Annotated in this window: 46 protein-coding genes and 3 pseudogenes (1 of these 49 running past the window's edge); 27 read left to right on the forward strand and 22 right to left on the reverse strand. The window is 38.4% G+C overall.

Annotated features, from left to right (window positions below; genetic code table 11):
• Positions 1–263, forward strand: partial view of a hypothetical protein gene (locus PSE69_RS08175; RefSeq protein WP_014658238.1) — the 3' portion only. Its footprint begins 112 nt before the window's first position; only the last 263 of its 375 coding nucleotides appear in the window; its start codon lies off the left edge, out of view; the stop codon is at positions 261–263.
• Between the two features lie 46 nt (positions 264–309).
• Here the strand turns inward: PSE69_RS08175 and tpx are convergent, their stop codons facing one another.
• Positions 310–813 carry a thiol peroxidase gene (gene tpx, locus PSE69_RS08180; RefSeq protein WP_014658239.1) on the reverse strand — a complete coding sequence of 168 codons (504 nt, stop codon included), beginning with the start codon at positions 811–813 and terminating at the stop codon, positions 310–312.
• Positions 814–1,258: 445 nt separating this feature from the next.
• Between tpx and PSE69_RS08185 the strand changes: the two genes are divergently transcribed.
• A complete protein-coding gene (locus tag PSE69_RS08185) occupies positions 1,259–2,881 on the forward strand; it encodes a peptide ABC transporter substrate-binding protein (protein ID WP_121875032.1) in 1,623 nt (540 codons plus the stop codon).
• A 718-nt stretch (positions 2,882–3,599) separates the two neighbouring features.
• Positions 3,600–4,583 carry a zinc transporter ZntB gene (gene zntB / locus PSE69_RS08190; RefSeq protein ID WP_004919264.1) on the forward strand — a complete coding sequence of 328 codons (984 nt, stop codon included), beginning with the start codon at positions 3,600–3,602 and terminating at the stop codon, positions 4,581–4,583.
• A gap of 343 nt (positions 4,584–4,926) precedes the next feature.
• Here the strand turns inward: zntB and ttcA are convergent, their stop codons facing one another.
• The 3 genes from ttcA to PSE69_RS08205 all read right to left on the reverse strand — a co-directional run bounded on the left by ttcA (position 4,927) and on the right by PSE69_RS08205 (position 8,668).
• Positions 4,927–5,841: a tRNA 2-thiocytidine(32) synthetase TtcA gene (gene ttcA, locus PSE69_RS08195; protein ID WP_014658240.1), complete on the reverse strand. Its 915-nt coding sequence runs from the start codon at positions 5,839–5,841 to the stop codon at positions 4,927–4,929.
• A 1,439-nt stretch (positions 5,842–7,280) separates the two neighbouring features.
• Entirely contained in the window at positions 7,281–7,529 is a 249-nt protein-coding gene (locus PSE69_RS08200) for a helix-turn-helix domain-containing protein (RefSeq protein WP_004919272.1), read from the reverse strand.
• 443 nt (positions 7,530–7,972) lie between these two features.
• Positions 7,973–8,668 (reverse strand): aspartate/glutamate racemase family protein, encoded by a 696-nt coding sequence (locus PSE69_RS08205; protein WP_036940038.1) that lies wholly within the window; start codon positions 8,666–8,668, stop codon positions 7,973–7,975.
• A gap of 238 nt (positions 8,669–8,906) precedes the next feature.
• Between PSE69_RS08205 and PSE69_RS08210 the strand changes: the two genes are divergently transcribed.
• The gene (locus tag PSE69_RS08210; protein WP_004919278.1) at positions 8,907–9,239 is read left to right on the forward strand and encodes an MliC family protein; all 333 of its coding nucleotides are present in this window, start codon (positions 8,907–8,909) and stop codon (positions 9,237–9,239) included.
• A 60-nt stretch (positions 9,240–9,299) separates the two neighbouring features.
• Here the strand turns inward: PSE69_RS08210 and PSE69_RS08215 are convergent, their stop codons facing one another.
• Together PSE69_RS08215 and PSE69_RS08220 are read right to left on the reverse strand one after the other, a co-directional pair.
• Positions 9,300–9,926 carry a glutathione S-transferase family protein gene (locus PSE69_RS08215; protein ID WP_272675205.1) on the reverse strand — a complete coding sequence of 209 codons (627 nt, stop codon included), beginning with the start codon at positions 9,924–9,926 and terminating at the stop codon, positions 9,300–9,302.
• Between the two features lie 155 nt (positions 9,927–10,081).
• On the reverse strand, positions 10,082–13,339 hold the full coding sequence (locus tag PSE69_RS08220; protein ID WP_272513894.1) for a M66 family metalloprotease: 3,258 nt from the start codon (positions 13,337–13,339) through the stop codon (positions 10,082–10,084).
• Between the two features lie 559 nt (positions 13,340–13,898).
• Between PSE69_RS08220 and PSE69_RS08225 the strand changes: the two genes are divergently transcribed.
• From PSE69_RS08225 to PSE69_RS08270, 10 genes are all read left to right on the forward strand, one after another.
• Complete coding sequence (locus PSE69_RS08225; protein ID WP_014658246.1) at positions 13,899–14,822, forward strand: substrate-binding domain-containing protein; 924 nt, start codon at positions 13,899–13,901, stop codon at positions 14,820–14,822.
• Positions 14,823–14,879: 57 nt separating this feature from the next.
• Positions 14,880–16,436 (forward strand): sugar ABC transporter ATP-binding protein, encoded by a 1,557-nt coding sequence (locus PSE69_RS08230; protein WP_014658247.1) that lies wholly within the window; start codon positions 14,880–14,882, stop codon positions 16,434–16,436.
• 9 nt (positions 16,437–16,445) lie between these two features.
• The gene (locus tag PSE69_RS08235; protein ID WP_004919287.1) at positions 16,446–17,465 is read left to right on the forward strand and encodes an ABC transporter permease; all 1,020 of its coding nucleotides are present in this window, start codon (positions 16,446–16,448) and stop codon (positions 17,463–17,465) included.
• A gap of 339 nt (positions 17,466–17,804) precedes the next feature.
• On the forward strand, positions 17,805–18,029 hold the full coding sequence (gene sra, locus PSE69_RS08240) for a stationary-phase-induced ribosome-associated protein (protein ID WP_004919289.1): 225 nt from the start codon (positions 17,805–17,807) through the stop codon (positions 18,027–18,029).
• A 258-nt stretch (positions 18,030–18,287) separates the two neighbouring features.
• Positions 18,288–19,070: a YaeF family permuted papain-like enzyme gene (locus PSE69_RS08245; protein ID WP_014658248.1), complete on the forward strand. Its 783-nt coding sequence runs from the start codon at positions 18,288–18,290 to the stop codon at positions 19,068–19,070.
• A gap of 375 nt (positions 19,071–19,445) precedes the next feature.
• A complete protein-coding gene (locus PSE69_RS08250) occupies positions 19,446–20,360 on the forward strand; it encodes a Gfo/Idh/MocA family protein (RefSeq protein WP_053110867.1) in 915 nt (304 codons plus the stop codon).
• A gap of 60 nt (positions 20,361–20,420) precedes the next feature.
• Positions 20,421–20,858, forward strand: a complete 438-nt coding sequence (locus PSE69_RS08255; protein WP_060561299.1) for a glyoxalase/bleomycin resistance/dioxygenase family protein — start codon at positions 20,421–20,423, stop codon at positions 20,856–20,858.
• Between the two features lie 115 nt (positions 20,859–20,973).
• Positions 20,974–21,402 carry a universal stress protein gene (locus tag PSE69_RS08260; RefSeq protein ID WP_004919294.1) on the forward strand — a complete coding sequence of 143 codons (429 nt, stop codon included), beginning with the start codon at positions 20,974–20,976 and terminating at the stop codon, positions 21,400–21,402.
• 187 nt (positions 21,403–21,589) lie between these two features.
• A complete protein-coding gene (locus tag PSE69_RS08265; protein WP_004919295.1) occupies positions 21,590–21,928 on the forward strand; it encodes a hypothetical protein in 339 nt (112 codons plus the stop codon).
• A 187-nt stretch (positions 21,929–22,115) separates the two neighbouring features.
• Complete coding sequence (locus PSE69_RS08270) at positions 22,116–22,553, forward strand: universal stress protein (protein ID WP_004919296.1); 438 nt, start codon at positions 22,116–22,118, stop codon at positions 22,551–22,553.
• 161 nt (positions 22,554–22,714) lie between these two features.
• On the opposite strand, the gene PSE69_RS08275 is transcribed toward PSE69_RS08270, so the two are convergent.
• A complete protein-coding gene (locus PSE69_RS08275) occupies positions 22,715–23,008 on the reverse strand; it encodes a DUF5339 family protein (RefSeq protein WP_104873426.1) in 294 nt (97 codons plus the stop codon).
• A gap of 240 nt (positions 23,009–23,248) precedes the next feature.
• Between PSE69_RS08275 and PSE69_RS08280 the strand changes: the two genes are divergently transcribed.
• A complete protein-coding gene (locus PSE69_RS08280; protein WP_014658252.1) occupies positions 23,249–23,653 on the forward strand; it encodes a hypothetical protein in 405 nt (134 codons plus the stop codon).
• Positions 23,654–23,665: 12 nt separating this feature from the next.
• Here PSE69_RS08280 and PSE69_RS08285 read toward each other — a convergent pair whose 3' ends face one another.
• Positions 23,666–24,298 carry a TetR/AcrR family transcriptional regulator gene (locus PSE69_RS08285; protein ID WP_036940046.1) on the reverse strand — a complete coding sequence of 211 codons (633 nt, stop codon included), beginning with the start codon at positions 24,296–24,298 and terminating at the stop codon, positions 23,666–23,668.
• Between the two features lie 187 nt (positions 24,299–24,485).
• Between PSE69_RS08285 and PSE69_RS08290 the strand changes: the two genes are divergently transcribed.
• The 3 genes from PSE69_RS08290 to PSE69_RS08300 all read left to right on the forward strand — a co-directional run bounded on the left by PSE69_RS08290 (position 24,486) and on the right by PSE69_RS08300 (position 27,113).
• Positions 24,486–25,295: a threonine/serine ThrE exporter family protein gene (locus PSE69_RS08290; protein WP_042116536.1), complete on the forward strand. Its 810-nt coding sequence runs from the start codon at positions 24,486–24,488 to the stop codon at positions 25,293–25,295.
• Positions 25,292–25,756, forward strand: coding sequence for a threonine/serine exporter (locus PSE69_RS08295; RefSeq protein ID WP_004919301.1), 465 nt, complete (start codon positions 25,292–25,294; stop codon positions 25,754–25,756). Before PSE69_RS08290 ends, PSE69_RS08295 begins: the two co-directional genes overlap by 4 nt.
• 298 nt (positions 25,757–26,054) lie before the next feature.
• Positions 26,055–27,113, forward strand: a complete 1,059-nt coding sequence (locus PSE69_RS08300) for an endonuclease (protein ID WP_004919302.1) — start codon at positions 26,055–26,057, stop codon at positions 27,111–27,113.
• An 88-nt stretch (positions 27,114–27,201) separates the two neighbouring features.
• On the opposite strand, the gene PSE69_RS08305 is transcribed toward PSE69_RS08300, so the two are convergent.
• On the reverse strand, positions 27,202–27,747 hold the full coding sequence (locus PSE69_RS08305; protein ID WP_004919304.1) for a toxin-antitoxin system YwqK family antitoxin: 546 nt from the start codon (positions 27,745–27,747) through the stop codon (positions 27,202–27,204).
• A gap of 508 nt (positions 27,748–28,255) precedes the next feature.
• On the opposite strand from PSE69_RS08305, the gene phoH reads away from it, so the two are divergent.
• Positions 28,256–29,041, forward strand: coding sequence for a phosphate starvation-inducible protein PhoH (phoH, locus tag PSE69_RS08310; RefSeq protein WP_004919306.1), 786 nt, complete (start codon positions 28,256–28,258; stop codon positions 29,039–29,041).
• A gap of 62 nt (positions 29,042–29,103) precedes the next feature.
• Here phoH and zinT read toward each other — a convergent pair whose 3' ends face one another.
• The 6 genes from zinT to PSE69_RS08340 all read right to left on the reverse strand — a co-directional run bounded on the left by zinT (position 29,104) and on the right by PSE69_RS08340 (position 33,786).
• Positions 29,104–29,748 (reverse strand): metal-binding protein ZinT, encoded by a 645-nt coding sequence (gene zinT / locus PSE69_RS08315; RefSeq protein ID WP_004919308.1) that lies wholly within the window; start codon positions 29,746–29,748, stop codon positions 29,104–29,106.
• A gap of 172 nt (positions 29,749–29,920) precedes the next feature.
• A complete protein-coding gene (locus PSE69_RS08320; protein ID WP_004919309.1) occupies positions 29,921–30,100 on the reverse strand; it encodes a hypothetical protein in 180 nt (59 codons plus the stop codon).
• A gap of 206 nt (positions 30,101–30,306) precedes the next feature.
• On the reverse strand, positions 30,307–31,146 hold the full coding sequence (locus PSE69_RS08325; protein WP_121875080.1) for a siderophore-interacting protein: 840 nt from the start codon (positions 31,144–31,146) through the stop codon (positions 30,307–30,309).
• Between the two features lie 166 nt (positions 31,147–31,312).
• Positions 31,313–31,492, reverse strand: a complete 180-nt coding sequence (locus PSE69_RS08330; RefSeq protein WP_036940052.1) for a DUF2474 domain-containing protein — start codon at positions 31,490–31,492, stop codon at positions 31,313–31,315.
• Complete coding sequence (cydB, locus tag PSE69_RS08335; protein ID WP_004919319.1) at positions 31,449–32,459, reverse strand: cytochrome d ubiquinol oxidase subunit II; 1,011 nt, start codon at positions 32,457–32,459, stop codon at positions 31,449–31,451. The genes PSE69_RS08330 and cydB overlap by 44 nt, the downstream gene beginning before the upstream one ends.
• Positions 32,449–33,786, reverse strand: a complete 1,338-nt coding sequence (locus PSE69_RS08340) for a cytochrome ubiquinol oxidase subunit I (RefSeq protein ID WP_004919322.1) — start codon at positions 33,784–33,786, stop codon at positions 32,449–32,451. The genes cydB and PSE69_RS08340 overlap by 11 nt, the downstream gene beginning before the upstream one ends.
• Before the next feature lie 251 nt (positions 33,787–34,037).
• Between PSE69_RS08340 and PSE69_RS08345 the strand changes: the two genes are divergently transcribed.
• A complete protein-coding gene (locus tag PSE69_RS08345) occupies positions 34,038–35,462 on the forward strand; it encodes an aminotransferase-like domain-containing protein (RefSeq protein ID WP_004919324.1) in 1,425 nt (474 codons plus the stop codon).
• 90 nt (positions 35,463–35,552) lie between these two features.
• The gene (locus PSE69_RS08350; protein ID WP_004919326.1) at positions 35,553–36,119 is read left to right on the forward strand and encodes a HutD/Ves family protein; all 567 of its coding nucleotides are present in this window, start codon (positions 35,553–35,555) and stop codon (positions 36,117–36,119) included.
• Here PSE69_RS08350 and PSE69_RS08355 read toward each other — a convergent pair.
• The 4 genes from PSE69_RS08355 to PSE69_RS08370 form a co-directional block, all read right to left on the reverse strand.
• Positions 36,116–36,727 (reverse strand): LysE family translocator, encoded by a 612-nt coding sequence (locus PSE69_RS08355; RefSeq protein WP_004919327.1) that lies wholly within the window; start codon positions 36,725–36,727, stop codon positions 36,116–36,118. The two genes, PSE69_RS08350 and PSE69_RS08355, sit on opposite strands and share 4 nt — an antisense overlap.
• A gap of 384 nt (positions 36,728–37,111) precedes the next feature.
• Positions 37,112–37,675 (reverse strand): lytic polysaccharide monooxygenase, encoded by a 564-nt coding sequence (locus PSE69_RS08360; RefSeq protein WP_050979655.1) that lies wholly within the window; start codon positions 37,673–37,675, stop codon positions 37,112–37,114.
• A 511-nt stretch (positions 37,676–38,186) separates the two neighbouring features.
• The gene (locus PSE69_RS08365; RefSeq protein ID WP_004919332.1) at positions 38,187–38,603 is read right to left on the reverse strand and encodes a structural protein; all 417 of its coding nucleotides are present in this window, start codon (positions 38,601–38,603) and stop codon (positions 38,187–38,189) included.
• 269 nt (positions 38,604–38,872) lie between these two features.
• A complete protein-coding gene (locus PSE69_RS08370; protein WP_004919334.1) occupies positions 38,873–39,430 on the reverse strand; it encodes a hypothetical protein in 558 nt (185 codons plus the stop codon).
• Positions 39,431–40,677: 1,247 nt separating this feature from the next.
• Here PSE69_RS08370 and dbpA point away from each other — a divergent pair.
• Positions 40,678–42,051: an ATP-dependent RNA helicase DbpA gene (dbpA, locus tag PSE69_RS08375; RefSeq protein WP_121875082.1), complete on the forward strand. Its 1,374-nt coding sequence runs from the start codon at positions 40,678–40,680 to the stop codon at positions 42,049–42,051.
• A gap of 68 nt (positions 42,052–42,119) precedes the next feature.
• On the opposite strand, the gene PSE69_RS08380 is transcribed toward dbpA, so the two are convergent.
• The gene (locus tag PSE69_RS08380; RefSeq protein WP_121875083.1) at positions 42,120–43,769 is read right to left on the reverse strand and encodes an alpha-keto acid decarboxylase family protein; all 1,650 of its coding nucleotides are present in this window, start codon (positions 43,767–43,769) and stop codon (positions 42,120–42,122) included.
• 125 nt (positions 43,770–43,894) lie between these two features.
• On the opposite strand from PSE69_RS08380, the gene PSE69_RS08385 reads away from it, so the two are divergent.
• The 3 genes and pseudogenes from PSE69_RS08385 (at position 43,895) to PSE69_RS08395 (ending at position 46,335) form a co-directional block, all read left to right on the forward strand.
• Entirely contained in the window at positions 43,895–44,782 is an 888-nt protein-coding gene (locus PSE69_RS08385; protein ID WP_004919341.1) for a LysR family transcriptional regulator, read from the forward strand.
• Positions 44,783–44,870: 88 nt separating this feature from the next.
• Positions 44,871–45,538, forward strand: a pseudogene (locus PSE69_RS08390) (IS3 family transposase); the annotation flags it as partial.
• A gap of 317 nt (positions 45,539–45,855) precedes the next feature.
• Positions 45,856–46,335, forward strand: coding sequence for an Hcp family type VI secretion system effector (locus tag PSE69_RS08395; protein ID WP_014658261.1), 480 nt, complete (start codon positions 45,856–45,858; stop codon positions 46,333–46,335).
• Positions 46,336–46,358: 23 nt separating this feature from the next.
• On the opposite strand, the gene PSE69_RS08400 is transcribed toward PSE69_RS08395, so the two are convergent.
• Both PSE69_RS08400 and PSE69_RS08405 read right to left on the reverse strand, forming a co-directional pair.
• Positions 46,359–46,652, reverse strand: a complete 294-nt coding sequence (locus PSE69_RS08400) for a DUF1240 domain-containing protein (RefSeq protein WP_154610253.1) — start codon at positions 46,650–46,652, stop codon at positions 46,359–46,361.
• A gap of 100 nt (positions 46,653–46,752) precedes the next feature.
• Positions 46,753–47,634, reverse strand: coding sequence for a hypothetical protein (locus PSE69_RS08405; protein ID WP_014658263.1), 882 nt, complete (start codon positions 47,632–47,634; stop codon positions 46,753–46,755).
• A 122-nt stretch (positions 47,635–47,756) separates the two neighbouring features.
• On the opposite strand from PSE69_RS08405, the pseudogene PSE69_RS08410 reads away from it, so the two are divergent.
• Positions 47,757–47,903 (forward strand): annotated as a pseudogene (locus PSE69_RS08410) (DDE-type integrase/transposase/recombinase); the annotation flags it as partial.
• A pseudogene (locus tag PSE69_RS08415) lies at positions 47,845–48,173 on the forward strand (lipase family protein); the annotation flags it as partial. The pseudogenes PSE69_RS08410 and PSE69_RS08415, both read left to right, overlap by 59 nt.

A 48,173-nucleotide genomic window follows, 5' to 3' on the forward strand; every position in this document is an offset into this window, starting at 1 on the left:
ATTTGATGAATAGAGCGGCAGCCCGCTATTTAGAAAAACGCCATCGTTTCACATGGGAAGCCCTTGTTAAAAATGGCAATAAACCCCGTGATCTTATTATTGATATCCTCACATCCTCATGCCCCGCAAATAAAGAGCAGGCAATGAAAATCCTCAGTTGTTGTTCTCACTCGTTAGTCAATATGATGAGCGAAAATAAACTGTTTGCGAGTTTAGTGAATGCTAAACAGGGCAAGCCACTGAATTGGCTCTATGTGGAATAGTTGATGGGAATAAGCAGCCAGTTTTTAGGCTGGCTGCTATTGAGGATTACTTCAATGCAGCAAGTGCTTTGTCATAATCAGGTTCTTCAGTGATCTCTGGAACTAACTGGCTATAAATCACTTTATCATTCTCGTCTAATACGACAACAGAACGTGCTGTTAACCCTTTTAGTGGGCCACTCGTCATCGCAACGCCATAGTTTTTGGCAAACTCAGGGTGACGGAAAGTAGAAAGAGTGACAACGTTGTCTAAACCTTCTGCGCCACAAAAACGTGCTTGTGCAAAAGGCAAGTCAGCAGAAATACACAGGACAACAGTATTGTTGAGGTCATTGGCAAGTTGGTTAAATTTGCGTACAGATGCAGCGCAAACGCCAGTATCAACACTTGGGAAAATGTTCAGAACTTTACGTTTACCTTTGTAACTTTCCAATGTTGCTTCAGAAAGGTCTTTAGTCACTAAGGTAAATGCTTTTGCTTGATGGCCAGGCTGTAAAAATACACCATCAACGGTGACTTCATTACCTTTTAACTTGACGGACTGTGACATATTATTTTCTCCCATATATGAGCAAGTTTGTGAAACTACGAATATTATTATTGATGAGCTTGCTAGCGACCAAGCTAGCACTAGATGAATTCAATAGCAACATAACACAACCAATTTGCTTTGATTGCTAATTAAGTGCTTATCTCATTATTTTAAATCAAGTGATTTTCCATGGGGAAAGCACAATACCTAGAAAGGGTTAAAGTGGTGAGAAAAGAGTCTGTCATCGGAAACAGATTAGAGTAGAGTATATAGATTTTTAAACAATGAAAGAATATGATGCCTAAAGGGTTCTTGGTCGTTTTGTGAAGCCATCAACCTCTAGCTAAGATATTTTATTAGTCATAATATGTAGAATATCTTTTATATTTGCTTAGCTGATTTTTCGGTCTCGTAGCACGAAATTGTCAGTTAACCTTATTTGCTAATACGACAGAATCCCAAAATGCATAAACGCTCACTTTCATCTTTAGCTATTATTTTTACAGCGATGTTTACCGCTGCTCCTGCTGTTTCGGCTGTTATTCCTGCTGGTACAGTACTGGCAGAAAAGCAAGAGGTGACCCGTCATCTAAAAGATGAACCGGCATCCTTAGATCCGATAAAGTCTGTTGGGCTGACTGAAGCTCAGGTTATGCGTGATTTATTCGAAGGGTTGGTTAATCAAGATAGTCATGGGAAACCTATCCCCGGCGTTGCGCAAAGTTGGAGCACGACGGATAATAAAACGTGGATGTTTAAGCTACGTCCTGATGCACGTTGGTCAAATGGTGATCCTGTGACAGCCGACGATTTTGTATATAGCTGGCGTCGGTTAGTTATGCCTGAAAATACCTCACCGTTTGCGTGGTTTGGTGCCCTTGCTGGTATTAATAATGCACAACAAATTATTGATGGGAAATTACCTGCCGACCAACTGGGGGTAGAAGCCATTGACAAACGAACCCTTAAAATTACGCTTGATAAGCCAATTCCTTATTTCCCATCCTTAACGGCTAACTTTAGCTTATTCCCTGTTCATGCTAAGACGATCGAAAAATATGGTGCGGATTGGATTAAAGTTGGTAATTTAGTGGGTAATGGTGCATTTATATTATCGGATAGAATGGTTAATGAAAAAATTGTGTTAACACCAAATCCATTCTACTGGGATCATGCAAATACTGTGATCACAAAAGTGACTTTTGTTCCTATCAACCAAGAGTCAAATGCAACAAATCGCTATTTAGCGGGGGATTTGGATATTACAGAATCTTTCCCTAAACAACGTTATCAAAAATTACTGGCAGATATTCCTAATGAGGTTTTCACACCTGACCAATTAGGCACTTATTACTATGCATTTAATACACAAAGAGCGCCAACTAACGATGCTCGTGTGCGTAAAGCCTTATCAATGACGATTGATCGTAATTTGATTGCTAAAAAAGTATTAGGTACAGGGGAAAAGCCAGCAAATCGTTTTACGCCAGACGTGACAGCCGGATTCAAACCGCAAAAAGGGATGTATGATAATGCTTCCCAAAAAGAGTTAGATGAAAAGGCAAAAGCGCTATTGCATTCAGCAGGCTATGGGCCTAATAACCCGTTAAGATTGGTTCTTCTGTATAATAGTTCGGAAAATCACCAAAAAATTGCTATTGCTGTGGCTTCAATGTGGAAGAAAAAATTGGGGGCTGAAGTTAAGCTAGTCAACCAAGAATGGAAAACCTATATTGATAGCCGCAATACGGGGAACTTTGACGTCATTAGGGCATCTTGGATAGGTGATTTTAATGAACCCTCTACCTTCTTATCGTTATTAACCGCTCAACACAGTGGCAATATCCCCAAATTTAATAGCAAAAGATATGATGAGGTGATGGCTTCGGCGAGTATTGAGACAAACGAAGAGTTGCGTAACCGTTATTATAATCAAGCAGAAGAAATAATCGCTCAAGAAGCACCGATTGCCCCAATATATCAGTATACGAATGGGCGTTTGATTAAGCCATGGTTAAAAGGGTATCCAATAGAAAACCCTGAAGATGTGGCATACAGCCATAGTTTTTATATTATTGAACACTAACGCCATACGCAGCCTATATATTTTTATATGGGCTGTTTTTTGGGGTGTAAAAAAGAAAAAGCTCCTTCCGCTGGAGAGACAGAAGGAGGACCAAAAAAGGAATAAACACTACAAAGTGAATACTAATGTAGTCCGATGTTAATTTATTGTTCTTTTGTGGCAAAGTAATGTTGGTATTTAGCAAAAATGGCGGTTGCAAAACAAATCGTTCGCTTCTACTGACTATACTTTCATTTTAACGCATTATTCTTACGTATTATCTGATAGCTGTCTGTTAATTAAACAAAATTTTATATATTACGTCGAATAAGCGAAGAGAATATACTCGCTTTGATGTGCCTTATTAATATAGGCGTTAGGCTGGATAGTAGGGACTTGCGAATTTTGTTATGACTACCATGATGAATAGATAATAAGCAGGTATGGTGAAAATACGGAGAATAATAAATATTCTAAATGTGATTTAACAGTACCATACTGATATTTCAAGCTTTGGTAGGGCTTATTTGAGATAAGCTAATAAGCAAATAAGCAAAAATAGGCGTTATTCAACCTATATTTTATGTTACCTATATATTCAATCTAATCTAAGATATTTCTTATATTATCGATACGATAAAACCGTGAATTGGGCCAACGCTATTTTTCACCTTGATATTTCCGGCACATTCCCTCTATGCTATAACGATAACTGGCTAAAAAGGAAGGAGATAACGGCATGGCGTTGATTTATGGCTCATTATTTCAGAGTTCAAACCCTGTACATGCATTCCAATTAAATGGAGAGGGTGGGTTTATTCCCCTTGATGTTAACGCGAGTGCCACTCAACAATCTCCTTTTTGGCTACATTATGATTATAAAAATCGAGAAAGTGAGCAATGGATCCAAAACTCAGAGCTGTTTAGCGAACAAGTTAAAGCCGCGCTTTGTGGCCATGCAGGTCGTTGGCGAATTTTGAGAGTTGGCGATGGCATTTTATTAACATTGCAAACGTTGAACACTAATGCAGGCCAGCGCCCTGAACAGCTAGTCGCTTTCCGTGTCTTTATTAACAGTCGATTGATTATTTCAAGTCGCCATAGAAAAGTAAATTCGCTCGACTCAGTTATTATTGACTTACAAGAAGGGGTTGGTGCGCAAAGTACCGGAGATTGGCTGGTGGAAGTTGCGGATGCGATTACTGATGAAATCAGCGACTTTACCGATACTTTACATGAACGTTTAATTGGGATGGAAGATACCATTTTGAATGGTGAAATCCCTGAGCGCGGTGAACTCGCGTTATTACGCAAACAAATTATTGTGATACGTCGCTATATGGCACCACAGCGGGATATGTTGGCGCGTTTGGCGACAGAAAAGCTATTATGGATTGATGATACCGATAGGCGGCGGTTGCAGGAAATTTCCGATCGTTTAGGGCGTTGTATTGAGGATTTGGATGGTTTTGTTTCGCGTACAGCAATTATGTCTGATGAAATCACCAATATGATGACCGAAATGATGAACCGTCGTATTTATACGATGTCACTACTTGCGATGATTTTTTTACCAACAACTTTTTTAACAGGGTTATTTGGGGTCAATTTAGCAGGTATTCCTGGCAGTGAATTTAGGTTTGCATTCAGCGTATTTTGTCTCTTATTGGCGGTATTAATTGGTACTGTTTTTTGGTGGTTGAGAAAAAGCCGTTGGCTTTAAAAAGAAAGTTATCTGTGTTAACCCACCCTTGTTTGAGATAAATCAATAAAAGGTACGTTGATTTGGGGCACTATTAATTCCGCAGGTGAATGCAACGTTGAGCGATGAACGTTGTGCTCCATAATTGTAGTTTTTCTCATATTGAGTTCTTGTACAGAATAATTGACCACTGTAATGCCGATGTATATTGCATCGGCTTTTTTTTATTCTAAATTTACCTTCAATCCATTCACATTGTGGAGAATGCAAAACGGATATTTGTTGGGGTAGCGACATTCAGGTGCGCAACATGATACAAATAAGTATCTTGCCACCTTCATACAAAGTGATGGTGGCAATGGCGTTATTTCACCTCAATAACATTCAGGCGTTCCGCAGTAAATTCAGGTCTATCGTCATCATCAACTTGGTGTTGTGTGGGGATTTCTTCTCGATCAAATGCTAAATCGCCACCATTGATGACGGTATCGCCATGAGCGACATTTTTAAAATCAAACAACTCAGTATCACATAAGTGAGAGGGAACGACATTTTGAGTGGCTCTGAACATCGTTTCAATACGACCTGGGTAGCGTTTATCCCAATCACGTAGCAGATCTTTAATTACTTGACGCTGTAGATTAGGTTGTGAGCCACAAAGATTACACGGAATAATTGGAAATTCTTTTGCTTGGGCGTAACGCTCAATATCTTTTTCTCGGCAATAAGCTAAAGGGCGGATCACAATATGTTTACCGTCATCGCTCATTAATTTAGGTGGCATACCTTTTAGTTTTCCACCGTAAAACATATTTAGAAAAAGAGTTTGTAAGATATCGTCGCGATGGTGGCCTAGTGCGATTTTAGTTGCGCCTAATTCTGTTGCGGTACGATATAAAATGCCTCTACGTAAACGGGAGCATAGTGAGCATGTTGTTTTCCCTTCTGGGATTTTCTCTTTTACAATCCCATAGGTATTCTCTTCAACAATCTTGTACTCGACTCCGAGGTTTTCAAGGTATTCGGGGAGAATATGCTCGGGGAAACCGGGTTGTTTTTGATCTAAGTTGACAGCAACCAACGAGAAAGAGATCGGTGCACTTTTTTGCAAGCTTTGCAAAATAGAAAGTAGGGTATAACTGTCTTTACCACCAGATAGGCAGACCATAATCCGATCGCCATCTTCAATCATGTTGAAGTCGGCAATGGCTTGCCCTACATCGCGGCGCAATTTTTTTTGTAGCTTGTTAAAGTTATATTGTTCTTTCTGTGCGTTCATTTTCTACTGTTCTGTATCGTTGCTGATTATTGTTTAATTCAATGATTTTTAAGTTTTTTGTTTTTAATTGTCCTCATTGCCTATCATCTTGCTGTATCTTTTGTATAAGAAATAAGGCGCTTTATGGATGCGGGCAATAAACTCACTAACAAAAAACTTAAGGCAATCCTCGGTAAGGAAATTGCTAAGCCAGCCATAATAGCAGATGGACGAGGTCTTTCGATACAGGTAAGTCAAAATTGATCCATTTTAATAAATGAGGAGCTTTAGTAATGGAAGATAATTCAATTATTGTGGTGTTCATAACATAATGAAAAATCATAAGTTATAGTCAAAAGATCAAACTCAAATCTGTTAAATCCTAGAATCTTTAGGTATCGTAGCAACGCGCATTACAACCTCTAAAAAGCGTGGGTTCCATAGTGATAGAGGTACTTATATATCAATAAATTATATCGGTTGGCATGCGATAATGGCGGCATTAGTGACGGAGATTAGTTAGCCAAGGTATGTATGAATCTAGCCATAAAACAAATTGCATTAACACAACAGATAAAGCGATAACCCGCCATATCGATGGTTGTATCCATGTCATGCAAGATAAAAATAGAATCACAATAATGGATAAAAAAATCCTGACAAATAAAACGACTAACATAAGTGAATAGGCATGATTTACATCTAGCACTCGATATTTAAACACAAGTATCGAGGCAAACGTCATACTAGGAAGGATCAACATCCAAATCAGGAAAAATACAATGGCTAATGAATACCGACTTGTGCAGTATTTATGTAATTTACTCACCCAATACCCCAGATAAAAAATCAACTTAAGTTATATATTAAATAAATAAAGATTAAATGTCATCAAAAGTGTATTCAGTGGTGATTAGTGAATAAAAAGTAGATTTTTCATTGGCTGATGCTGCTATGGCGTTTATCAGTCAAGCATAGGGTTTTTGACATCGTGTGTCGGTAAGAAATCAAAAATATTGGCTGCCACCATAAAGTGGTTTAGCTTTGATGTTGCGATTGGATTAGAATAAATTTTAGGGCAGTGAAAAATTATTAACGCATTAAAAAACAGCTAGAAATTCACAGTATATCTCGTTGATATTTTGATAATGCATTGCTTTATCAATTAGATATTAAAAAATACGATGGCATAGTTGCTAATAAAAGTAGCAATAACACATTAATATTGAGCGATTATTACTGTTTTTTTTGTAAAGCGCATGCTTGTTAACTTATTTAACTCATATTGTTAAATTTTATTATTCATCTAAAACTATTAATTATTAAATTTACTAGCTAGTCTTTATCATAAAATGATCATTAGAATAATACTAAGAATAACAAAAAATTAAATAACATTGGAAACAGTAGGGCGTTTAGCCCTGCTGTATATTCAGGGGGGAAGGAAGGACAGTCAATATCTATATCCAAGTTGGTTTTCCTGGTTTTTCAAAAACTTCAAGCAAATGTTTAATATCCACATCCAGTATACTAGAAACAATCATTAGGTGTTCCACATAAATAGAGACGCTTCCTTCTTCATATTGAATATAGTTTCGTTCTGATATTTTTAATGCAGCAGCCATGGCTTCTGTAGAGATACCTCGGGATGTACGTAGTTTTCTAATATAGTTGCCTAAAGCGATTCCTCTAAAGTTTGGTTGCTTCATGAGTCAATTATCCATAGCGTAAAATGTAAGGCTATTATCAGAAATAATATGATTAATTCAATAGTATTATTCTGCTAAAAAAGTGTATTTCATAAAGTCAAAATAATCATATGGAAATTTTATATTTATCTAATAGTGAATTTGGCGATAAATGAATCTAAAAAATGTCAGATTTGTACAGTTATAGATATTAAAACTAATATCACTGGATAAATAATTTTTCTTAACATAAGAAAAGTTAAGTAAATCCACTTAGTGCATGGTAAGAAATGACGAAAAATGAGGTAAATACAATTAAAAGTAAAAACGATAAATCTATCCCACTTTATCTGTTTCAAAAATAGAAGGTCTATTATCAATAAAGTATTTAACCTCATAAGATCACCTTACTCTATTTTGAGCTAATAATAGTAAGGTGCTATTTTCAAGGAAATAAATATTTATTATTCGCTTAAAGCAAAATCAACAGCTTTTTGAGCATGTAAAGCCGTTGTATCAAAAATAGGTACCGATGTATCATTTTGATCTACCAATAGCGTGATCTCTGTGCAACCCAAAATGATCCCTTCCGCGCCATTTTCAACCAGTGATGCCATAATTCGTTGATATTGCTTTTTAGATCCGGTAGTGATTTTTCCTAGGCACAGCTCTTGATAAATGATGTCATGAACAATTTTTCTATCTTGGTCGTTAGGTGTGAGCACAGATAAATTGTATTTTTCATGAAGACGATCTTTATAAAAAGGTTGCTCCATCGTAAAAGCCGTACCTAATAAACCGATTTTTCTAATGCCTGAATTGATAATGCGTTCGCCAGTCGCATCAGCAATATGCAGTAAAGGAATATTAATGTTATTCTCAATTTGCTCGGCAACTTTGTGCATTGTATTAGTACAAAGTACAACAAAGTCAGCACCTGCTTGCTCTACGTTTTTTCCTGCCTGCGCAAGGTATTGACCCGCAAGCTCCCATTGCCCTGCCGATTGCATATGTTCTATTTCAGCGAAATCGACACTATATAAAGCGATTTTTGCTGAATGAAGACCGCCAAGCTGTTGCTTGATGCCTTCATTAATCTGCCGGTAGTAAAGCAAAGTTGATTCCCAACTCATTCCCCCGATTAAACCAATTGTTTTCATATCCGTTTCTCCATTATATTTTTTATAGCTAAGAATACTTCTATAACAACTATTTTTTTAGGGCAATAGATTATTTAAGCTATTAAAATAACAAGTAGAAACTCTTAGATAAATTAAAAAAATAAAATGAAATGACAAAAAAAGAATAATTACGGATGAATCTTATGTATCAAAAAATGAGATTTGTCATGATATCGCCGAGAGGTAAGAACCTCTCAAAGCGATTTAAGGAGAAAAAATGCGTAAAGTTATTTCAGTTTCGGCTATAGCACTTGTTTCTGCATTAACAGCGTCATCTGCTTTTGCGGCAAAAACGGACACTTATAAGTGTGAAGATCAAAAAATTAGGGTTTCATTCCCTGATGAAAATACCGCTGTGATGCTTTATAGCGATGAACTTATCGTGTTAAAAAGCGCTCCAGCAGCAAATGGCGCTCGTTATGTTGGCGAAAACATGCAGTTGTGGTCTCATGGGAAGAATGAGTTTAATTTAGCCACAATTTCTGAAGATGATGTTGTTAACAATCGCATTACTGATGATAAAGGCCGTACTTGTAAATTAGTCAAATAATTAATGGAGTGTGCTAATTTATTTAGCACACTCTACTTTACTAATTATCGGTTATTGAAATTAAGGGATATTGGGGTCTAAATATAATTTAGTGGCAGGACGCGTTAATACTTGCTGATAATATTGTGAAATAGCAGGGGTGTTTGGCCTAATAATCGGTGTAAGCAACCAGCGATGTATAGAGAGTGCTAGAGTAATATCAGCTACCGTAAATTGTTTTCCATTAATAAAATTACCATTTTTTTCAAGCTCTGCTTCAAGCAGCAGCATTTTACTGTTCCACTCATCAGTACTTTTAGCTATCAATTCAGGGTACTGAATAAAACTATCACTTTTCCGAACAAGTGCCATAAAAGCAGCACGCCATGCGCTGTTTAGTTCAGTTGCTTGCCAATCCATCCATTTTTCAACGTCTGCTTTTTCTTCTGGGCTTTCAGGCAGCAGATCAAAGCGTTGTGCTTTGGTGGCAATATAGCGGCAAATTGTATTACTTTCCCACAAAATACCATTTTCGTGGATTAATACGGGGACGAGCCCATTAGGATTAAGCTTAAGATAATCAGCAGATTTTAGGCTTAACTCATCTCCCCATTGTGGCTCATGAATGAAGGGAAGTTGAGCTTCTTGTGCAGCCCACAGGACTTTGCGAACATTGATTGATGTGGTACGACCTAGGATCTTTAGCATAACGGCCTCGAAAAGCATCAATAAGAAATAATGGGAATAACATAGCTCTATAGGAAGCGCAATTTAAATGTGGTGATATCAGCTAAAAGCGCCATTATTGCTAATGGCGACGATGAAACGACGCCTATACGTATTGTAGTAGGCGTACACAAGAGTTAACTTTGAATAATACCATTGATGGTGGTAGGAAGAGGTTGATCAGTTAGTTCAATATGCTGTGATGAGACTCGTTGCCCTTTAACATATAACTCTGCTTTTACTGGCTCTAAGCGACGTTCAATATTAATGTGGAACTTATTCATTAACTGGCTAATAAATCGGTGTTGATCAAGTTGATATTGTTTTACCTCACCATTACGTAGCGTCACTGCAAGATATGGTTTAGTCGTATCGATAGTATCGTTGTTGTATACCATCCCATAAGAGCCTTCTAACGCAGGGTAGATATAGCTTTTTAATTGATTTTGTGGGTCATAAAAACCGACTAAAGTGACAACCGGAACGCCTTGTTTTACGGGTTTTTGAATGAAGGTTAATTCAGAGGACGGCTCCCATGAATCTCCATTTGAAATATAATACACTTTTGTATTATGGCTGATTATCTGCTTATTACCATTAACATGTAGTTTAATACTCCATTGAGAAGTGCAATCTATCTCAATCACTTTATTTTTATTGCTGTGATCCGCTTGAGGTAGATAAATATTGGGTGGGTAGTGAGAATTATAACTCTCTATTTTTATATGGTCATTTTTATTAAGTAGCGCTGATAAAGTTGTCTCCGTAACATCTTGATTATCTACTATTGGTACATCCACAAAAGAAATATTTTTTGTATGAGGGGGTAGGTACTCTTGCATTGTTTGTGTATTGGGATCCCACTTTTGATAACCTGTTGACGATGTTTTGCTAAATATTGCAGAGTTCTCGAAAAAATGTTGAATAGCTTGAGCCGTTGTTGGGGTATGTAATGTGTACGCATTGTACGCTTTATCGTATAGCTCACCACCAGACATAGCATCTTTTAGCATTGCATGTTGCATATAGGGTTCTGCTTTTTCTGCATTAGGATCACGCGCATCTAAAACCGTGTACTTATTTGTTTTCTTTTTTTCAAAGTTAGGAATAAAAAAGTTGTTGTCGGCATCCCATCCCCATGTTGAATTAGGTTTATCGGGGGTTGCATGAACACCGCCTTTAAATCCCTTAAAGTAATGACCAATCTTATAATTATGACCCAGTTCATGACTAAATTCATTATCTACGGTGTTGTATAATGTGGCTTTTCCCGCTCCTCCTGACCAACCGTGCTCTTGTAAACCATTTTTATATATACCACGGGAATTATGTATCGTAATTTGTGCGGTAGGTAAGTAGTTATTTTCTTTTGTCGCCGATGAATGAACGCCGTAATTGGCTAAATTAATGCCATCTGAAATAAGATCTTTAGAAATTTGCTCTCGCATATCCCCATTATGCCCACCTCCATCATCATCTGAACGATGAGTTAAATGTTTTCCTGAAGGAAGAACAATCTCTTTTAAGTGGATTGGAGCGTAGTGAGAGACGATTAAACGATTAATAGGGATTTGTTGGAAATATTGGCGTTGTAATTCAGCATTTTTTTGAAATGCTAATTCTCCTCTATAGGGAGTCAACATGCCGATATCGATAGTATGGAGCAGAAGTTCTGTTGGGGCTCCGACATAAATATCAGATAGCGTACCTTGTTTTCCATGATAATCGAATTCCAACCTTATTTTGGGCTTAATGTATTCAGCAGGAATAGCAACAGACCAGCCATTTTCGATATACCTGATTTCATCACTGTCATCATTAATTAAAGGCTCACCTTCATATGTACGCCAAAAACCAAATTCATCACAAACAAATAATTGGCTATCACCTTTTTTTATCGTTATTTTTTGGTCACCATAGAAAACATGACTGTCATAGTCAGCCTCTGATGAAAAATAAATTTTTTTATTTTTAAAATTGGGATGAGTTTCTAATGTAAAATGACGGGCCCAATTAGCATTACGCGTTGCGATATGGATGTTATCATTGTTATTGATAACTTCGTTAAAATAGCAAATATCTTTTGATATTTTTTGCAATTCCTTGTTTTTATTTATCTTGATATCAAATGATTGAGGCAAGGCATAGTTAACCGTACTTTGGGTATCCGGAGAGTAAATTGACCATACACCTTCATCATCACTAATAAAAAGCTTAGTTTCACCCGTAGTAATTCTAACTTCATTATCGCCATAGGTAATATCACTATTAAAATAAGCTTGAGAAGTGAAAAGTATTTTTTTATTGGCATATTGTTTACTATTGGGAATAATAAAATCTTTCGCCCAATGGTAATCTCTGGTTGCTATTTTAATAGTGTCATTTTTTTTAATGATATCTTGGAATAATTTGGGGTTCTTAGAGATATGATTAATATCATCATTTGTCGTAAACTCCACATCAAAGGTTTCGGGGGTTTTGTATTTATCAATATTTAACGCTTGTTGATAGTGAAAAGACAATCTAGATTCATCACGAGTAAACCAACGACCTGTTTCATCGCTTATCATAACAAAAGATTGCTGTGCAGAGAGAGGTATTGAATTATTTCTATATTTAATATTTGCATCGATATTATCCGCTAAATTCAATATGAGTTTTTTATTCGGGCGTTTTTTTAAACTATCTAAGTTAATAGATAAATTTTCAGCATCAATATCGACTCTAATAATGTCATTTTCGGTCATAAGTTGATTGAGGTAGTTTGTGCTCTCAGTCAATTCTTTAATCTTTTTTGATGCATTGATAGTAAAATTAAACGATTTAGGAATAGTAAAATCGTCAGGTGTTAAGCGGGTAAACCGTTGCTCAGTGCCTGCAATTTTAGGCAGTTTTGATGGTGGAAGTAGGTAGGTTGAATATATCTTTTCATTATCCTCATTATAGACCTTAATATTTAATTGCTCATTTTCTTTGATTTTTTCATGAGGCTTAAATATCACCAATGTTTTACGGCCTGAAACGAGATGAGGTTGTATATCATCATCAATTCGATTAATGGCTGGGATAATGCTATGTTGAGCATAAAATACATTCCCCTTAAGATCCCCTTGGATATCACTTGGATAATTATTTGTATTATAGTAAAAAACTTTCCCTAGTTTTTCTTTGTATTCAGACAATAACTTATTATACACCCCTTGTTCATCGGTCATTTTTTTAATCAGCGCATGATTATTAATCTGTGTATCAAATAACCGTGAGATAACAAGGTTATCTATCAACGATTGCCAAAAATCAAACAGTGTATTTGGGTTATTATTAAGGTCATTAAGACCTAATAAATGAGATGAATGAGTATCATTTTCTTTATTTAATTGTGTTGTCGGTATCATCACTTCATGACGATTTTGGCAAATGCAAATTGTCAAAGCTAGCATATAAATCCTTTTAATTGATTAGTTTATTGCTAATATCTTCATTTTATTAGCAGTATTAGATAATAAAGAAAAAAATAAAAATGATAAGCAAATTATTTTATAGTTAATCTTAATTTATCCAAATAATCAGTCAGTTGTTCATTCTGAACACTTGAATTTCTTGATTTATTCATTAATAGCAATTCGCTTAGAGATAATCCCATCGGTTAATAAAATAGAATGAATATTTCATTTCTTTACGAAAGAAATCACCAAGATCTCAAGGGGTAAAAAAGGCGCCGAAGTCCCCTTAATCAGGGGATAGAATGAGAGAAATCTGTGATCTTTGTAACATAATTTTCTGACTTTCCACTTAATTTCGTTATCAACACAACAAAAACAAAATTTTCATATAATAAAAATTGGAATATATGTTTCATTAATGTATATCTATGTTATCGCCATGTTAAATATTGGTGACATCAAAACACAACATGTATTCATAATCAGTGGGAAGGGCAAAATGAAAAATATCATGAAATTAACCGCGCTGGTTGCTGTATTGGGTTTAACACCGAGTGTGATGGCTGAAAATGAGCAAATTGTCTTTAGTCCGCCAACATTGGCTAGCCCGTTTGAAGTGCATATGCAGAAATCGGCGGTGAAAACCGCTAAAGAGTTAGGAGTCAATATTCAAGTCTTAGATGGGCAAGGTAGCTCACCTAAGCAGGTTGCTGATATTGAAAATGCGATCACACGAGGTGCACAGGGCTTTATTGTGTCACCTAATGATGTCAATGCCATTGCCGATGCGGTGGTTGAAATTCAAAGCGCTGGCTTACCGGTGGTGACTCTTGATAGAACCATTAATGCACAACAACCAGTGCCGCATTTTGGGGCTAATAATTACAAAGGCGGTTACGCCATTGCGGAATATGTCAAAAAGCAGTTTCCAAATGGCGCCGATCTGATCTTAATTACAGGGCAACCTGGCTCCTCATCAAATATTGAACGTACGAAAGGGATCCGCGATAGCTTAAAAGAAGGGGGGAGTAAATACCGCTTAGTCGCTGACCAAAATGGTAATTGGATGCGAGCGGAAGGGATGCGCATCACCGAAAGTTTATTGCCTTCACTCGCGAAAAAACCGGATGTGATCTTATCTGCTAACGATGATATGGCCCTTGGTGCGATTGAGGCGCTGAGCGCGCAAGGTTATAAACCGGGCGACATTTTAGTGACAGGTTTTGATGCAAGTCCTGAAGCACTTAGTCGTATTAAGGAAGGTTGGATGGCTGTAACGGCTGATCAGCGCGCAGGCTACGCAGTAAAAATGGCGATGGGGCAATTGGTCGATAATATTCGTGACAAAAAAGCGATCACAGGCGCGGATTACCCTCCCACAATTATTAGCAAAGATAACCTTGATCAAGCGGAACGTATTGGTGAATTGAAATAGTCATTTACAGTGCTATTCAGGGCTCGGTGAGCCCTGTTTTCCTGAAAAGGAGTTTTTATGTCAGAGCCACTACTTAAAATTACAAATCTTGCCAAAAGCTTTTCAGGGATCTGGGCGCTAAGTCAAGCCCAAATGACAGTGATGCCAGGGGAAGTGCATGCGTTATTGGGGGAAAATGGTGCGGGTAAATCCACTTTCTTAAAGGCACTTGCAGGCGCTCAACCGCAAACCAGTGGTGATATTTGGTTTAACGGTGAATTGCTTTCCATAACAGATACCCCGATTGTTCGCCAACAAAAAGGGATTATTACTATCTATCAAGAATTTAATTTGCTACCGAATATGACGGTAGCGGAAAACATGTTTTTAGGGCGTGAAGCGCTAAAAATGCGTTGGATGATTAATGAAAAAGTCCTTAATCAGGAAGCCAAAGCGATCCTTGATTATCTTCAATTGGCAATTTTGCCAACGACCCAAGTGGCACGGTTAAGTGTTGCCCAGCAGCAAATGATTGAAATTGCACGTGCACTGACGCTCAATGCTAAATTAATTGTGATGGATGAGCCTTCAGCGGCTCTAAGCGATACTGAAGTAGAAAGTCTGCATCGTGTTGTTAGGGAATTGAAAAACCGTGGGGTGAGCGTCATTTACGTGACACATCGCTTACATGAAGTTTTTCAGATATGTGACAAGTTCACGGTATTTCAAGACGGCAGATACACCGGATCGGGGAATGTGGCTGAGACCTCAGTACAAGAGATCATACGTATGATGGTTGGGCGGAATGTGATTTTTGAACGTAGGCCGGCCAGCGAAACATATCATCGAGACAAACCGATTCGCCTATCGGTGAAACATTTATCGAAAACTAAGCCACCTTTAGATCCTCATGGTATCGCGCTTCACGATATTAGTTTTGATGTTCATGAAGGCGAAATACTGGGTATTGCGGGCCTTATGGGGGCGGGAAGGACTGAGGTGGCACGCTGTTTATTCGGCGCAGATAAATATACCACGGGTGAGTTTATCCTTGATGGTGAGCCTTATCAGCCAACGACCCCAATGAATGCACTGGATAAGGGAATTGCACTCGTTCCAGAAGATCGTAAAAAAGAAGGCGCCGCGCTGGGATTATCCATTCGTTACAACCTATCACTTTCAGCGTTATCACATCTACTTAAAATGGGGTGGATGGTGGATAGCAATAAAGAAAACGCCTTGATAGAAAGCTACAAACAAGCACTACAAATCAAAATGGCCAGCAGTGAGCAAGAAGTGCGTAAATTGTCTGGTGGTAACCAACAAAAAGTCATTCTTGCACGGTGTATGGCCATGTCGCCAAAAGTATTAATTGTTGATGAGCCAACTCGGGGTATTGATGTTGGAACCAAATCGGAAGTTCATCAGGTTATTTTTGAGATGGCGAAAAAAGGCGTTGCGGTTATTGTTATTTCTTCTGATTTACCTGAAGTCATGGCGATTTCAGACCGGATCATCACGTTGAGCGAGGGCCGTTTAACGGGGGAGATTAAAGGTGATGATGCAACAGAAGAGAAGTTAATGATGATGATGGCTATTTGCCATCAAAACTCACCAGCAGAAATGGTCGTATGAGAGGTTTACATGTTACAACAACAATCTTCTACGGCGGTCGGCCGTAAAAAAATAGATTTCATCGCTTTTTTTGAGCGCTTTGGTGTCTTGATTTTTATGGTGCTGTTGGTGCTATTTTTTCAAACCCAAAACAGTAATTTTCTGACTGAACGCAATATCACTAATATTTTAACCGAAGTGTCTATCTATGGAATTATGGCCGTGGGGATGACGTTGGTGATTTTAACCGCTGGTATTGATTTGTCTGTTGGCTCAATACTGGCGGTTTGCGCGATGACAGCGGCGTTTGTGATTAAAGGTGATAATTTAGTCGGCTTAGATCCTAATGCTTGGGGAGGGATGAGCTGGTTAGTTGGATTAGCTATCTGCTTAGCGGTAGGCACAGGGATCGGGTTTTTACATGGTCTTGGGATCACGCGGCTGAATATTCCACCATTCATCGTCACATTAGGTGGCATGACAATTTGGCGTGGGCTGACATTAGTGATTAATGATGGTGCACCAATCTCAGGTTTTGATGCTGGCTATCGTTGGTGGGGGCGTGGGGAGCTACTGGGGATCTCGGTGCCTATTTGGATCTTTGCGATTGTGGCATTGATAGGCTATTTAGCGCTGCATAAAAGCCGCTGGGGGCGTTTTGTTTACGCAGTTGGCAGTAATCAAGAAGCAGCTCGGTTAGCAGGGGTGAACGTTAAACGTGTTCTTGTCAGTGTGTATGTGGTGATTGGCTGTTTAGCTGGGCTGGCTGGGTTTGTGCTGAGTGCACGTTTAGGGAGTGCTGAAGCGGTAGCGGGGATGACATTTGAACTGCGCGTGATCGCCTCTGTTGTGATTGGTGGTACATCATTAATGGGGGGATATGGTCGTATCGGAGGAACCATTATTGGCTCAATCATTATGGGAATATTAATTAATGGTTTAGTTTTAATGAATGTTTCAGCGTATTATCAGCAAATTATTACTGGACTGATCATTATTTTAGCTGTTGCTTTTGATACTTACGCCAAAAATAGACGTGGTGCCAGTTAAATATTTTCACTATTTATAAAAGATAAACGCCTTTTTATTTTAATAAGAAGGCGTTTATCATAAGAAAATAAGGGTTTAACGCTAAGAAAATACAGGTTGATACTTTTTAAATTTTAGTGCTAATAATATTGATATCTTATAAAAATTCCACCTCAGATAGTTCCCTTGTGAAACTAATTAGTTTAATTTCATTCACTTATATTTTATCGATGCTATACTATTAGGGTTATTTTTGAATTTTGAGTAAAATTTAAAATAACCCATGCAGTCAACACTGGCTATGTTTTTGATATTCAGCTTATTGCTGAATTTAAATGTTGTAGTTAAGGAGTCGATATAATGGTAAGTAATAATGCAGCACGTCGCTTATTAGGAATGCCTTATAAGTTAAGTCGTTCTAAGAAAAATATTCGAGTTTCTGTCGTAGCAAAAGAAAATGTGACGGAACAGCTGCCCGCTGAATTACAAAATCAACCTGTAGTTGCGGCATTAAATAATAAAGCGACAGAGAAAAAAACCTACCACTCAACAACGGTATTCTATCCTGAATATGTTATTAGCTAATTAATTGAGTGAATGTTGACCCTCTGGCATTGCTAGAGGGTTAAAAACACCAAATGATATTCCTACCTCATTTCTTACTCTTTTTCTTGCAACCAGTACGACCGCTACCTCATCTTCATATTAGAATGGTCAATATGTGATTATTGTCACTATTTAAAATTACAAATAAATAAAATATTGAGACGTTTCCGATGAAAAAGTCATGGAACTTGGTTACATTGAATTGGCGTATAAATAGAAATAGGGTAGGTATTCCCGTTGGCTTATTTTAAATATTTAATTTTTTGTTTTTGTGTTATTTCAGTGGCAGGATGTTCGACAGGCTTTAGAACGGATGAAGAAAGTAACCGATTAAAATTTAGCATTCAACAAGCCAATACGATACCGATTAAAGAATCTGTAGAGGCGCTCTCTGCTGCTGATATGTTACCAGGCGATATTTTATTGTCTTCCGCAACGGGAATTAATTCATGGGGTATCCGTCTTTTTAGTATTAGTGGGGTGAGTCATGCCTCAATATATTTGGGGGCTGGTGAAGTAGCGGAATCTGTCGGCAGTGGCGTGAGGATCATTACGCTCGATCAAGCTATCTCGGACTCAAATAATATGGTGGTGTTGCGGCAAGAGGGGTTAACCTCTATTCACGCCCATAAATTACGTGAATTTTCTATGCAAAATGAAGGGGGCAAATATAACTTTAAAGGGATAGTGATGATAGCGCCTTGGATGGTGACAAAGCGCGTTTGTGAATTACCTTTTATTGGTCAAACGATCCGTAATTTTTGTTTGAGAACGTTAGCGACGGTACAGTTAGGTAGCGATGTAGACCAAGCTAACGGCTTCTTTTGTTCGCAGTTTGTCCTTGATGCCTATAAATATGCAGGACTTCCGTTATTTGAAGGGAATTCAGCATGGATAACGCCAGCGGATATCCTTCATATGCGAACAGGGGATGTGCCGACCTTTGTTCCGACCCATCGTTTAAGCTATGTAGGGCACTTGAAATCTTGGAGTTTATCGAGTGCGCTTCACCTGAGATAAATATCGTCAATAAAGTGGGGTTGTGGCGACGTGTTAATGAAAAAAAAGGCCAACTCAGAGAAGTTGGCCTGCTAAAACTGGAAGCAATGTGAGCAATGTCGTTTACGAAAGCTTGAGTAATTTACTCAAGTATTCGTTAGGTAAAAGATAACCATTCTCATTTGATAAATCAACCCTTTTTTATGTCTTATTATGCGAATTTTACCCCCTATAAATTCGTTTTTATAAAAAATAATTAAAATTCAATGCGTTATTTTTGGCTCTTTTAAGGATAATTTGAATAAATTTTTATAAAACAAGTTAGTACTCGAAATAAGTTGTTCGTTATACTTGTCAGTATCCTTCCTACACCGTCAGCACAGAGGTCAATCTTTGATGAGAACATTACGCATTGGTATCGTAGGGTTAGGCTCTATTGCGCAAAAAGCCTATTTACCGATACTGAGTAAAACAGATAATTGGCAACTGATAGGGGCATTTTCACCAAATCAAAGGAAAGCAAAAATCGTCTGTGATAACTATCGTATTCCACTGTATTCAGATATAAAACAGCTGGCCCAGCAGTGTGATGCGGTTTTTGTACACAGTAGTACCGCCAGCCATTTTTCAGTTATTTACAGTTTGTTATCATACGGCGTACATGTGTATGTTGATAAACCGCTTGCTGAGACACTTTCCCAATCAGAGCAATTAGTGGACTTTGCACATAAACAGAAACGTTCGCTTATGGTTGGGTTTAATCGGCGCTTTTCACCTTTTTATCAAGAACTCAAACAACACCTCAGTCAAGTTGCTTCATTACGTATGGAAAAACATCGTAGTGACAGTCTAGGCCCTCAAAATGTCCGTTTTACTATGCTAGATGATTATTTACACGTTGTAGATACCGCTATCTGGCTCGTGGGAAGCGAAGCAAAATTATTGGGAGGCAATATTATTGCAACTGAGGAGCAAGCGTTATGCTATGCAGAGCATCATCTGAAAGTGAATGAATGTTTAGTGACGACATCAATGCATCGCCGAGCGGGTAGTCAACGCGAGCAAGTTGCAGCAATTTGTGATGGTGGGGTCTACCAAGTGACAAACATGAATCATTGGATGAGTGAAAGTCACGAGGGGATAAAACAAAAACAACCTTCTAGTTGGGAGTCGATATTGGTTCAACGTGGATTCGATGGGGCTATTCGCCATTTTATTGATGCGGTGAGCCATGGTAGCGAGCCTGACGTCAGTGGTGAGCAGGCGATTTATGCTCAACAAATGGTAGAGAAAATGTTAAGCATTGCGTAAATACTGTTCATTGTTTCTCAGCTCATAAACCATTCCATACCAGTCTTATATAGGATTAATATGTTAAGTTCGCATCAAGCTTCAGAAATTTTATTTGTTGCAGGTTTTGGTCCGATAACACGTGAGCCTAATGTAAGTTATGCTTTCTATGTTAAAACTTTAGGTTTACCTTTAAAGGCAATGGAAGGTAATCAGGATTATTTCACCAGCGAAGAAGAACAGCTTAGTGGTGTTAAACACTTTGCGTTATGGCCATTATCTCAAGCTGCACAATCTTGTTTTGGTGTCGATCATTGGCCGGAAACGCACCTTGTTCCTCAAAGCTGGATAGAATTTGAAGTCGCTAATTTATCAAAAGCCACTCAATGTTTTATTAATGAAGGTTATTCCATTTTAGTTAATGAGCGAATGGAACCTTGGGGACAAATGGTTACACGCTTACTTAGCCCCGAAGGAATGTTGGTTGGTTTAACCGTTACACCATGGTTAAGAGAATAATAGTTAATAATTTGTAGCGAGAGATCTCATTTATCTTGTTGTTTAAGAGACATTCTTGCGTATTTGATTATAATTTTGTTGTTAACTTAAATTCTTTTTTCTATCAGGAGGGGTTATGTATAAAACGATTCTGGTTCCTATAGATTTAACTGAGGATGAACTGACAAGTAAAGCTGTTCGCCATGCAGTTAATTTAGCTAAACAGTCTGGTGCGAAAATTCATTTGATCCATGTGCTACCAATCTCTTCTGCTATTATTAATGCGTATGCACTTGGTTATATGGAAATAAAAGACCGTGCAACCGTTAAAGCAGAAGAAGACATGAAAATGTTGATGGATACGATTGATTTACCACTATCTGATGTCAATTATACCATAACGTTTGGCTCACCTCGTGATGAAGTGATTAATACTGCAAAAGACATTAACGCCGATATTATTGTTATCGGTTCACGCCGTCCGAATATTTCTACACACCTCCTAGGCTCTACCGCAGCGGGCATTGTTCGTTACGCAGAAACCTCTGTATTGGTAGTTCGTTAATTTTTTAAATAAACCTATGCTGATATTTAGCATAGGTTTTATTGAACCCATTATTTTTTATTTTACGCGATCGTCATAAAGCGATGAGTGATTAAACCTTTTTCTTCTATCTTGTTGGGTATCAGGTATTGAGTGTAACAGTTCAGCCGAATAGGCCCTATTTTTATTGGGAATGGTGAGCTTATTTATGGAAAAGTTTTCGCAAGAAGTTATCCGCATTGAACATTTCTTATTCAGGGTATTACGTTTTTATTTTTTGTCGCTATTGGTTTTTTTCCTTGGGCTGTTACCCGGTATTATTGGCTTTTATTTTATTGAAGGTCATTCTTTGATGGAGTCAATGCTTAATGCATTATCCATGCTAAGTGGGCAAGCAATAGAGCCTGCACCAATCACGCAAGGTGGGCGTTTTTTTATCGCAATATATGGGCTGTTTTTACAGAGCGTATTCATTATTAGTATTGGCTTAATTGTCACACCTTTTTTGCACCGCATCTTACATAAATGGCACTTAGAAGATAGTTAGCATATTGATAAAATTGTGAACTTGCTTTAACAAATCGTCTGGTAGCTCACGGCAGTTTGTTTTTATTAAGACTATACTTTTGGTGAACAAAAAAGATAAACATTCACAAAGTGTATCCTAGTTATCACATCGCACTAAGGGATCACAGGTGGATAATAGAATGATGACTAATTAATAGGGGTATCGCATGTACAATAAAATTTTGGTTCCCGTAGACATTTCTGAAGATATTCTGACGGATAAAGCATTAAAACACGCAATTTATTTAGCAAAAATGTCGGGGGCAAAAATACATCTTTTCCACTCAGTTCCTGATGTTTCAAGGTTCTCAATGAGCTATAGCTATCATTATGATCTTTTATCTTCATTTGCTAAAAAAGCCGTTGAACGTTCAGAAGAGCAGTTAAAAGAGATTATTGCTAAGATCGATTACCCACAAGAAGATATTTCTTACAAAGTCGCTTTTGGTTCACCGAGAGATAAAGTGTTAGCTGAGGCAGAAGAAATAGGTGCGGATCTGATTGTGATTGGTTCACGTAACCCGAGTATCACAACGCACTTACTAGGGTCAAACGCATCAGGCATTGTTTCTTATGCGAAAATATCTGTACTGGTAGTCAGATAACCCGCCAATACAATAAGGCCAGTATTATACTGGCCTTATTAACGCTCTAATCTTTAACGCAAATCTATTACCATCTTAGCCCAAAGCAAGGCTAAAATTCGCATCGAAAAAGCAGATGGTGCTTATTCATCCCTATTAAATCAATATAATAGAGATAAAAATTATTTACCTTCCACTGCCTCTTTAGCTGCTTTAATAGCTTGAATGCCTTGTTCACATGCTTGTTCTTGAGCATCTTCTGGATAATCAGCGAGTGCTTTTTTCGCTTCATCCAATTGATGTTTCATCTCAGTGATCCTTTCTTTAACATTAGGGTCATTTTTGTACTGCTCTTCAGCTTGTTTAACCAGCACATTCATTTCTTGGAAATAAGTATCGCAATTTTTTCCTGCATTCGCACCAAATGCAGCTAATAGTGCAGCAACCCCGAAAGCAACTGAAAATCTTTTTTTCATAATTTATTCGCTTTTTTGATGTAACAATAAAACGAGAATAGCATTCCATATTCAAAAAGACATCACCTCTCTTAATCAATATTTTCTACTGTAGGTAATTTTGCTGCATATTAGGAATTATCTGTAATAACAGCACCGCGTGAATAGCATAATTTGCAAAAAGATAAATGAGAATCATTCTTGACTCTGTTGCAATTGAAAGTGTACAGTTAAGTACACTTTTTTGTGGGGGAGCTAGGTATGCAAAATAAGACGATTATTGATACGGCTGAGTGGCCAGTTTGTGTAATCCATTCATTTCCAAAAACCTTAGATGAAACGCGTTTATGGTTAGAAGAAATGGATATGTTATTGGCAAGAAGGGCGCAATTTGTATTAGTTTATCCGCCGGTCAAACAGAGCAAAGAAAAACCGTCTGAGGAACATATGAATGCCATGAAATATGTTCGCCGTTGGTTAAAACATGCTAAAGAGCCGATGGTTGAACACTGCCGTGCAATGGTGGTGACGTTACAACCGGATGGGAGTGATAAAGAAGATATGGAACAAATGGCGCCGTTACTTTCTGCATTTTATGGGCCTGAAGTGTTTATTGAACATAACATCGCCGCAGCGAAAAAATATGCTACGGCATTGATTTCTTAATGACGATGACCGCTATTGGCTAATTTTACGAATATAACTGGCGATGATGTCCACTGAGAGCGCAATTTGTTGCGTGATAAATTCATCGCTAGGTTTAAAATCAGTGACACAGAAGGTTTTAATAAAAACATCTGCTTTTAACATTTCTAAAAATCGAGATGAAATACTTAATAGCGTTTGTTCGTTAACTTTCACTTCAGGTAATTCAAGGAGTTTCTCAGTTAATAGCCGATAACTACGTACTGGCCCTTGTTCAAAGAAAGCATGGCTAATTTCAGGAAAGCGGTTATATTCACCAAGGATCAAACGATATAAACCAATAGACTGTGGTTTAATCACATTCAGTAAAAACCGTGCGCCGTAAAAAGACAATACAGATTCAATGCTATGGAGAGAAGGGGGATTATGACTTTCATCATCGGCGAAAATATCGTCAATCATTGATGCAACGACCGCAGCGAATAATCCTTCTTTATCACCGAAGTTTTTATACAGCGTGGAACGAGAGCCTCCTGCACGCTCAATGATCATATCAAGTGTTGTTCCTTCAAATCCATATTGAATAAAAATTTCAGAAGCCGCACTAATTAATGCTTTATTACGACGCTGCCCCTTAGGGGTTTTAGCGAAAAATGGGCTACTCATGCAATACTCATCCTAGCATTATGATTTATCTAACTATTCTTATCATGAAAAGGCAAAGTTCGTGATGACTAATCATGCTTTAACCTGAAAGAGATCATAATTCAGGCTATTATTTCACTTTATGATGTTGCTAAAGGTTATCACGTTTAAATCGTTATCTAAATCATCGCAGTGGATTGGAGGAAAAATGAAAGGGGAGGCTATCGATGAGTTGCAAGGTATTCATGCGATTACCGAAACACAAAGGGAGATCACTCGATTATGTATACAGTGTGGCCTCTTATTATTACAACATGGTGCGGAGAGTATGCTGGTGGAGCAGCTTACCTGCCGCTTAGGGATTGCACTCGGGGCAGATCAAGTTGATAGTGCTATTTCCTCGAATTCATTAGTGCTGACAACCATAATTGAAGGTCACTGTTTAACGTCGACGCGTCGTATTATTGACCGTGGTATTAATATGCATGTGGTGACAGAGGTACAGCATGCTGTCATTTTAGTTGAGCATCACCTTTTGGATCGCAAACAACTTGAGAAGAAATTGTCCTCAATAAAACCATTACGTTATCCACGCTGGATAATGGTGCTGATGGTTGCTCTATCTTGTGCCTGCTTTAGTAAATTAAATGGGGGAGGATGGGATGGCTCCTTAGTGACATTGATTGCGAGTGGTTGTGCAATGTATATTCGTCAGGTGCTGACTTCTCGGCAAATGAATCCTTTGATTAACTTTTGTATTACTGCTTTTGTGGCAACGTCTGTTTCCGGATTATTATTAAAATTGCCATTTTTTGCTCCGACAGCAAGTATTTCGATGGCAGCAAGTGTATTGCTACTCGTGCCGGGTTTTCCATTAATTAATGCGGTGGCCGATATGTTTAAAGGCCATGTTAATACAGGGTTAGCGCGGTGGATGATGGCGAGCTTACTGACGCTGGCGACATGTATTGGTGTTGTGATTGCAATGGCAATTTGGGGACTAAGGGAGTGGGCATGAGTTTTTTACTGGCACTTTTAGAGGATATGTTACTAGCGGCTATCCCTGCTGTTGGCTTTGCGATGGTATTTAATGTACCGATCAAAGCATTGAAATATTGTGCGTTGTTAGGGGCTATTGGTCATGGCTCACGTATGACTATGATGACACTTGGCTTAAATATTGAATGGGCAAGTTTTATTGCCGCTATTCTTATTGGCGCGATTGGTATTCAATGGTCTCGAACATGGTTAGCACATCCTAAAGTTTTTACGGTTGCAGCAGTAATACCGATGTTTCCGGGGATCAGTGCTTATACCGCAATGATCTCCGTCGTCAAAATTTCTCATTTAGGTTATACCCCTGAGTTATTTGAAACCCTTGTGACCAACTTTTTACGAGCGTCATTTATTGTTGGGGCCTTATCAATTGGTCTATCCCTTCCTGGTTTGTGGTTATATCGTAAACGCCCAAGTGTATAAAAAAACAAGAAGCGCCTTCGGTAAATGTGATATTCAAGAAGGCGTTTTATTGACTTTATTTACTATGGCAACCTAGCCTTTATTCAAAATTAATCTGATATCTCTTTCAATAGCTTTTACTATAAGTTGTTAGATTGATTAATAAACAATTCCTGTTATTAATTAGAATTATTAACATAACTGAATTGCTCTAATATGGAGTAGTTGTGCAATTTTATCGTGGTAAGTCGGTTGTTTCTAATATTCATTAGCTGCAAAAAAGCTTATATTCGGTTGTGTGGTACTGGCATAAGAAAATATGCAGTATATTACAGGATGCACTAACGCATTTAAGTTAATTGTTTATTATCAAAACATCAGTGGTGTTATTTTGAATAAAATATTCGCTTCATTGTACCCAAAATGGGTACTGTCATTCTTTTTATTAATATTTACTTTCCCGCTTATCGCTGCGCCAGGACAGTTTGATGAAGCGAAATTATTAAGTAAAACTAAAGTATATCTGGATCAAAACAATCAAGGTGAGGGAACACTTTACTGTGGTTGTAAATGGGAGTGGGCCGGTAAAAGTGGTGGGGTAGTCGATTTAAACTCGTGTGGTTACCAAGTCCGTAAACAGCAAAATAGGGCAATGCGTATTGAGTGGGAACATATTGTTCCGGCATGGGTATTTGGTCATCAGAGACAATGTTGGCAGAACGGTGGACGTAAAAACTGTGTTTCAACAGATCCTATCTTTCGTAAGATGGAAGCCGATATGCATAACCTTGCACCATCAATTGGTGAAGTAAATGGTGACCGTAGTAATTTTAGCTATGCTCAACTTCCCTCTAATGCGCAATATCCTTATGGTCAATGTCGTAGCCGAGTTGATTTTAAGCAACGCGTTTTTGAACCTAGAGATGAAGTGAAGGGGCAAGTGGCTCGTGTCTATTTTTACATGCATGACCGTTATAACTTGTCGATGTCACGTCAACAGCAACAACTATTGATGGCATGGGATAGACAATATCCGCCGAGTCAGTGGGAAAAACAACGTGACGAACGCATTGCTGCAATCATGGGGCACCATAACCCCTTTGTCACGGGGGAAATGAAATGGGAGCTTGGGCATAAAAATAGTGCTCAAGGGATTAAGCAAGTTGATAAGTTATCGCCTGCACCTACAAAAGAGACACCAAAACCTCAAGCATCTGAAACCAGTACTCAAGTAAAAGGTAATCGTAACTCACATAAATACCATTTAGCACATTGCTCTGGTTTTAAAACAACATCCGATAAAAATGCAGTGATGTTCAGCGATGAGTTAGCCGCACAAGCCGCAGGCTATGAATTGGCAGGTAACTGTAAGCCTTAAAAGGTGTTTTTAAGGTAAAGTAAAAAAACACCCCAAAGTTGTACTACAACGTTTGGGGTGCTGTTCATCACTTTTGGGTTTTTTTATATTATTTTTCGCTGACAATTTTGCCATTAATAACGGCGGATTTTTGAACGAACTGCCCATTTTCATCAAATTCAGAGATAAAACCTTGTGGTTCACCATCTTTGAAAACACCGGAAGCATAAACGTTGTTGCTTGGGGTGTCGTGATAAACTTTAAATGGGCCTGTAAGTTTTCCGTCAGTAGCGGTCATTTCGATATCCTTACGACCATTTTCATGGTAAATCCGTACTAATCCATTCACTTTACAGTTTTTAACTGGCGTATACATTTTAACGTTACCATTCTCATAGAATGACTCAATGTAACGATCTAAGCACCCCTTTTTAACCCAACTTCTGGTTTCCAATTGGCCATTATCATAATGAAATTCATAAGCGCCTTCAGGTGTGCCTTCTGGCGTTTTAGTTGAAGGAAATTCAATACCTTTGAGTTCACGAAGTGCATCTAGATCAGATTTTGAAGATGTTGGTGTGAGTAGTTGACAACCAGAGATAAGTAGAGCAAAGGAGAAAAGTAAGGTTGGTTTTAATAAGTGTTTTTTTATCATGATGTCCCTATTGAGGTAAATATGAAAATTTCAGTTAGGCACTGGAAAATAATATTTTTCCTATACCTATCAATAAAATATAGTCATATTTAGTTAAATATCAGTCAGAATCTTCTTAAGCTATGATAAATACGGAATAATTGTAGGGAATAAATGTTAATTTATTGTTGCAAACAAAATATAGACGGGGGTATAGTCTGTTTATAAGGAATAAATGTAGCATGATAAAAAGTCGGGTGTGTAATATTTTTACGGTTCGTCATAATAGTGTCATATAAATTCATTAGTTTACGGGTGTGATCCAGCAGGGAGGAACTAATGGGAACTAAGTCTTTGTTAATGTTTTTACAAGGCCGGTTACTACTCCATCATGAAATTGTCATGGTGAGATTAGTAACCGGTTTTTTTATTGCATGTTCAACCAACATGAGCTTGAAGGGAGCTCCTCTCTGTTCTGAATAGTCCGTCATTTGAATTGACTTTAACGATACCTGGAAGGGTTAATACTATGAGTAGACAGAAAGCTGCAACAAAGACGCGTCGTGAAATGAAACGGTCATTACGTAAAGAGCGCGCAGGTCGTTACGAAATGGCAAGTGTGGCCTCTTTTGCTGATTTTACGGGGATTGAACCTATTGGTATGGCGAAAGAGCGGCGTGATACATCGCCGATTACTCCACGCAATGATGCGCAAAAGCTCTATATTAATTCGATTAAACACAAGCAATTAATTTTTGCGAACGGTGAGGCGGGTTGTGGCAAAACCTATATTAGTACTGCACTGGCAGCAGATGCGTTAATCAATAAAGATATCAACAAAATCATCGTGACAAGGCCTGTTTTGCAGGCAGAAGAAGATCTCGGTTTTCTTCCGGGTGATATGGCTGAAAAATTTGCGCCATATTTCCGACCCGTTTATGACGTGTTAGTGAAAAGGCTTGGTAACTCCTTTTTGCAATACTGTTTACGGCCTGAAATTGCCAAAGTTGAAATTTCACCTTTTGCTTACATGCGTGGTCGCACATTTGAAAATGCGATTGTCATTCTGGATGAAGCTCAAAACGTTACTGTTAGTCAGATGAAAATGTTTTTAACGCGGTTAGGGGAAAATGTCACTGTTATAGTGAATGGTGATGTGACGCAATGTGATTTACCTGATGGCGTTATATCTGGTTTGGCAGATGCCTTACAACGTTTTAGCAGTGATGAAATGGTCTCAATGGTTAATTTCACGGTAGATGATTGTGTGCGTTCAACGCTTTGTCATCGAGCATTATTAGCTTATAGCCATTAAGTGATGTGATAGCCCCAGTTGTTAGCCAATAAAACTGGGGCTATTTGCAAATCTAATGATGATTAATGATGCAGCATTTCATGGACAATTTGTTCATCATTAAGCGAATAGGGGTAATAAGTTGGCCAATTATCCATTTGTTGTAATAGTTTTTCGTGGGATTCATTCCCCATATAGAGGTGAAAATGCCCTGAGGCCTGCGGTTCAATAATATGGTCACTAAATTGGATATATTTCGGTGCTTTTGAGTGTTTGTCTTGGCATTCGAATAAATAACGAACCCCTTTTTTACCGGAAGTATAATGGAGGATTTTAAAACCGGAATAGTGGTATTCACAACGGCTGATTTGACCATTCTGGGTAAATTCAATAATGTTATTCTCAATACTGATATTCTCAACGTCCGTTTGATAACCTTTTTTATAATAAGCGCGATACTCATCGACGGTTTTGTCTTTATTGTTTTTTGCTTTATGCTCCAATACGGGATCGAGTTTGCCAGTTATTAATAATGGGTAAATTGACTCCCAGATGCCATCCCAATCACTGAGCTTTCTATCTTTTACATCAACATCATTAAAAATACCTTTACTTGCTTGTATCGCTTTTTCGGATTGCGGGTGAGCATGACTATGAGCTTGTGTATTAAAGCTAACAAAAAGTGCACTGAGACTTAATGCAGCGGCAATAAGGGGTTGCTTATTCATTGAAGGTTCCTATAGTCCATAATAAATTAAAGTTATGTTATAACATAACACTTGATGAATGCAAAAATATTTTTGGGGTGAATAGGGGGGGTGGGTAAGATTGAGCTATTGGAAACTAAAAACAGGCCACGTTAATGGCTGTTTTTAGGGAAAAGTACTCGAAGAGAGGGCTTTAATAGTTGGGTTTTCTAATCTGCTGCTCTTTATAAATCTCTTGGTTTTTCTTGATTGTATTTAATACGCTATCTTCATATGGATCATTTTTCGGTTGACTATCCTTGTGAGCAGAATTGGGGGAAGTGGCGCATCCAGACACGAGGACAGCAATAATAACTAATAACCCTAAACGCATATAAACCTCCTAAAATGAAAAGGACTAACATAATTCAAAATATCAATTTTTAAAAACCAGCTGGCTAATCAATATATTTAATTTATGGATAAATAGCCAGATAGCATACTTTGAAGTTTTTATTCAATGGATTGTTTATGTGGAATCTTTACACAATAATAAAGTGATGGTGAATGCCATCACTTTTCATCAGTAGAGATTAAATATTAATCATCAGGATTATCCATCACATGATGTCTTTCTTGATGATAACCTTCTTCATCGTAACCATAACGCCAATAAGGTATCGCATAAATACTTTCACGACTAACCCCTTTTTCGCGGCGAATAAAACGGCGTAAATCGCGAATAATTTGGTCTTCCCCGGCAATCCAAAATGATGTATCTTCGGTCGGGATATCCCAAGATTTGAACGTATTAATTAGCTCATTATTTTTACTAATATCACCACAAATCCATATTACCTCGATACCAGCAGGTTTAGTTAATTCGCGAATATCGCCTTGGTGATCTAAACGTAAAACGACTTTACCTGTCGCATTTTCAGGCATTTTTTCGAGTAATGCTGCAATCGCTGGTAATGAACTTGAGTCTCCTGCCATGAAATAGTGTTGCGTATGAGGTAATAATGGATCAGGCCCTCCTGGATTGGTGATCCCCATCCAGTGACCTTGTTCCGCATCGCGAGCGAATAAATATGCTGGTCCTGAAGCGCCATCATGCATGGCAAATTCAACGTCTATTTCTTTAACCTCTGGGCGGATTGCTCGAACGGTATATGTACGCACAAAGGGGCGTGGCTTATCTTCTGGCCAGCGGCGCCCTTGTTCACTGAGTATTGGTAATGCAGGCTCGCTTTTTAAATCAGGGGCGAGAAAAATTTTGATATGACCACCTTCACATTGTGTTGGATAGTCACCCAGTCTTTCTCCCGTAAAGGTAATGCTGCGAATAGAAGGGCTGATATCTGTAATGGATTTGACCTGAACAAGCTGCGGTGGCGCCGGGCGGTAAATATTCTTTTCGACGGGTTTGTCACTAGCCACAGGCGGTCTCCTTTTAGTTATGATAATGATAAAATTATTATTTGGTAATTGTTATCATTATCATATCATGGTTTTATTGAATATAAATAACCGGAAACCAAACATTTTTATATCCAAAAAAATGCCACATTCGTCAGAAACGAGTGTGGCATTTGTGTGAGGGGGATTACTTGACTTTCATCCCCGCGGCAGTCATTAACAACCTAAATACGGAAGAGAATGCAAATAGCGCCAGTACACTTCCTAACCAAATAATCGCCATCCAACCTATCTTTTTCCACCAAGGTGATGAAATAGCCTGATCAGTGGTAACCTTGGTCTGGGGTAATTTTTCCTCTGAAGACATAGTAACTCCAATAGGTATAAACCAAAATAATAGGGATAATAAATAGAGCGCCAACAAGCATAAAACCTAAACTTTCCATTGGCCCAGCCGCATCACGGAAACTGATGGCGGGTGGAATGAGATTTGGCCAAATACTGATCCCTAACCCCGTAAAACCAAGGAAAATTAATAGCAACGCAGCTAAGAAAGGAATGCTATCCCATTTTTGTCGTTTGGCGCTTTTTAGCATGACCCAAACACACCACACGACTAATAATGGAACTGGCAGGAAGAAAAAGAGATTTGGTAAGCTAAACCAACGGCTATAAATAGCCTCATTGAGAACAGGTGTCCATGCACTGATGATAACAATCACAGCCAACATCACGAGTGTTAATGGTCGCAATAAACGGTACATGGTTTGGCGCAAATGACCTTCAGTTTTCATGATCAGCCAACCGCAGGCCAGTAGTGCATAAGCAACCACTAAACCAAAACCACAAAATAGTGGGAACGGTGAGAACCAATCGAAATAGCCGCCCATATACACACGGTTTTCAACATGGAAGCCTTGAATAAAGGCACCCACAACGACGCCTTGAACAAAAGTGGCGAAAATCGAACCCCAAATAAAGGCGTGATCCCAATGTTTACGATGCGACTCATCCGCTCTAAAGCGGAACTCAAATGCCACGCCTCGGAAAATCAAGGCTAACAACATAAAAGTTAGAGGAATCGATAAGGCATCAAGCACAATGGCATAAGCGAGCGGGAAAGCGCCAAATAGCCCCGCACCGCCTAATACTAGCCAAGTTTCGTTGCCATCCCAAACCGGGGCGACACTGTTCATCATCAAGTCGCGATCTTGGCTATCTTTAAGGGCTGGGTACAAGATACCGATTCCTAAATCGAAGCCATCCATCACGATATACATCAAAATACTAAAGACAATGATGACAAACCAAATGAGTGGTAAATCAATGCCCATGAGCTGTATCCTCCTGGATCCCTTTACGAATTAATTTCATCATGTACATATAGCCGATACCGAACACACTGCCGTAAACAGCAAAGAAAGCCAGTAGACTAATACTCATATGCATTTCACCATGCGCACTGACAGCGTCCGCAGTTCTTTGTAGCCCATAGACGACCCAAGGCTGACGACCTATTTCAGTGGTAAACCAACCAGCTAAGATAGCGATTAGCCCTGATGGCGCCATGACGAACATAAAACGCAAGAAAACTTTCGATTCATAAAGGTTTTTGCGATAACGCAGCCATAATCCCCAAACACCAGCCGCAATCATTAACAAACCTAGCCCTACCATGACACGGAATGACCAGAACACCATGAAGACATTTGGTCTATCTTCGGGTGGATAATCTTTCAACGCAGGAACTTGCTTATCAAGACTATGGGTCAAAATGATGCTCGCAAGATAGGGAATTTCGAGTGCGTATTCGGTTTTCTCTTTTTCCATATTAGGAATACCGAAAAGGATCAATGGGGTGGCTTCACCTGGTTTATTCTCCCAATGACCTTCCATAGCCGCGACTTTAACGGGTTGATGTTTTAGGGTATTTAACCCATGAGCATCGCCAATAAGGGCTTGCAGAGGCGCTAAAATTAAAATCAGCCATAATGACATGGAAAACATTTTCTTCATGGCAGAAGATTTATTGCCTTTAAGCAAGTGCCAAGCTGCTGAAGCACCAATGAAAAATGCGGCTGCAAGGAATGCCGCTGTGGTCATATGCAATAACCGATAAGGGAATGAAGGATTGAAAATAACGGCTAACCAATCAACGGGAACGATGCGGTTATCGATAATTTCAAACCCTTGCGGTGTTTGCATAAAGCTGTTTGATGCAAGGATCCAAAACGTTGAGATGATAGTACCGAGAGCAACCATGCAGGTTGCAAAGAAGTGCAATTTTTCACCAACACGGTTCATACCGAATAGCATGACACCAAGGAAGCCCGCCTCTAGGAAAAAAGCAGTGAGGACTTCATAAGTTAGCAATGGCCCTGTGATACCACCGGCAAAGTCGGAAAAAAAGCTCCAGTTAGTTCCGAACTGGTAAGCCATCACCAAGCCAGAAACAACCCCCATACCGAAATTGACCGCAAAGACTTTCGACCAAAAATGGAACAATTTTATATAATCACTATCCCGAGTTTTCAGCCACAAGCCTTCGAGTACCGCGAGGAAACTCGCCAGCCCGATGGTGATCGCTGGGAAAATAATATGGAACGAGACTGTAAACGCAAATTGTATACGAGCCAGTTCCAGCGCAGTTAGTCCAAACATATTGACCCCTGATTGGCATTGATAATGCGCACATCACAGTTTCGTTTTTCCGTTAGCAATGTTGGTGCTGTTCCGTAGCAAAAATAATCATTGAAACGACAGGCTTGTGAAAAAAACCACAAACCTAACGAAAAAGTTTTGTGCTTATAGTTAAAAAAAAGTCAGGTGAATGTATGGATAAGTAGAACATGAGACGATAAACTATAATAGTAACAATTTTTGAGTTATTAACTATAACAGTTGAGGCGGATATGACGCGATACGAACAACTGGCTGCACAAATACGCCAACAGATTGAAGATAATATCTGGCAAGTTGGCGATAGATTACCGTCACTTAGGGAAAGTGTAAAACAATCAGGTTTGAGTTTAATGACAGTTGTACAGGCTTACCAATTGCTCGAAAGCCAAGGTTGGATCGCTGCAAGGCCACAATCAGGGTACTATGTTGCTCGTCGAAATACGAATTTTGCGGCAGCAAAGGGAGGAAAAGGCCTGCATCTTAATGAAAATGTTGAGATCAACGCCTCTATTTTTGGTGTTTTGCAAGCTTGTAAAGATCCTGACATTATTCCATTTGGCTCAGCATTCCCTGAACCGGCACTGCTTGATGAACCGAAATTAGGGAAAACTCTCGCGTCAGTGGCTCGGCGTTTAGCGAGGTTTAATACGACAGCGAATTTACCGCCGGGTAACGAGCAATTACGCCGTAATATCGCTCAGCGCTATGCCAGCCAAGGGATCCATGTTGCCCCCGATGAAATTGTGATCACGGCTGGTGCGATGGAATCACTAGTATTAAGCCTACAATCGGTAACCCAACCGGGAGATTGGGTGGTTATCGAATCACCTGCCTTTTATGGTTCATTACAGGCTATTGAACGCCTAAAATTAAAAGCGATCGCCATTAAAACAGATCCGTTATTTGGGATTGATTTGGACGCATTGGAAGATATTGCCGCAAAATACCCCATAAAAGCCTGTTGGTTAATGACGCATTACCAGAACCCACTTGGGGGGACGATGCCGCCAGCAAATAAAAAACGGCTGGTGGAGATCTTGAATAAAAATCAAATTGTTTTGATTGAAGATGATGTGTATGGCGAATTGTACTTTGGTAATCAACAGCCGATCCCTGCCAAAGCTTTAGATACTAAGGGTAACTTTTTCCATTGTTCGTCATTTTCGAAATGTTTAGCACCGGGGTATCGGGTCGGTTGGGTGGCGGCAGGGCAACACGCGACAAAAATTCAGCATTTACAGATGATGAGTACTGTTTCTGCCAGCGTTCCAACACAGCTGGCGATCGCGGAGTACCTTACTCAGGGGGGATATGACAACCACTTGCGGAAATTACGTCAGACAATGGAGCAGCGGCAACACCAAATGTTAGGCGCAATCGCACAATATATGCCGCCTTCCGTTAAAGTGAATACGCCAAAAGGGGGCTATTTTTTATGGTTAGAATTCGAACCACCTTTTAATGCGGTACGTCTCTACCAATTAGCCCTTAAGGAAGGGATAAGCATTGCGCCTGGCAGTATGTTTTCAACCAGTGATCAGTTTAACCATGCGTTTAGACTTAATACTTCATTTACTTGGAATGAACAGTTAGAACAGGCGATGAAAACATTAGGGCGTTTATGTTATTCATTGATTACCGAGAAACGTGGTTAGTCACATTTTAAGTGTCGAAACATTGCCCTAAGTCACTAAGTTTGCCACTCTTAATTATCATAACGGATAATTGATTGCTCGGGGGAATGTATGAAAATTAAATGTTTTGATGCGGCAGAGTTACCCATTGAAGAATGGCAAGATAAGTGTGGGAACAGCGCTGAAGTTTTTTGTTGGCCTGTCGCATCTGACTTTTCGCTTCGAGTAAGCATTACACAAATCAATCAATCGAGTGTTTTAAAACAGCACGCTGAAAGTGAACAATTTTGTATTTCTTTGGATAATGGTCAACTGTCTATTCGAGATCAACAAAAGACTAAGCATTCTATGGCAAAAATTGGTGACGCTTTTCATTCTGAGGGGGAACAATTGATTGAACTTGAATTAAGAGGCTCCCCAGTCCGTTTACTTAACGTATCGGTTAACCCTGAGCGTTGGCGAGTTAAAAGCCATGTGATTGCACAAGAACAACGTTTGCCAATAGGGCAGGCAGGGATAGTGTATGTCTTAGCTGGGGAATGGGATGTCTCTGGGGCGAATTGTAAAATTATGGCCGTTAATCAAGGGGGCTGGTGGCTACCTGACATTGGGGAAGGGCATATTACGCCTCGTGTGGCAGGTAGCAAATTAATTTGGGTTGATATTACAGCCTGTTAGCTATTGGCTAAGCCAATCGCCGCGAGTGACAACATGCCTCCAGCAACGCCTTCCGTTAGACGGCGACGCTTATCGCTGTAATTTCCTTTTTTATGTACGGTGGCAAATACCATACCAATCATGCCATAAATCACGATACATGAGGCAATAAAGGACGTTGATAAAATAATAGACTGAATAGCAACACTGTCCGAAGAGTGAATAAAATTAGGTAAAATGGCAAAGTAGACTAAGAGTCCTTTGGGGTTAAGAAAGCTAGTTAGAAAACCTTTCAGAATGACACCTTTAGATGACGCTGATTTTAGCGTTATCTGGCTTGGTTTCATGGCAGATAAGATCATTTTTATGGCTAAATATGCGACATAAGCGACACCGACCCATTTAATAGTATTAAATAAGCGTGGTGACGCAGCCACTATCGCAGCGAGACCTAAAGCGGCTAGGATAGCATGCATAATATAGCCCGAGATAATGCCAATATTAGCTTTCCATACAGCAGATACGCCTCCCGATAGCCCTTGCGAAGAGATAAAAAGAATATCAGGACCCGGTGTACAAATAAGAGGGATCACCGTCGCACTAAACAGAATAATTGATTGTAGCTCCATCTGTATGCCTCATAGATATCATTTGATTATTGTTGTTGAGTTTAGCAAGTTAGCTTGAGGGAAATTATAATGATTTCATTGTAATATTTGGTCATTTTATGGGTAATAATTGATTTTAAATTTAGCATTGAATATCAAAAATCGTTAAACCATAGGAAAATAATGCCAATCAAATAGATACGGGTAATTTGGCTTGCTCAAACTTTATTAAGGAAGATGCAAGAGGGTTAAATTACTGGCTAAATCACAAGGCAAAAAAATACACTTAATATTCAATGAACTAAGTCATTAACTATTAAATGTATGATAGGTTAAAATATAAAAAGTACTTATTTTTTATTAATAGGTTATTTCATCAATTAGGGTAAGCTATTTTTAGCCAAACTATTTCATATTAGCATCGATTACTTGATAAAAAGCGTTGGCTGTATCCGCAATCGTCCAGACACCAAGAATAATTTGGTATCCTGTACGTTTTGGAATATTACACTCTATTCTTACGTTATTTTTGGGTACATTTCCTCTATCTTGTTGTTCACAAAACGGTTTTAAATCAAAATCATTACGTGTTAATGGTTTATTTGGATCCCAATTTTGTTTAGTGATAAAAAATTGCCATGATGTCGTTCTGTGTGATGCAGTTAATGTCCAAGAAAATACATTTTTACCACTAGATACATTCACTTTATGCCAACGACTGTTCGACTGTTCATTTAACTGAGAAAAATTGGCGTTACCTCCACTCGCGATTTGACCATCCTTTGGCCCCCTTTCTGGGAAACCTTTAGGGCCTTCAACCGATTGAGGCTCATATTGAACGGCACCACACATTTTATTTAAATTGCCACCCATGGATGAACAAAGAAAAGCGCGGCTTGGTGGATTATCGATATAACCATGGCGAAGTACGTTATTATCAGCTAATGCTGACATTGAAAGGAAAAGCATTGATATAGCAATAAATGTTGTTCTCATAGAAGTATCCTCATGTAAAAATTAACAACCATATTTAAATGATGTATAACCTATAAAGAATGAACTCTCTGTTGTTATTTTATTAAACTAATTCGGTTATCTAGATGCGTATATTTTTTATTATGTGTTTATCAAAAGCTAATGAAAAATATTGAAAATAGCCCAACTAAAAACATAAATTATCACTAGTAGATACTAAAATGTTGGCTATTGTTTTTTCTCTATTACCATCCCCTCTTTTTAGGAAGAGAGTAGTTAATATTTATCAAAGATAAATAAAAGTATTAAACTGCATTATGAGGGAAAATAACTCTCACATACAGTTTGCTCAGTCAATATATGTATTGTTTTTATCTATGGCCTCCTAAATTATACAGAATGGTGAAATTTTCATAAAACATACTGATGAGAAAGTGGCTTTAAATATGCCATATAGTCTTATTTCGTCAGCTTATTGATAAGTTAACCAATAGTGCCGATACCATCATAGCAAGTTCCACGCTCTTTCAAATGTTTCATTATCATAAGGTTGTGTTCCATTTTCATGCTTAATAATCGATTTAGCGAGTTTTATTAAAATTGATTTGTTTTCAAGATTAATAAATGTATTGGGGGATACATTTAGCGCTTTAGCAATATCATTAATATAATCGCTTGTTTGATTTTCATTGCTAGGTGCCCATCGACTAATTAATTGAGATACGGTTTGCAATGAGTATCTACGTTGATAGGTACGCAGTAACGCGAATAGTGCTCTGATACCATATTCTGAAGATTCAAATCGACAAAATCGTTTTTCAATAGATTTATCGTGTGGTAGTTGCCCCTTCCAATGATTGGCTTCATTGTATTCAATGTTACCGGGGTTATTGTTTCTGATGCCTCGAGAGATTTTAATCATGGATAAATTCTCCAATTCTAATGTTTAAATAAAAATGATACGAACATTTTTAATTAATCTATCAGTCCTAAGTAATAGGATTTATATTTATGTAATGATTTTAATTATATTAAAAAAGTGTTGGCGCAAATTATTAAAATTAAGTCATAAGACTCAATGAGCAGAAGAATACTGCTCATTGAGTAATACAAAGAGAAAATGAGATAAATTAAATTATAGATAAAATCATATTTACGATTAAATCAAATAAGTAAAATTGATTTTTATTACTATAAATAAATTACCGAATTATTATCTGATGTTGGCAGTGAATTACCATCATGATCAGCTGCACCTGTGTCAATATTAGGGGTTGCTGCGCTAGCAAGGCTAAATTCATTTCCTTCACTATTGGTTACCTTAAGAATATTAACATAGGCCATTGCAGTAACTTCCACATTAGGATATATGCCAGTTACATTCATATCAATATGAACCTTTCCGTTAATTTGTTGAGTAGTTGATAGCTCATCTAAGGTTGCGTGTATTTCTTGTCTATGAGTTTCGACACTAAAGTTAGCTGAAACCCACGCAAAGAAAGCAGTAAGACCTGCGCCAAATTTATATTCATTAAGCAGCTGTTGATACTTAGCCGACGATTCAAGGCTAATAATACTAAAATCCATGTCACCTTGTAATCGAACAACAGCGCCTTGGCCTGAGACAGTCGCAGAAATACCTCTCATCATTCCTTTCTTTTTTGAAACCTGCCAAGAACTCACATTACTATTGTTTGTCTTTACTGCTCCAATTGCAATATCGTTTATTTCGGAGAATGTTGTAGTCATTTTAATACCCTTAGTTTTAAATAAAGTGATGTTGTGGTGCTATTAAATAGATTAGTGGTTTATGCTATAAAACCACACACTATCTAATGGCAATAATACTATTTGATATATTGTATTGATAATGTGATCGATAACGGATTTTTGTGTTGTTATATTGTTTCTAATTGAGATAAATATTCAAATTATTGTTTTTTTTGAGTATTTAGATCAAAATACTTATAGCTAAGTATTTTTACTTGAAGGATTTATTTTCACTGTCAGCGATATTTGCGGATAGTCTTGTAATTTTTTGAAAAATAACTAATTTAGTTGAGTGTTCTACTTGTTGTTTTATCTGATAAAATATGGCTGTATCGTTTCTTAGCTTGATGTTTATAGAGCGAGGTAGCGTGCGATTTCGAGATATTATGCTTTTAAATATGGGAATGATGGCAGATGGTGTCAAAACCATGGCGAATGACTTTGCTAACGTCACTATATAGTTTTTTTAAAAAATTATAATTATTTGGTATTAATTTTGGTGATCCTTCTTTTAATTGAAGATTAATGGGAAGGTGTGTTTTATCATTATTTTATAAATAGAGGGTAATAATTTTTATCACTATTAATGCTAGCAAATGAGAGACTTGTTTCTCCTGAACAAGATTCAGATACCGTATTGAGTATTTGGGGAGCCTCAAACCTTAGGGGAATTGCTGTATTTATCATGCTTAGTCATTATTGTGGGTTTTTCAATTGAAAGCTTGCTTACCAATAGGTGCTTTTTGATTACGTCAAAGAGAACAAATCAAATCAATTGTATGATATAAAAATATCGCCATGTACCATTAATAATCTCAAACATAAAGCACCATTATTTTAATATCGAAATGACTACTTCGATTTATAGCGATAAAGGTAGATAGCCACAATATTATTCATAATATGCTTCAATGAATATTTCCTGAAATTTATACTAGGTCATTTCAGTGTTAACAATGACTAAAATCATGGCGTATCATTTAACAGCAAACATAAAAATGATAGTCGACGATTCGGCTTACTCTCCGTAAAACTTAAGATAGGCGCTTAGTCGCAAAATAGAACTACGAATGAAACCAGTGCGACCTTCTTCTTGATGGATAGATTATGTCCATGTTGCGAACTTGGCTGGCAGTGATTGATGTAAATTCCTCACGACACGTCAGAGAAGGGATAGTATCATGACCAGCCATTAGCTTTTTTACATTTTATTCGGAATTTTCATTGTGACCTCATTTGCTGAACTTAACACGCTACCTGAAGAACAACTTGCTAACCTTACTGAGCTAGGTTACGTAACAATGACGCCAATTCAGGAGGCTGCGTTACCAGCGATCCTTGCAGGCAAAGACGTCCGTGCTCAGGCAAAAACGGGAAGTGGTAAAACCGCTGCTTTTGGACTGGGTCTGTTACAACACATCGATGCGAAACAGTTCAGTACACAATCACTGGTATTGTGCCCGACTCGAGAATTAGCAGATCAAGTCGCGAGCGAACTGCGCCGCTTAGCACGTTATATGGCAAATATTAAGATCTTAACACTTTGTGGTGGTGTGCCATTTAGTGTGCAACGAGATTCCTTAATCCACGCGGCTCATATCATTGTTGCCACGCCGGGGCGACTTCTTGACCACTTGAACAAAGAAACCGTAAAACTGGATACATTACAAACATTGGTATTAGATGAAGCAGATCGCATGCTGGATATGGGATTTGCTGATGATATTGATGAAGTGATCAGCTATGCGCCCATTAGCCGTCAAACACTATTATTTTCAGCTACGTGGCCAGAAACAATTACAGCAATGAGCCAGCGTATCCAACGTAATGCAATAACGATTGAAATCAATTCAGTTGATGAATTACCTGCTATTGAACAACGGTTTTATGAAGTCGCTCGTCATGAAAAAATAGATTTATTACAAAAACTGTTAAGCCAACAGCAACCCGCATCTTGTGTGGTATTTTGTAACACAAAAAAAGATTGCCAAGCGGTGTATGATGCACTAAATGAGTGCCATCAAAGTGTTTTAGTATTGCATGGTGATATGGAACAACGTGAGCGAGATCAAACGCTTGTTCGTTTTGCTAATGGCAGTAGTCGTGTATTAGTTGCAACCGATGTGGCGGCTCGTGGGTTGGATATCAAATCATTGGACATGGTAATTAACTATGAATTGTCATGGGATCCAGAGGTGCATGTTCATCGCATTGGTCGTACAGCGCGTGCAGGTGAAAGTGGGTTAGCGATTAGCCTTTGTGCTCCTGAAGAAGCTCAACGCGCTAATGTGTTAGAAGAAATGTTAAATATAAAGCTTAACTGGAAGTCAGTACCAACCGGCTTAACTATCACACCACTTGATGCTTCAATGGTAACACTGTGTATTGATGGTGGTAAAAAAGCGAAGATGCGACCTGGCGATATTCTTGGGGCGTTAACAGGAGATATTGGCTTGGCAGGGGATGATATTGGTAAAATTACTATTCATCCCATGCATGCATATGTCGCAATCAAACAGTCTGCTGCACGCCATGCTTGGAAACAATTGCAGCAAGGAAAAATTAAAGGTAAATCCGTTAAAGTAAGATTGTTAAAATAAAACTAGCAATATAGGCAACCATTAGCCGTGTGGTTTGTATGACATGGCTAATGGTAGGTAATCATTACTTAAAATGAATACAGAGATTCAATGGATTGACCGAGTTTTTCTGCCAGCTCAGAAGATGCATATCTATCCATCACAACCTCAATATATGCCGCACGATTTTGCGATTCAGCCATATTAATTGCGGCATCTAACTCATCGCAACGGGTGACCTTTTGGCAATACCAATCTTGGCAACCAAGTGCAGCAGGTAATTGGGCATAGTGCCATTGCGGTAAGTCATTATAGTAGGCTTCAGGATCTTTACAGAGTAAGCGTTCAATAAGATAACCATCATTATTAAGGACAAAAATAATGGGTTTTAAGCCAAAGCGAGCGAATTGGCTAATCTCTTGGGCGGTTAACTGATGAGAACCTTCACCAGTAATTAAGATAATACGGCGATTAGGTTCAGCTATTGCAGCACCAAAAGCCGCAGGTGTTGCCCAACCAATAGAGCCCCAGAGTGTTTGGTTATGGAATTGTGCATTTTGTGGAAGCAGAGCAAAACCTAATCCCATCGATGCTGTACCTGTTTCCGCGATAATAATATCGTCTTTTTTGAACATCTGCTCAAGTCGCGGATAAAGATAGTTTGCAGTAATTTGCCCATTTTCCCCCTGAACTGGCGTACCGAGACCTTGAGCTTTTATCCCTTGGTGATGCAATGAAGGAGCAAGCTCTTTGAGCTTAACCAGTACATCTTGCATATAGACTTGAGGATAGATAGCAGAGCCCACTTTCACATGGTCGGCAAGGATATTAATTCGATGCTCAGGGAGAATAGTAGCGGTAAAGCTACCAGAGTTAAAATCGGTAAGGACAGCTCCAATTCCCAGCACGCAATCACAACTTTCGACAAATTCACCTACTTGTGTATTCATTAATTTGCCGTTATAGATCCCCATATAAGTTGGATTGGATTCACTGACAATGCTTTTATCCATAAACATGGTGGCGTAAGGTAACCCAGTCTTATCAATAATTGCTTGCACTTCATTAGCATAGCCTAATCGCGCACTTAAAATACCAGGAATTATGCAGGCTTTTTGGCTTGAATTTAGCTTTTCTAAAATAGCCGTAACGGCGGCTGATAATGACTCATTATTACTTTTATGAATAACAGGGGTATCAGTATTTTTATCTGTAACGACTGGCATGACCGCATAATCTGCGGGTAAACCAATATAAACAGGACGGCGTTCACGTAGGGCCGTTGTAATTAAGCGTTCGGTTTCGGCAATACAGTTTTCAGGGGTTAAAATTGCGTGAGCGCAGCTTAGGTGTTGACTCATTTGATAAAAAACATCGAAATCACCATTGCCGAGCGTATGGTGAACGAGTTTATGGTTTTTTTGTACACCACTGGCAGGCATACCAACTAAATGAAAGATAGGAAGATGTTCTGCATAGGAGCCTGCAATGCCGTTGAGTGCACTTAGTTCCCCTACACCAAATGTGGTTGAAAGTGCAGCGGCACCTTTAATACGAGCATATCCATCAGCTGCATATGAGGCATTGAGTTCATTACAATTACCAATCCAACGCATATTGTTACTTTCACAGACCGCATCTTCTATGGGGAATGCGTAATCACCTGCGACGCCAAAAATATCATTGATGCCGATCTCATTTAAGCGTGCTAAAACATGTTCGATGACGGTTTTATTCATTATATTATCTCCTAATGATCACGTTAGCCGATAATTCTGCTTTTTATTAGTTCTAACGTAGATCTTTCTTTAGTGGAAATTATTTATAATTATTCCATCTATAACAAAAACTCATAGGAGCAGACATGGATATACGTTCATTGCGTTATTTTGTTGAAGTGGTACAGCTAAATGGGTTTAGCCGAGCAGCAGAACGTTTATTTGTGACCCAACCTGCGATTAGCCGTAGCATTCAAAAGTTAGAGCAAGAGCTTGGTTATACATTATTAGTGAGAGAAAACGATGGAGTGAGACTGACGGATGAAGGCGAAATTTTATTGAGTCATGCAAAACAAATACTCAAACAATTTAATAGCATGAATAAGGCGTTAAAAGAGAAGGAAGGGCCTCTGTCTGGTATTTTGAATGTAGGATTACCACCTGTCATCGCGTCAACTTATTTTGCGGATATCATCATGGCATTTAGTCGACGTTACCCACAGGTGGAATTAAAAATTTTGGAGCTAGGCACGCATAAGATGATGGAGGCGATGTTAAACGGCGAGGTGGAGACCGCGGCAGTGATGCTGCCTTTCGACAATGAATTGTTTGACTTACACGTTTTTTCGTCAGATCGATTGATGCTGTTAGTGAGTGAACAGCATCCGCTAGCTATGCGTAACTCGGTGAAGTTTGCAGAGCTTATTGATGAGCCGTTTATTTTCTTCTCTGAGGACTTTCGCATAAATGAGTTAGTCATGAGCGCTTGTGGGATCTATGGAAAAAAACCGGTTATTGCTGGGCGCAGTAGCCATTTAGATCTTGTAACAGCGATGGTAAGGGCAGGGGTTGGTGTAACATTATTACCAGATAGTATGTGGAATAAAACACGTGCAGATGGTTTGTCAATTATTCCTGTAATAGAGCCTGTACTCTCTTATGAAGTCGCTTTAGCAACATTGAAAAATAGTCATCAAAGCCGCAGGGCAAAAGCTTGGAATGCGCTGGCAAAAGAAATGTTAAACATCCAATAATGAGGCATTGATGGCAAAAATGTTTTTTATAGAAAGAAAAATGATTGTATAGCCACTTTCTCTTAAGGATAAGGAACAAGAAGACTTATTCGGGTTTAAAAAGCTATTTCAGGTTTTGCGCAGGCAGGGCAATGAGTGGGATCATATGCGGGTTCACCGGATCTATTGTCCGTTGAAGCTGAGCTTTCGCCGTAAAGGCAAACAACATCTGCCTGTGCGTAATCCAGCACCACTGGCAACGCCGGAGGCACTGAATCAGAGCTGGTCGGTTGATTTTATGCATGATGCGCTGATCTGCGGCAGGCGTTTCCGGACGTTCAATACCGTGGATGATTTTAATCGTGAAGCCCTGGTGATAGAAATTGCTCTGGATATCCCGGCACAACGCGTTGTCCGGGTATTGGACAGAATAGTTGCAACACGCGGATATCCGGTAAAAATGCGGATGGATAATGGTCCGGAGCTTATATCATTGACACTGGCGCACTGGGCGGAAGAGCATGGTGTGATACTGAAATTTATTAAACCGGGTAAACCGACTCAGAATGCCTTTATCGAGCGTTTTAACCGGACATACCGGACTGAAATACTGGATTTTATCTGTTTCGGACACTGAATGAAGTACGGGAAATCACGGAACGCTGGCTGAGGGAATATAACCGAGAGCGACCACATGAATCCCTGAATGATCTGACACCGGAAGAATACTGGTTATTAGCTGAAAATAACGAAATCTCAAAAAGTGTGTGGAACTGAAACGGGTGTACTTACATACCTGCCGCTCGGTCAAATTGAGTTGAGATACAGCGTCACGCTGCCGTAATCGTTTTTCACTAATAGCCTGAATAACATTGATCCGACTTAATTCTTTATCCGACATAGTTACCAACATTTTGAATGTACTTATCGTGGCAAAAGGTTTTATCCTTTATGCCGCAAAAAGTGACATTTCTAAATTGCTAAAAAGTGACATTACTAAATTGGTGCTACACCAAAAACTGGGATAAGATAATACTCTTAACTTAAATTGATGTGGTTGTTATGCATCTCAATTATCATTAAAAGGGAGTGTTATGGCATATCCGATATATTTAATGTTGAAAGGTAAAAATCAAGGTTTGATTTCGGCGGGATGTTCATCTCAGGATTCAATTGGTAATCGTTACCAAATTGGTCATGAAGATGAAATTCAAGTTATTGGGGTTCACTATGGTTCTTTTCGTGAACAGAATGCCTCATATAAACCCATTGTGTTCACTAAACCTATTGATAAATCTTCTCCCTTGCTGTCTGTTGCGCTTGATAATAATGAAGTTCTAGAGGCTAGTTTTATTTTTTATCGAACGAGTCAAAGCGGACAACTTGAAAAATATTATGAAGTCAAGCTAACAGGGGTTTCATTGATTGAAATCTCTGACATATTTCCTGATTCAATAAAAGATAATGAATCAATGCCTTTTCAGCGGATTCAGATGAAATATGAATCTATATCTAGAAGTCATTTAATGGCAAATACATCAAGCTACAGTATTAATAGTGAGATGGTTAAGTAGTTTTTAGCATCAAAAGATATGTACTACTTACACATATCTTTTGATATAACGTATTCATTTGGTGAGAAAATAGATGATTTGTAGCATGTGTAGTAGCCTTTTGAGGTTAAATCAATACTGACATAGGTCGAAAAGAAAAAGCTAAACACCATGCCTATTATAAAGATAACAGCGAAAAATCCAGCTATCCTATTATTCATTTTTTGTAGTTCTTTTTTATATCCCAATATAAAACTATAATATGAAAAATATAGTATCAAAGGAGCTGAAAAACACAGGAACCCTGTTTGAAATGAGAATAGAATTTTAGGCTTCATTTGAAAGTAATCAATATAATATGTTGTTGATAGATAGATCCCGAAGATTGCTAAAAGTAAAAGCGCTATAGATGATAAGATTAACTTTGTGGGCTCTAATTTAACCACGACTAAATCTCCCCCACAGAGTAAAAAATTGGTCTGGATGGTAAGGTGTTTCTGGTTTTCTTGCTCTGTGAGTTTTTAAGCCTTTAATGATAGTTGCACTAATTTGGAATTCATCATCTAACCAGTACAATAGTACCCCTACGGATACACCTACAGCAAACACCCCTAAAGCTACAAGTATGACACTTGTTCCAGTCGTTAAAGCAGCAGTAGTTAAACCTCCAGTTATGGCTGTCGTTATTTGAGTGCTGATAGCTAGCTTTGCCATGTCCATGGTTATATTCACAAAAAAATCAACCAAGGTATATTCATTCTTGAATATTAATTCAACAGTTCTATAAGCCGCTGAGAAAACTATCGCAAAGCGAGCTGCGCCTACAGAAATATTATTCATGCCTTGAGTGCCTACTCCCATGTATAAAATACGAGGGTTGTTGACTAAATAACGAGTTCCATTTAAGTATGCTCTTATTCCAGCATGGCCTGATAGGCGAATATAAACATTACCGTTTGGTCCTGTATATTGAGTTGCTCTGATATTGAGATTCCCAAACTCGTTAACAATTCTGTCTATTCTGTAGGCTTCATAAATATTTCCTGAAAATGAAGATATTATATCTCCAATGCCAAATAGTGTTTCTTTCGGATCTTTGAAAGGGGTTGGAGTCGATAGATTCTTTAAAAGATAATCAGCTTCTTCAATGGTGATAACTGCTGCGACATTATCATCATCTTTTTCATCATTAAGAATGGATTTAATTTTTAGTAAGCTAGTTTTATAGTAAAGTTCATCATAATTAGGTGCTTCTTCGAAACTAAATTTTGCGTCCGCATCAATGAGCGTTTTTGATATAGGGTCGTATTTATACGCCATATGGTTCTTCCTTTAATTTAGGTTATGGGGAGAAGTATAGCATTAATGACGCTGTTTATTCGACAATAAAACCCCTAAAACCCCAATGTGGTACTAATCAAAACGGAGCGAAGCGACAGAACCAACAAGATCATCGTAATATTAAACGACGGATACGCCCGATGCTCGGCTTTAAATCTTTTCGTCAGGCACAGACACGACTCACTGGCATTGAAATCGTCTCGATGTTACGTAAACAGCCCTCTAAGAACGCTTCGAGGGGAGGCTAACTCAACCGTTAAAACTAATTTTCAATCAAACGGTTATGGTTATCGCCATGCCGTCATTGGCGAACTGTGTGATAAAGCGCCTAATATCGAAAAGTGGGAGCAAGCACGATTTGGATTACCCCATTATCATTTTCACAAAGAAGATGAATTTAACGGATTGAAATTCATGGGTGAAGATTTTAATCAACGTCATGTGATAGAAGTCTGTCCATTTAGAGCATGGTCGCTAATTCTCAACCACACCCCAGACTATGACATGGTCAATGCTTG

The sequence above is a fragment of the Providencia sp. PROV122 genome (genome assembly GCF_028482365.1).
GTDB lineage: Bacteria > Pseudomonadota > Gammaproteobacteria > Enterobacterales > Enterobacteriaceae > Providencia > Providencia stuartii.

Coding starts and splice junctions, on each gene's coding strand:
- PSE69_RS08405 (WP_014658263.1), bottom strand. CDS start 47,634: ATGGCGTATAAATACGACCCTATATCAAAAACGCTCATTGATGCGGAC.
- zntB (WP_004919264.1), top strand. CDS start 3,600: ATGGCGTTGATTTATGGCTCATTATTTCAGAGTTCAAACCCTGTACAT.
- PSE69_RS08295 (WP_004919301.1), top strand. CDS start 25,292: ATGAGTTTTTTACTGGCACTTTTAGAGGATATGTTACTAGCGGCTATC.
- PSE69_RS08185 (WP_121875032.1), top strand. CDS start 1,259: ATGCATAAACGCTCACTTTCATCTTTAGCTATTATTTTTACAGCGATG.
- PSE69_RS08290 (WP_042116536.1), top strand. CDS start 24,486: ATGAAAGGGGAGGCTATCGATGAGTTGCAAGGTATTCATGCGATTACC.
- PSE69_RS08400 (WP_154610253.1), bottom strand. CDS start 46,652: ATGAAGCCTAAAATTCTATTCTCATTTCAAACAGGGTTCCTGTGTTTT.
- PSE69_RS08360 (WP_050979655.1), bottom strand. CDS start 37,675: ATGCTTTTCCTTTCAATGTCAGCATTAGCTGATAATAACGTACTTCGC.
- PSE69_RS08280 (WP_014658252.1), top strand. CDS start 23,249: ATGCAAAATAAGACGATTATTGATACGGCTGAGTGGCCAGTTTGTGTA.
- PSE69_RS08385 (WP_004919341.1), top strand. CDS start 43,895: ATGGATATACGTTCATTGCGTTATTTTGTTGAAGTGGTACAGCTAAAT.
- PSE69_RS08345 (WP_004919324.1), top strand. CDS start 34,038: ATGACGCGATACGAACAACTGGCTGCACAAATACGCCAACAGATTGAA.
- PSE69_RS08250 (WP_053110867.1), top strand. CDS start 19,446: ATGAGAACATTACGCATTGGTATCGTAGGGTTAGGCTCTATTGCGCAA.
- PSE69_RS08215 (WP_272675205.1), bottom strand. CDS start 9,926: ATGCTAAAGATCCTAGGTCGTACCACATCAATCAATGTTCGCAAAGTC.
- tpx (WP_014658239.1), bottom strand. CDS start 813: ATGTCACAGTCCGTCAAGTTAAAAGGTAATGAAGTCACCGTTGATGGT.
- PSE69_RS08330 (WP_036940052.1), bottom strand. CDS start 31,492: ATGTCTTCAGAGGAAAAATTACCCCAGACCAAGGTTACCACTGATCAG.
- PSE69_RS08305 (WP_004919304.1), bottom strand. CDS start 27,747: ATGATAAAAAAACACTTATTAAAACCAACCTTACTTTTCTCCTTTGCT.
- PSE69_RS08380 (WP_121875083.1), bottom strand. CDS start 43,769: ATGAATAAAACCGTCATCGAACATGTTTTAGCACGCTTAAATGAGATC.
- PSE69_RS08370 (WP_004919334.1), bottom strand. CDS start 39,430: ATGACTACAACATTCTCCGAAATAAACGATATTGCAATTGGAGCAGTA.
- PSE69_RS08320 (WP_004919309.1), bottom strand. CDS start 30,100: ATGCGTTTAGGGTTATTAGTTATTATTGCTGTCCTCGTGTCTGGATGC.
- sra (WP_004919289.1), top strand. CDS start 17,805: ATGGTAAGTAATAATGCAGCACGTCGCTTATTAGGAATGCCTTATAAG.
- phoH (WP_004919306.1), top strand. CDS start 28,256: ATGAGTAGACAGAAAGCTGCAACAAAGACGCGTCGTGAAATGAAACGG.
- PSE69_RS08230 (WP_014658247.1), top strand. CDS start 14,880: ATGTCAGAGCCACTACTTAAAATTACAAATCTTGCCAAAAGCTTTTCA.
- PSE69_RS08275 (WP_104873426.1), bottom strand. CDS start 23,008: ATGAAAAAAAGATTTTCAGTTGCTTTCGGGGTTGCTGCACTATTAGCT.
- PSE69_RS08365 (WP_004919332.1), bottom strand. CDS start 38,603: ATGATTAAAATCTCTCGAGGCATCAGAAACAATAACCCCGGTAACATT.
- zinT (WP_004919308.1), bottom strand. CDS start 29,748: ATGAATAAGCAACCCCTTATTGCCGCTGCATTAAGTCTCAGTGCACTT.
- PSE69_RS08395 (WP_014658261.1), top strand. CDS start 45,856: ATGGCATATCCGATATATTTAATGTTGAAAGGTAAAAATCAAGGTTTG.
- PSE69_RS08300 (WP_004919302.1), top strand. CDS start 26,055: ATGCAGTATATTACAGGATGCACTAACGCATTTAAGTTAATTGTTTAT.
- PSE69_RS08225 (WP_014658246.1), top strand. CDS start 13,899: ATGAAATTAACCGCGCTGGTTGCTGTATTGGGTTTAACACCGAGTGTG.
- ttcA (WP_014658240.1), bottom strand. CDS start 5,841: ATGAACGCACAGAAAGAACAATATAACTTTAACAAGCTACAAAAAAAA.
- PSE69_RS08205 (WP_036940038.1), bottom strand. CDS start 8,668: ATGAAAACAATTGGTTTAATCGGGGGAATGAGTTGGGAATCAACTTTG.
- PSE69_RS08200 (WP_004919272.1), bottom strand. CDS start 7,529: ATGAAGCAACCAAACTTTAGAGGAATCGCTTTAGGCAACTATATTAGA.
- PSE69_RS08270 (WP_004919296.1), top strand. CDS start 22,116: ATGTACAATAAAATTTTGGTTCCCGTAGACATTTCTGAAGATATTCTG.
- PSE69_RS08220 (WP_272513894.1), bottom strand. CDS start 13,339: ATGATACCGACAACACAATTAAATAAAGAAAATGATACTCATTCATCT.
- PSE69_RS08265 (WP_004919295.1), top strand. CDS start 21,590: ATGGAAAAGTTTTCGCAAGAAGTTATCCGCATTGAACATTTCTTATTC.
- PSE69_RS08210 (WP_004919278.1), top strand. CDS start 8,907: ATGCGTAAAGTTATTTCAGTTTCGGCTATAGCACTTGTTTCTGCATTA.
- PSE69_RS08340 (WP_004919322.1), bottom strand. CDS start 33,786: ATGTTTGGACTAACTGCGCTGGAACTGGCTCGTATACAATTTGCGTTT.
- PSE69_RS08285 (WP_036940046.1), bottom strand. CDS start 24,298: ATGAGTAGCCCATTTTTCGCTAAAACCCCTAAGGGGCAGCGTCGTAAT.
- cydB (WP_004919319.1), bottom strand. CDS start 32,459: ATGGGCATTGATTTACCACTCATTTGGTTTGTCATCATTGTCTTTAGT.
- PSE69_RS08355 (WP_004919327.1), bottom strand. CDS start 36,727: ATGGAGCTACAATCAATTATTCTGTTTAGTGCGACGGTGATCCCTCTT.
- PSE69_RS08235 (WP_004919287.1), top strand. CDS start 16,446: ATGTTACAACAACAATCTTCTACGGCGGTCGGCCGTAAAAAAATAGAT.
- PSE69_RS08255 (WP_060561299.1), top strand. CDS start 20,421: ATGTTAAGTTCGCATCAAGCTTCAGAAATTTTATTTGTTGCAGGTTTT.
- PSE69_RS08350 (WP_004919326.1), top strand. CDS start 35,553: ATGAAAATTAAATGTTTTGATGCGGCAGAGTTACCCATTGAAGAATGG.
- PSE69_RS08260 (WP_004919294.1), top strand. CDS start 20,974: ATGTATAAAACGATTCTGGTTCCTATAGATTTAACTGAGGATGAACTG.